The sequence below is a fragment of the Agrobacterium sp. CG674 genome, assembly GCF_053521645.1.
Genome location: NZ_JBNWDZ010000012.1, coordinates 1 through 57671 on the forward strand (window position 1 = coordinate 1; position 57671 = coordinate 57671).

At 55.0% G+C, this 57671-nt stretch carries 53 protein-coding genes (1 of these 53 running past the window's edge); 30 read left to right on the top strand and 23 right to left on the bottom strand.

Annotated features, from left to right (window positions below; translation table 11 throughout):
* From ACQZ51_RS21855 to ACQZ51_RS21865, 3 genes are all read left to right on the top strand, one after another.
* Positions 1–193: transposase domain-containing protein (locus ACQZ51_RS21855; protein WP_448780527.1), on the top strand; the 193-nt coding region annotated here is incomplete at its 5' end.
* 255 nt (positions 194–448) lie between these two features.
* The gene (locus ACQZ51_RS21860) at positions 449–979 is read left to right on the top strand and encodes a DUF417 family protein (RefSeq protein ID WP_448780528.1); all 531 of its coding nucleotides are present in this window, start codon (positions 449–451) and stop codon (positions 977–979) included.
* Positions 980–1028: 49 nt separating this feature from the next.
* A complete protein-coding gene (locus tag ACQZ51_RS21865; RefSeq protein WP_448780529.1) occupies positions 1029–1709 on the top strand; it encodes an FMN-binding negative transcriptional regulator in 681 nt (226 codons plus the stop codon).
* Between the two features lie 186 nt (positions 1710–1895).
* On the opposite strand, the gene ACQZ51_RS21870 is transcribed toward ACQZ51_RS21865, so the two are convergent.
* Positions 1896–2408, bottom strand: a complete 513-nt coding sequence (locus ACQZ51_RS21870) for a MarR family winged helix-turn-helix transcriptional regulator (RefSeq protein ID WP_448780531.1) — start codon at positions 2406–2408, stop codon at positions 1896–1898.
* An 81-nt stretch (positions 2409–2489) separates the two neighbouring features.
* On the opposite strand from ACQZ51_RS21870, the gene ACQZ51_RS21875 reads away from it, so the two are divergent.
* Both ACQZ51_RS21875 and ACQZ51_RS21880 read left to right on the top strand, forming a co-directional pair.
* Positions 2490–3011 (top strand): YkgB family protein, encoded by a 522-nt coding sequence (locus ACQZ51_RS21875; RefSeq protein ID WP_448780533.1) that lies wholly within the window; start codon positions 2490–2492, stop codon positions 3009–3011.
* A gap of 97 nt (positions 3012–3108) precedes the next feature.
* Positions 3109–4026 carry a YeeE/YedE thiosulfate transporter family protein gene (locus ACQZ51_RS21880; protein WP_448780535.1) on the top strand — a complete coding sequence of 306 codons (918 nt, stop codon included), beginning with the start codon at positions 3109–3111 and terminating at the stop codon, positions 4024–4026.
* A 30-nt stretch (positions 4027–4056) separates the two neighbouring features.
* On the opposite strand, the gene ACQZ51_RS21885 is transcribed toward ACQZ51_RS21880, so the two are convergent.
* Positions 4057–4680, bottom strand: a complete 624-nt coding sequence (locus ACQZ51_RS21885) for a TetR/AcrR family transcriptional regulator (RefSeq protein ID WP_448780536.1) — start codon at positions 4678–4680, stop codon at positions 4057–4059.
* A gap of 139 nt (positions 4681–4819) precedes the next feature.
* On the opposite strand from ACQZ51_RS21885, the gene ACQZ51_RS21890 reads away from it, so the two are divergent.
* Together ACQZ51_RS21890 and ACQZ51_RS21895 are read left to right on the top strand one after the other, a co-directional pair.
* Positions 4820–5161 carry a hypothetical protein gene (locus ACQZ51_RS21890; RefSeq protein ID WP_448780538.1) on the top strand — a complete coding sequence of 114 codons (342 nt, stop codon included), beginning with the start codon at positions 4820–4822 and terminating at the stop codon, positions 5159–5161.
* 65 nt (positions 5162–5226) lie between these two features.
* Entirely contained in the window at positions 5227–6138 is a 912-nt protein-coding gene (locus ACQZ51_RS21895) for a ketopantoate reductase family protein (RefSeq protein WP_448780540.1), read from the top strand.
* A gap of 69 nt (positions 6139–6207) precedes the next feature.
* On the opposite strand, the gene ACQZ51_RS21900 is transcribed toward ACQZ51_RS21895, so the two are convergent.
* Complete coding sequence (locus ACQZ51_RS21900; RefSeq protein WP_448780542.1) at positions 6208–7179, bottom strand: MBL fold metallo-hydrolase; 972 nt, start codon at positions 7177–7179, stop codon at positions 6208–6210.
* Positions 7180–7283: 104 nt separating this feature from the next.
* On the opposite strand from ACQZ51_RS21900, the gene ACQZ51_RS21905 reads away from it, so the two are divergent.
* On the top strand, positions 7284–8276 hold the full coding sequence (locus tag ACQZ51_RS21905) for a LysR family transcriptional regulator (RefSeq protein WP_448780544.1): 993 nt from the start codon (positions 7284–7286) through the stop codon (positions 8274–8276).
* A 217-nt stretch (positions 8277–8493) separates the two neighbouring features.
* Here ACQZ51_RS21905 and ACQZ51_RS21910 read toward each other — a convergent pair whose 3' ends face one another.
* From ACQZ51_RS21910 to ACQZ51_RS21930, 5 genes are all read right to left on the bottom strand, one after another.
* The gene (locus ACQZ51_RS21910) at positions 8494–9732 is read right to left on the bottom strand and encodes a Fic family protein (protein ID WP_448780546.1); all 1239 of its coding nucleotides are present in this window, start codon (positions 9730–9732) and stop codon (positions 8494–8496) included.
* Positions 9733–10053: 321 nt separating this feature from the next.
* Positions 10054–10455, bottom strand: a complete 402-nt coding sequence (gene vapC / locus ACQZ51_RS21915) for a type II toxin-antitoxin system tRNA(fMet)-specific endonuclease VapC (protein WP_448780548.1) — start codon at positions 10453–10455, stop codon at positions 10054–10056.
* Positions 10455–10685, bottom strand: coding sequence for a type II toxin-antitoxin system VapB family antitoxin (gene vapB, locus ACQZ51_RS21920; protein WP_448780550.1), 231 nt, complete (start codon positions 10683–10685; stop codon positions 10455–10457). The genes vapC and vapB overlap by 1 nt, the downstream gene beginning before the upstream one ends.
* A 901-nt stretch (positions 10686–11586) precedes the next feature.
* Positions 11587–12057 carry an EAL domain-containing protein gene (locus ACQZ51_RS21925; protein ID WP_448780551.1) on the bottom strand — a complete coding sequence of 157 codons (471 nt, stop codon included), beginning with the start codon at positions 12055–12057 and terminating at the stop codon, positions 11587–11589.
* A gap of 92 nt (positions 12058–12149) precedes the next feature.
* Positions 12150–14321, bottom strand: a complete 2172-nt coding sequence (locus ACQZ51_RS21930) for a bifunctional diguanylate cyclase/phosphodiesterase (RefSeq protein ID WP_448780553.1) — start codon at positions 14319–14321, stop codon at positions 12150–12152.
* A gap of 435 nt (positions 14322–14756) precedes the next feature.
* Between ACQZ51_RS21930 and ACQZ51_RS21935 the strand changes: the two genes are divergently transcribed.
* The 3 genes from ACQZ51_RS21935 to ACQZ51_RS21945 all read left to right on the top strand — a co-directional run bounded on the left by ACQZ51_RS21935 (position 14757) and on the right by ACQZ51_RS21945 (position 17657).
* Positions 14757–14948 carry a hypothetical protein gene (locus ACQZ51_RS21935; protein WP_448780555.1) on the top strand — a complete coding sequence of 64 codons (192 nt, stop codon included), beginning with the start codon at positions 14757–14759 and terminating at the stop codon, positions 14946–14948.
* 500 nt (positions 14949–15448) lie between these two features.
* Positions 15449–15664 (top strand): ArsR/SmtB family transcription factor, encoded by a 216-nt coding sequence (locus tag ACQZ51_RS21940; RefSeq protein ID WP_448780557.1) that lies wholly within the window; start codon positions 15449–15451, stop codon positions 15662–15664.
* Between the two features lie 346 nt (positions 15665–16010).
* Positions 16011–17657 (top strand): sensor histidine kinase, encoded by a 1647-nt coding sequence (locus tag ACQZ51_RS21945; protein ID WP_448780559.1) that lies wholly within the window; start codon positions 16011–16013, stop codon positions 17655–17657.
* 173 nt (positions 17658–17830) lie between these two features.
* Here ACQZ51_RS21945 and ACQZ51_RS21950 read toward each other — a convergent pair whose 3' ends face one another.
* The 3 genes from ACQZ51_RS21950 to ACQZ51_RS21960 are packed head-to-tail and all read right to left on the bottom strand — an operon-like array spanning position 17831 to position 19797.
* Positions 17831–18070: a response regulator gene (locus ACQZ51_RS21950; protein ID WP_448780625.1), complete on the bottom strand. Its 240-nt coding sequence runs from the start codon at positions 18068–18070 to the stop codon at positions 17831–17833.
* 12 nt (positions 18071–18082) lie between these two features.
* Positions 18083–19294, bottom strand: coding sequence for an FAD-dependent oxidoreductase (locus ACQZ51_RS21955; RefSeq protein ID WP_448780561.1), 1212 nt, complete (start codon positions 19292–19294; stop codon positions 18083–18085).
* 53 nt (positions 19295–19347) lie between these two features.
* Positions 19348–19797: a MarR family winged helix-turn-helix transcriptional regulator gene (locus tag ACQZ51_RS21960; protein WP_448780563.1), complete on the bottom strand. Its 450-nt coding sequence runs from the start codon at positions 19795–19797 to the stop codon at positions 19348–19350.
* A gap of 328 nt (positions 19798–20125) precedes the next feature.
* Here ACQZ51_RS21960 and ACQZ51_RS21965 point away from each other — a divergent pair, with 328 nt between their 5' ends.
* From ACQZ51_RS21965 to ACQZ51_RS21975, 3 genes are all read left to right on the top strand, one after another.
* Positions 20126–21061: a diguanylate cyclase domain-containing protein gene (locus tag ACQZ51_RS21965; protein WP_448780565.1), complete on the top strand. Its 936-nt coding sequence runs from the start codon at positions 20126–20128 to the stop codon at positions 21059–21061.
* Positions 21062–21533: 472 nt separating this feature from the next.
* Positions 21534–22610, top strand: a complete 1077-nt coding sequence (gene dinB, locus ACQZ51_RS21970; RefSeq protein ID WP_448780627.1) for a DNA polymerase IV — start codon at positions 21534–21536, stop codon at positions 22608–22610.
* Positions 22600–23142: a hypothetical protein gene (locus ACQZ51_RS21975; protein ID WP_448780567.1), complete on the top strand. Its 543-nt coding sequence runs from the start codon at positions 22600–22602 to the stop codon at positions 23140–23142. Before dinB ends, ACQZ51_RS21975 begins: the two co-directional genes overlap by 11 nt.
* 94 nt (positions 23143–23236) lie before the next feature.
* Here ACQZ51_RS21975 and ACQZ51_RS21980 read toward each other — a convergent pair whose 3' ends face one another.
* From ACQZ51_RS21980 to ACQZ51_RS21990, 3 genes are all read right to left on the bottom strand, one after another.
* Complete coding sequence (locus ACQZ51_RS21980; protein WP_448780569.1) at positions 23237–24421, bottom strand: ImmA/IrrE family metallo-endopeptidase; 1185 nt, start codon at positions 24419–24421, stop codon at positions 23237–23239.
* Positions 24422–24426: 5 nt separating this feature from the next.
* Positions 24427–25623 carry a 7-cyano-7-deazaguanine synthase gene (locus ACQZ51_RS21985; RefSeq protein WP_448780571.1) on the bottom strand — a complete coding sequence of 399 codons (1197 nt, stop codon included), beginning with the start codon at positions 25621–25623 and terminating at the stop codon, positions 24427–24429.
* Positions 25624–25796: 173 nt separating this feature from the next.
* The gene (locus ACQZ51_RS21990) at positions 25797–26378 is read right to left on the bottom strand and encodes a hypothetical protein (protein ID WP_448780573.1); all 582 of its coding nucleotides are present in this window, start codon (positions 26376–26378) and stop codon (positions 25797–25799) included.
* 107 nt (positions 26379–26485) lie between these two features.
* On the opposite strand from ACQZ51_RS21990, the gene ACQZ51_RS21995 reads away from it, so the two are divergent.
* Together ACQZ51_RS21995 and ACQZ51_RS22000 are read left to right on the top strand one after the other, a co-directional pair.
* Complete coding sequence (locus tag ACQZ51_RS21995) at positions 26486–27064, top strand: poly-gamma-glutamate hydrolase family protein (RefSeq protein WP_448780575.1); 579 nt, start codon at positions 26486–26488, stop codon at positions 27062–27064.
* Between the two features lie 216 nt (positions 27065–27280).
* Positions 27281–29866: a DEAD/DEAH box helicase gene (locus tag ACQZ51_RS22000; protein WP_448780577.1), complete on the top strand. Its 2586-nt coding sequence runs from the start codon at positions 27281–27283 to the stop codon at positions 29864–29866.
* Positions 29867–30080: 214 nt separating this feature from the next.
* Here the strand turns inward: ACQZ51_RS22000 and ACQZ51_RS22005 are convergent, their stop codons facing one another.
* The 5 genes from ACQZ51_RS22005 to ACQZ51_RS22025 form a co-directional block, all read right to left on the bottom strand.
* Positions 30081–32810, bottom strand: coding sequence for a DEAD/DEAH box helicase (locus ACQZ51_RS22005; RefSeq protein ID WP_448780579.1), 2730 nt, complete (start codon positions 32808–32810; stop codon positions 30081–30083).
* Between the two features lie 31 nt (positions 32811–32841).
* Complete coding sequence (locus tag ACQZ51_RS22010; protein ID WP_448780581.1) at positions 32842–35454, bottom strand: tetratricopeptide repeat protein; 2613 nt, start codon at positions 35452–35454, stop codon at positions 32842–32844.
* A complete protein-coding gene (locus ACQZ51_RS22015) occupies positions 35454–36653 on the bottom strand; it encodes a hypothetical protein (protein ID WP_448780583.1) in 1200 nt (399 codons plus the stop codon). Before ACQZ51_RS22015 ends, ACQZ51_RS22010 begins: the two co-directional genes overlap by 1 nt.
* 231 nt (positions 36654–36884) lie before the next feature.
* Complete coding sequence (locus tag ACQZ51_RS22020; protein ID WP_448780585.1) at positions 36885–40628, bottom strand: hypothetical protein; 3744 nt, start codon at positions 40626–40628, stop codon at positions 36885–36887.
* 76 nt (positions 40629–40704) lie between these two features.
* On the bottom strand, positions 40705–41844 hold the full coding sequence (locus ACQZ51_RS22025) for an RHE_PE00001 family protein (RefSeq protein ID WP_448780587.1): 1140 nt from the start codon (positions 41842–41844) through the stop codon (positions 40705–40707).
* Between the two features lie 178 nt (positions 41845–42022).
* On the opposite strand from ACQZ51_RS22025, the gene ACQZ51_RS22030 reads away from it, so the two are divergent.
* Genes ACQZ51_RS22030 through ACQZ51_RS22050 form a run of 5 tightly spaced genes read left to right on the top strand, consistent with a single transcriptional unit; the run spans position 42023 to position 44534 of the window.
* Positions 42023–42310, top strand: coding sequence for a type II toxin-antitoxin system Phd/YefM family antitoxin (locus ACQZ51_RS22030; protein WP_448780589.1), 288 nt, complete (start codon positions 42023–42025; stop codon positions 42308–42310).
* Entirely contained in the window at positions 42307–42684 is a 378-nt protein-coding gene (locus tag ACQZ51_RS22035; protein ID WP_448780591.1) for a type II toxin-antitoxin system VapC family toxin, read from the top strand. The genes ACQZ51_RS22030 and ACQZ51_RS22035 overlap by 4 nt, the downstream gene beginning before the upstream one ends.
* Before the next feature lie 7 nt (positions 42685–42691).
* Positions 42692–42940 carry a type II toxin-antitoxin system Phd/YefM family antitoxin gene (locus ACQZ51_RS22040; protein ID WP_448780593.1) on the top strand — a complete coding sequence of 83 codons (249 nt, stop codon included), beginning with the start codon at positions 42692–42694 and terminating at the stop codon, positions 42938–42940.
* On the top strand, positions 42937–44064 hold the full coding sequence (locus ACQZ51_RS22045; RefSeq protein ID WP_448780595.1) for a tyrosine-type recombinase/integrase: 1128 nt from the start codon (positions 42937–42939) through the stop codon (positions 44062–44064). The genes ACQZ51_RS22040 and ACQZ51_RS22045 overlap by 4 nt, the downstream gene beginning before the upstream one ends.
* A gap of 23 nt (positions 44065–44087) precedes the next feature.
* Entirely contained in the window at positions 44088–44534 is a 447-nt protein-coding gene (locus ACQZ51_RS22050) for a hypothetical protein (RefSeq protein WP_448780597.1), read from the top strand.
* A 20-nt stretch (positions 44535–44554) separates the two neighbouring features.
* Here ACQZ51_RS22050 and ACQZ51_RS22055 read toward each other — a convergent pair whose 3' ends face one another.
* The 3 genes from ACQZ51_RS22055 to ACQZ51_RS22065 all read right to left on the bottom strand — a co-directional run bounded on the left by ACQZ51_RS22055 (position 44555) and on the right by ACQZ51_RS22065 (position 45817).
* On the bottom strand, positions 44555–45007 hold the full coding sequence (locus ACQZ51_RS22055; RefSeq protein WP_448780599.1) for a hypothetical protein: 453 nt from the start codon (positions 45005–45007) through the stop codon (positions 44555–44557).
* 226 nt (positions 45008–45233) lie between these two features.
* Entirely contained in the window at positions 45234–45521 is a 288-nt protein-coding gene (locus ACQZ51_RS22060; RefSeq protein WP_210189438.1) for an addiction module antidote protein, read from the bottom strand.
* A complete protein-coding gene (locus ACQZ51_RS22065) occupies positions 45518–45817 on the bottom strand; it encodes a type II toxin-antitoxin system RelE/ParE family toxin (RefSeq protein ID WP_042619975.1) in 300 nt (99 codons plus the stop codon). The genes ACQZ51_RS22060 and ACQZ51_RS22065 overlap by 4 nt, the downstream gene beginning before the upstream one ends.
* A 581-nt stretch (positions 45818–46398) precedes the next feature.
* On the opposite strand from ACQZ51_RS22065, the gene ACQZ51_RS22070 reads away from it, so the two are divergent.
* Positions 46399–47442: a DUF1963 domain-containing protein gene (locus tag ACQZ51_RS22070; protein WP_448780601.1), complete on the top strand. Its 1044-nt coding sequence runs from the start codon at positions 46399–46401 to the stop codon at positions 47440–47442.
* 249 nt (positions 47443–47691) lie between these two features.
* Here the strand turns inward: ACQZ51_RS22070 and ACQZ51_RS22075 are convergent, their stop codons facing one another.
* Positions 47692–48657 (bottom strand): hypothetical protein, encoded by a 966-nt coding sequence (locus tag ACQZ51_RS22075; protein ID WP_448780603.1) that lies wholly within the window; start codon positions 48655–48657, stop codon positions 47692–47694.
* Positions 48658–48856: 199 nt separating this feature from the next.
* Here ACQZ51_RS22075 and tssI point away from each other — a divergent pair, with 199 nt between their 5' ends.
* The 8 genes from tssI to ACQZ51_RS22115 all read left to right on the top strand — a co-directional run.
* The gene (gene tssI / locus ACQZ51_RS22080) at positions 48857–50971 is read left to right on the top strand and encodes a type VI secretion system tip protein TssI/VgrG (RefSeq protein ID WP_448780605.1); all 2115 of its coding nucleotides are present in this window, start codon (positions 48857–48859) and stop codon (positions 50969–50971) included.
* A gap of 121 nt (positions 50972–51092) precedes the next feature.
* A complete protein-coding gene (locus ACQZ51_RS22085) occupies positions 51093–52145 on the top strand; it encodes a hypothetical protein (protein WP_448780606.1) in 1053 nt (350 codons plus the stop codon).
* Positions 52142–52801: a hypothetical protein gene (locus ACQZ51_RS22090; protein ID WP_448780607.1), complete on the top strand. Its 660-nt coding sequence runs from the start codon at positions 52142–52144 to the stop codon at positions 52799–52801. Before ACQZ51_RS22085 ends, ACQZ51_RS22090 begins: the two co-directional genes overlap by 4 nt.
* A 488-nt stretch (positions 52802–53289) precedes the next feature.
* Positions 53290–53721 (top strand): hypothetical protein, encoded by a 432-nt coding sequence (locus ACQZ51_RS22095; RefSeq protein ID WP_448780609.1) that lies wholly within the window; start codon positions 53290–53292, stop codon positions 53719–53721.
* Between the two features lie 19 nt (positions 53722–53740).
* Positions 53741–54835, top strand: a complete 1095-nt coding sequence (locus ACQZ51_RS22100) for a DUF2169 family type VI secretion system accessory protein (protein ID WP_448780611.1) — start codon at positions 53741–53743, stop codon at positions 54833–54835.
* A gap of 35 nt (positions 54836–54870) precedes the next feature.
* On the top strand, positions 54871–55947 hold the full coding sequence (locus ACQZ51_RS22105) for a DUF4150 domain-containing protein (RefSeq protein ID WP_448780629.1): 1077 nt from the start codon (positions 54871–54873) through the stop codon (positions 55945–55947).
* Between the two features lie 21 nt (positions 55948–55968).
* The gene (locus ACQZ51_RS22110; protein ID WP_448780613.1) at positions 55969–56901 is read left to right on the top strand and encodes a hypothetical protein; all 933 of its coding nucleotides are present in this window, start codon (positions 55969–55971) and stop codon (positions 56899–56901) included.
* Between the two features lie 27 nt (positions 56902–56928).
* Positions 56929–57671 carry the 5' portion of a hypothetical protein gene (locus ACQZ51_RS22115; protein ID WP_448780615.1) on the top strand. Its footprint extends 118 nt past the window's final position, so only the first 743 of its 861 coding nucleotides appear in the window; its start codon is at positions 56929–56931; its stop codon lies off the right edge, out of view.

The window sequence follows — 57671 nt, forward strand, 5'->3', positions numbered from 1 at the left end:
GTTCAGCGACAGCGTCGAGGGTGCCAAGGCCAGCGCCGTGATCTACAGTCTCATGCTGACTTGCCGCGCTTGTGGCGTCGACCCGCTCGCCTGGCTGCGGCACGTGCTCCATGAGTTGCCACAACGCGCTCCCGACGTCGGAATTGACGACCTCCTGCCGTTCAACTTCGCCAGCAAACCACCGCGTGCTTAACAAACAAATCCGAACCACTACCCCCGATATACCGGTGACGATCGTGTCAACGTGCGGAGAAAATCGCGTTTACCCTAGTTCGCAGCATAACCCATCCTTCAGATTCTTAGCGGAGATGGGAGAGTAGCGCTCCTACTAACCAATTTTGATGACCTATAAATAAATATGCGTCATGCATAGACATTGTTTCGCTCTCATGTTTATATGCATCATGCATACATACTCTTGTATCCATGGAAAAATGGAGACTGAAAGATGAACCCGCTTTCCTCACAGGCCGCTGCGGCCAAATTCTCAAAATATCAACCAGCACATCATTTCACATTAAAAGCCGGTCGAGCCATCTCCCTAGCAGGGGTTGTCCTCCCCCTGCTCTTGATTGGAATTTTAAAGTTCACCCAGATCGAGGTAGAAGCGCTCAAGCCGCTGATCAGCGGTACGCCGTGGCTGGCATGGCTGTATTCAGCTTTCGGTTTTGCGGGCACCAGCCATTTGCTCGGTGTCGTCGAATTGATCACAGCCGTCTTATTCGTTGCGTCTCTATGGTCGGTCCGTGCCGGAATTGTCGCTGGAGCGCTAGGGGCCCTAATATTCCTGACAACCGTTTCGACCCTGTTCGCATTGCCGATCTGGGAAGCCTCTTCAGGCGGCTTTCCGTTCCTGAATTTTACCGGATCATTTCTGATCAAAGATATCGCACTGCTGGGTGTCAGCCTTGCGATTTTGGGCGAAAGCCTTCCCCGGGTGCAGCAGCGAAGGCTGTCGCCCACCCAAGCCGATTTGTAGAATTCGATCTGATGCCGAAAATTCTCTGTACACTAGACGAGGACCCAACATGCACTATTCTGAATATAAACACACCGATCCAGAACTTATTCAGACCCTGACAGAAATATTTCCATTTGCTGCCATATCCATCAATGGAGCCGAAGGGCCACGCATTGCCCATGCGCCGCTGACCTTCCGGTCTGGCAACACACTAGCGGGGGCACTTGAATTCCATTTGGCCAAGGCAAATCCTATCGCCAGCGACATGAAGATCGGCGTGCCAGTCACGATCCTGGTTCAGGGACCTGGAGCGGCAATATCGCCCAGTTGGTTCACGTCGAGTTTCCCCAATTCAAATTCGGATCGCAGCAGGACCGCGCCAACCTATAATTACGTCAGCCTGATCATGCATGGGCAACTTGCGTTCCTGGAAGACGTTGCCCTGCAACGCCAGATCAAAGACCTTGTGAGTGCTAGCGAGCCGGAGGGCGGGTGGCGAACGGAGGAGCTGGCCGCTGATCTTTGGCAGGGCTGGCGAAAGCTGATACAAGGATATCGGGTCGAAATCGCTGGCTTTGATATGACCGTGAAGCTTTCACACGGCGACGTCCCCGAAGACAAGCGCGGCGTCGTCGAAGGGTTGCTGGAGCGTGGAGTGCTGGCAGACGAAAGCATGGCACACCTTGTTGGCGGATATGATGGCACGTCGAAATCACTCCAATCGCTTCTCCACTCGTTGAAGCACTAACGCTAGAGCCAACTCAATCGCGAAACCCAGGTGATGACCATATGAGGCGGATCAGACATGCAAACTTATGCGAATGCTGCAAAATCTGTGCTGCATTCGCATACCCCGTCATGCGTCACACTTGAGAGCGACCGATCAAGCAGTGGCCTAAACCTGTCAAACGCAATTAGCCCTCGTCACTATATCTCATACTTGTGCCTGAAGGCTGCAAATTACCGGACAGTTTGGACAGGAACTCAGATCGCAAAGCCGGCAAACCGAATACGCATGATCGAGGTCTTCAACAAAATTTGCGAGCAGTTTTTCCGTCAGCAACCGATATGTCTCTTTCTCAACCGAAGTAAGAACATCAAGAGCTCGTGAGATGCGCTGAAAGCGTGAGGACAAAATAGCATCGCAGCGCGTGTCCCCGGCTTCCGTTAAGTGGAGCGCGACCGCCCTGCGATCGCTCGCGCTCGCGTGCCGCATGACAAGGCCATCTGCCACGAGCCGATCCACCAGTCGCACTGTCGCGGAATGAGAGAGGCCAAGCGCCCGCCGCATCAGCTCAATGGGCATGCCCGGTTCGTGCCGCAACAGTGCTATAGCCGCCGCCGCCTGCCCTTTCTCGGGAGCCTGGATCTCTGTTTCGCGCAAGACTGCATCCGCCAGACCCAAGACCAATGCGCCAATTACATTCTCTGTCTTTTTTTCATTCATATCGAATTAATATATGTGTGACGCATAGACATCAAGAGAAATTTATATATGCTTGGCGCATACAACTCAAAGGAAAATGAAATGGCACAGAGAAGTACGTCCCTCACCGATCGCGCGATCCTCGGCGTTGATCGCATCTTTCCCGCCGCTACAATCACCAAAATAGGCCGCGGCGTTGCTCTTGCAGGCGTGGTCCTTCCGCTCCTGTTTATCGGCGTTCTCAAGTTCACGCAGGTCGAGGTCGATGCCCTCAAACCCCTCATAACAAATACGCCGTGGCTATCGTGGCTCTATCCTACGTTTGGCGAGGTGGGCGCGACTGCCCTTCTTGGGACGGCAGAGATTTTCACAGCTATCCTCTTGATCGCTTCTGTCTGGTCGGCACGCGCTGGAGTGGTTGGTGGCGCAATAGGCTCGATGACGTTTTTGACCACTGTCTCGATAATGTTCGCATTGCCGATCTGGTACGCAGACCTTGGTGGTTTCCCCTGGATCAATCCGGTCGGCCAGTTCCTGCTGAAAGACATCTCGTTGCTTGGCGTCAGTATTTTCATTCTCGGCGAAAGCATCGGGCGTGTCAGAGCTCAGGCATCGCTGACCTGAGAACGCATCGCAAACAGGGCGGCATCCTTCAGGTCACAGGCCGCTTTCTACTTTGCAAAACCTTGTCGCTTGTCGCAGCCCTTATACTGGATTGATGATGGCATATCTCGACGGCATTTCCATTCACGCTCTCGCGGTGCTCCTGGTTGCGGGAGCGTTCGCGCTCGGAGTAGCCATTCAGCATGGCACCACCTGCGCCGTTCGTGCGATGTCCGAACTTATGAGGGATCGAAGGGTGGATGGGTTGCTCGGGTTTTTCGAATGCGGCCTGTGGGCATTGCTTGTCGCATGGCTACTGACGCCAGACATGGCTGTTCCGCAGTGGGGGCCTTTGGGATCTCTCGGCCTCGGTGCAGTTCTATTCGGGGCTGGCGCAACAATCAATGGCGGTTGCGCATTTGGCTCTATTGCACGCCTTGGCGAAGGAAGGGCCGAGTTTCTGCTGACTGGAGCGGGGGCATATCTTGCCTTTCGCCTTCTTGACGCGATGGGAGCCTGCGCAATCGCGGCACCGGAACAAACCCCTCTTCCCGAACATGCCCTGCTTATCGTCGCGCTCGGTCTGCCCGGCCTCATCCTGTTGCGCTTTGCGCTGTGGAGACGGCCGCTGCGCGTCATTCTCAAGCTGTCATTTCTGATGGGCGTGATCGGATTGGTCGGCGCTTTTGTCGGAGCCCTTCACCAGCCTTGGCCATGGATGCCTGCATTGAGATATATCGGGACCTCCGACTGGCTGACGGCCATGGGCCTCGCAGGACTTATCGCAGGAAGCATCGCGAGCGGAATGTTTCAGGGACGGTTCCGGCTTGGAGTGCCGGGGCTCGCTGCGCTCCGCGACAGACTTACAGGAGGTTTGCTGATGGGAGCGGGCAGCACCTTGATACCCGGAGGCAATGACAGTCTGGTCCTGCAGGGAATACCGTCAGGTAGCCCCTCGGCTTTTCTGGCTTATGCAATTCTTCTTGCCACAATCATAGCGCTGTTGAAGATCGTGCCCCGCTTCAACGTCCACTAAGCGACCTCTACGGTTTACGCGACTGACGCGTTACGGTCTGGCGGTATCGATGCCGGTTCCATCGATCAGACCACGGGAGAGTATCTGCCCAATCAGTTCATCCAGATTGGCACCAGGCACATTCTGCGCCATCGCTTCAAGCCTGCCATCGATGATCAGCGTCGCCAATCCATGCATCAGAGACCAGCGCGTACTTGCGACAACCAGCGTTTCGAAATCGCTCCTGTCTGTCGCTTCACCGGAAGCTTCACTCGAAAGAAGTGCGAATGCCGCAGGACCCGCAACGGATAAGGAGGGCGAACACCAGTTCAGGCGCTCGGAACGGAACATCAGCAGAAAGACACCCGGATGCGCCCTGGCAAAGCGGATGTACCCGCGACCCAGCGCCGTGGCATAAGCAGAGGGATCGACCTGAGGGCCAGCCTCTTCCACCTCGATCAGGACAGTCTCGCGCAAGCGCACGAAGCCCGAAGCAGCCAACTCCGTCAACAGACCGGAGAGATCGCCGAAGTGATGGGCGGGAGCGCCGTGCGAAACGCCCGCCTCGCGTGCCGCCGCCCGCAAGGTAAGCCCCGCAATGCCGTCGCGGTCGAGGATTGCTTCCGCCGCCTCCAGCAAAGCCTGGCGCAGCGATCCGTGATGATAAGGTTTCATGCTTAATCCTTACACTGACTAGATTACGCTTGACCAGAGGAAATGATCCTGACATTGATTTAGACATTGTCTAAATAAGGACATTTCAATGCCAATGAGCACCCCTTTCGATTGGTGCCTTACGGCTAGGGGGCCTGCGATGGAGAAAGTCTACGTATCGATTACCGGCCTCCAGCTGAAAGGCAGGCGCCACTTTTTCCGGTTCTGGTGGCATGCGATCAGGTCCATGGCGCAAGCCAAGCAGGCCGAGGGCAACATCGCCACCGATGCGCGCCCCATCAATGGCGTGCATCACACAAGAACCGTATGGAAGGATGAAGGCGCAATGCGTCGATATCTGATCGCAGGCGCACACCTGAAAGCGATGAAGGCGTTCGGCTCTATCGCGACAGGCAAGACACTCGGCTTCTACTGCGACAGCGTTCCCGATTGGGACGAGGTGCACCGGGCATGGCAATCATGCGGCAGGCAAGTCGGATGATCAGAGACGCCCAAGATATCGCACCGGCCCAGACCCCACATGCCTTTAACGAGAAAGAAAACGTCATGACAGAGTTTTCCACCCCGGGTGCGCTTCGCATCGCAGTGATTGGTGTTGGCGGAATCGGAAGTACATTCGCATTTCATCTGGCCCGCATCGGCGGGCATGCGGTCACCGTCATTGCAAGGCCGGGTTCCGCGCGCCTTGAGCAATTGTTGACCGACAAACGAATCATCAGCATCACAGGTGAGCATGCGGCTGTTAGCGTCACCGACGCGTTGGACGAAGATCTGCCCTATGATCTTGTGGTCGTCACATTGCTTGCACATCAGGTCGATGCCGTGCTGCCTGCGCTGAAAAGAAGTGCAGCCAGAAACATCTTGTTCATGTTCAACAACTTTGATCCGGATCGACTGCGCGACATCATCGGCACTGAGCGCAGCGCATTCGGAATGCCATTCGTGCAGGCCAGTTCTGCCAAAGATGGAAGACTGAAAGCAGTCGTTGGGGCTGGCGGGCAAAAAACGAAAATCAGCGACCAGCGTTGGGTCGATCTCTTTTCAAAAGCCGGGCTGCCCGCTGTGCTGGAAACAGACATGCTGCTTTGGCTTCAATGCCATGCTCCTCTCTGTGTCGCATTCGAGAGCATATCGATCGCCGCTGTCCGGCGCGGCACGGGCGCATCCTGGAAGGAGGCTCTGATTGTTGCGCGTGGAACCCACGAGAGTTTCAGGCTCATAAGAGCATTGGGCACCTCACTCTATCCCTCGGGAAAAGCGTGGCTCGCCAGAAGCCCAGTTTGGGTTGTCGCCAGCATGCTCTGGGCCATGTCGCGCGTCCGCTCCTTCCGAGAACTTCTCGCAACCGGCGAGGGTGAATGTCGCGCCCTCATCGAGACGATGGCCGACGCGTCTCAGCGCAGCAACATAAGGATCGATGCATCGAAAATACGGGCCATGGCACCGGCTGCATTATAAGTGTCGCCGCCGAACCAGGCATGAGTGTAGAGATGAGGCTCCATCCCGCAGGTGGAGCCTCATCAGACATCAGTAATTGGCGCTATAAACCAGCGGAACCCAATCATAGTTCGTCTCGTCCCGCCTGATATGACCTATGCCCGGAAAGGCGTGGTGCGCGCCTGCAACCAGATATTTCTGATCAGCTGCCTCGGCGAAAGCAACGGCGCGTGTGGCGGCAGCCGTCGTCTGGTACACGTCAAAATCGACCGTCACCTCCGGATGGTCATATTGCAGCACGTCGCCATGCGCGATATCGCCCCAGAACACGATCTTTTTCCCCTGACTTTCGACGATGATGCCGCTGTGTCCGGGCGTATGGCCAGCGCGCAGCACCGAGCCAAAACCGGGCAAAGGCGCGGCATCGTCCTCAAAGGTTTCGAAATTCTTCGCATCGATATACGGGCTGACGCATTGCTCGGCCTGCGCAATCTGGGGACCCAGAACCTTGTCAGCCTTGGCTTTGGCATCCGCTTTCAACCAGAACTTGGCTTCGCGATGGTTGACATGCAGGATCGCGTTTTCAAACACGCGCTTGCCATTGGCAATGAGACCGCCGGAATGGTCAGCATGGATGTGCGTGAGGATGACGTCATCGATCTGGTCCGCTTTGTAACCCGCAGCCTCGATATTGGAAACGAGCTTGCCGAGCGCCGGTCCCATCAGATCGCCCGTACCGGCATCGATCAGAACAAGCTTCTCGCCGGTATTGACCAGAAAGGCGTTGACCGAAATTTCCGAACCCGCCTGAAAATGATCGGCAAGATAGGTTTCTGCGTCACTTTCGGTGATGCCCTTGTATATTTTCGACATTGGCAGTTTCACCGTGCCGTCGGAAACCGCGGTGATTTCATAGTCACCGAGTTTCATGCGGTAAAAGCTGGCCGCTTGCTTGCCAACCATGGGCGCCTTGGCAAAGGCGGCGGTGGGCAAGGTTGTCATGGCACTTGCAGCAAGGGCTGCGCCTGCTGTGCTGATAAGTAGGGAGCGACGGGTTTGCATGGGAAACTCCTGGGCATTGGACGGCCCGTTGACGACATGGGTCTTGGAACTGACCTTTTTAGCACGTATGCATGGACGTATTAGTAATCAAATCGATGCGGCTCATGACAACTATCGATCATTTCAATTTGCGTTCTTTCGATCTCAATCTGCTGGTTGCTTTTGACGCCCTCATGGCAGAGGGAAACGTCACTAAAGCGGCTCGAAGGTTGAAGGTCCAGCAACCTGCAATGAGCCATTCCCTTTCAACGCTTCGGGTCCTCTTGCAGGACGAATTGTTCATTCGCGTAGGACAGGTGATGCAGCCGACAGCACGGGCGCGCAGCTTGGCCGCGCCGGTCCGCCATGCTCTTCGTCAGGCGCAGATGGCGCTGATCGGCAACTTCGCGTTTGATCCGGCAACGGAAGAACGAACGTTCCGCATCGCGATGTCTCCCGAAATCGAGCTGTTGCTTATCCCCGAGCTAACGATGCGCCTGCGCCGCGATGCACCCGGCATCAAGGTTTTGGCCAGAGTGTTTCCATACGAGGCGATGGAACCTTCACTGGAGGATGGCAGCATCGACATCGCGGTTGGCTGCACATACACAAAGACTAGCCGCCGATCCTTCGAGACATTGTACGAGCCGGAGATGGCATGCTGCTACAATCCGGCTCTCCTGCCTTTGTCGAACCCAGTGGAACTCTCGAACTATCTTTCCGCTGACCATGCAACCATCTCCCAGAACGAGACATTGCAGGGCTGCATCAAGGATGCGCTGGAATTGGCGGGCGTGGAGCTAAACGTGATAGCCGCAGCACCCGGCTATATGTCGGTTCTATCGGCGGCGCAGATCGCACCGGTCATTGCCACGGTACCGAGCCGCATCGCTGATCGTTACGCGGCACTTCTCGGCCTCAAGGTTAGCCCGTTACCGGTGAGTCTGTCCTTTCCGTCAGTGAAAATGGTGTGGGCGAGCCACGCCGACGGCGATCCTGCGAACGGCTGGCTGCGGCATCAAGTTCGCGATAGCCTTGTGCGCACAGAAGTCGGGGGCCCGAAATCGGATGTTCCGATGCAAATCTACGATGACGACGTCGTTTCCCAGCATTTATGAAACTGTCGGGTCGCGAGCCTTGAAAATACCGTCGTTTCGGCACCGCGCGTCGGGCCCCAGTTTGGTTGAGGCGCCGACTGGGACGGGGTAATTGCAGCTCTTGATGGTAATCGAACGCTGCACCCTTAGTTCGGCTAAGCTGCTATTCGGCGTACCATTAATCCTCCTCTGGACGCTTCTCAGGCAGCAGTGAGGGGTCCGCCAGTACACGAAATAGTCATACGTCCTCGGGATAGAGACGAGGGAAAAGGGTATCGAGCGCTTGGACTGGAAAGCGCAGCGACACGGGCCCCTTTTCGGTAACTGACGCAAGCAGGCCCTCATCCGTCAGCGCCTTTAGAACGCGCCGCGCCGATCGATCTGGCAGGCCAGTGATACGCGAAGCCTCTCCCCGTTCAAATTCTCCGCGCACAAGGGCTTCCTGAAGTAAGGGCGCGCACTCGTCAGGCAAAGTTTCCTGACGATAGACATAACGCTTGAGGCGTCCCCCTAGTGTTTTGAGGTCAAACAGGCTGTCCATGTATTCGAGCTGATCGAGACACACGCGTAGAAACCAACTGGTGAACAGTTCCAGTCCCTTGAGCGACAGGTTGCCCCGTCCATCGCGGTCGCCCTGACGTGGCTCGTCTGCCCAAGCCATATGCTGCTTATATTCGGCCCGTCCTTCAGGCCCCCCCATCAGGCCTCGAGCCAAGCCGCGGGAAACTGACCAGAGACCATGAGCTCCCACTCCGGCCGCTTGTGCCATCGCATGACTCATCAAACGGCTAACTCGGCCGTTGCCGTCTGGAAACGGATGGATGTAGTTGAAACGGTGATGCGCGGTCGCCATCGCAAAAAGGCGGGCGCTACGGCTCCTCCCAACCGCCATCATCGCTTCTCCTGGAGCCGGCTGGAAGGCGAACCGCTGATGGAAGTAGGCCATGAAATCGGGCACGCGATCGCTCGCAGGAGGCAAATGCCTGCCGACCTCGACGTCCTGCTCCTCCCCTCGCCGCCATTCGCCGGGCGTCATAACAAAGCTGTGGTGGTTACCAACAATCGTCAGCATCTTTACTGTTGCGCCATCATAAAAGGCGCGGTGAAGGTAGCGGATGAATTCTAGCGATGCAGGATCAGGCAACGTCCCTGCCGCCTCTCGCTCGTCGATCTCCTGCTGAACACGATAGTGGGCGACGGCTTCGATCTTGAGGTCGCGCCGATCGTCCTCGGGCTTAATTCCCTGCAGGGCCTGCTCGATCTCACGTGGTCGGGTGTTGTGGCCTTCGATCAGATTACTATAGTAGGTGTTCATGATCCTGACGGTGCGGGCCAGTTGGGCTGCGGTTTCAGGATGGAGAGCCCGGCCAAGTCGTTCGGCCCTAGCGACAATCTCAAGCGAAAGGTCCAGCAGTTCGCCACTGGGATGCTCGATACGCGCCGGTTCGATGCGGGTAGATGCTTCTTCGACAGTCATTTTGGCCGATATCCAGTTTCCTTATATCGTTTATATATATGGGATTTTTGTCGATTTACTATCACATTTGGCCGATCTTTTGGCCGATGTTATCGTCAGTGCTATAGCCCCGTCATCAAGACACGACCCACCCAATCACCAAAAAGAACTCCAGCAATGACACCCGGTTGTCTTCCCTGGCAAATCTTTGCGAACTTGTGGCCTTTCCATTGCGATGTTCATATTAGTTTACTCGCCTTGATAGGATCAGAACCGCCGAACCTGTTGTTGAATGCTTGGGAAAATCCGCCGAGTTCGGGCCGAATTATTGAGTCCTTGAAACTAAGCAGTCCAGTCTTCCACTCGTAAGCCGGCTACGCGATCAAATTCGCGGCGATTGTTGGTAACTACAATCAGTCCACGGGAGCGGGCGTGCCCAGCAATCAGTTGATCGAACGGACCTATCGGAGTTCCGTTACGCGCCAGTTCGGCTCGCAATTGACCGGTATGGCTTGCTGCCAATTCGTCGTACGGCAATACCTCGAGGCGTGCCACGAAGCCCTCCACGACGGAGAGGTTCTTCTCAGGACTAGCTGATTTTTCCGCTCCGTAAATCAATTCCATTAGGCAAACCGAACTGATGCATAGCTGATCATGAGAGCGATTAAACGCGTCTCTCACCTGCTGCGGTCTATTCTTGATCGTAAAAATACAGATGTTGGTGTCCAGCATATACTTCAGCATTAAAATGCCTCGCGCTCCTGCGAAGTGACCTGATCACGCTCACTCATGAAGTCGGACGTCGCTTCCGCTCCCTCAAACCAGCTGTCCCAGATCTCTCCGACTGGTGCAATGATGCGAGTTCGTCCCACCGCAACGATGTCGACACGCTTTACGTCATCAGGCAAAGCAACAGCCTTTGGCAATCGTATTGCCTGGCTACGATTGCTCTGGAATACTGAACCCTGCTCCATCTACGTCACTCCAAATTTCGTCGATAGCAACTTAGTTCCCGGGCAAGGGATATGTCAATGGGATATACGAAGAGATTTGTATTCGGACGTGTGCTCACTGGCAACCGGTGACGTTCGCCTTAAAGTGAATAGAACCATCGTCCATTTCTGCAGCTTAATTTGTCCCCGGTTCGAGCTGGTTGTGGCGCTTAGTCCTTTGGGGGAACTCCGGAACGGACGGGGGATATTGTAGCATGAGGCCATCGCGAAGCGATTTACACATTTGGCGATGTCTGCTGGGTTTGCCCCAACGACGAATGGGTTTCTCCCTGCTTCCGATGCCAACTTCTACTTTGCGGCTGCAGAGCCAACGCTCTGGCCAGTTGGTTCGAACTCAGCCAACGACTCGATACACCGAAGCACCACAATTCTTTTGCACTGGCAGGTACAAGCCACCGTCGGGCTGCGTAGTCGGTAGGCGAATGACTGCGGTCTTTCCACCTTGGCTGCTTGAAGATGATGCGATTAGCAGCGACTAATAATGGTGATGTTTAAGAGCCTCTGTATTCTGTAGTATGCATGTCGCTGGAGGCTCGGCGAGGCCGCTGGACCAACTTTTCAGATTTGCATGCTCCAACAGACGCATGGACACGGACAGGACAGCACTTAACAGATATATGATAGCATCGGCTCGATGTAGACCCATCTAGGCTTGCGCAATGTTGACTCGGACGAGACCTGGATGGACTTGCTACGCGACAAAACTGGGAAGCTACAAAATACACCCCTGATGGATTTCCACGTGGTCAATATTCTTGGCTGTCGTGAAGCTCGACTTTCAGCAGGAAGACGGGATCCCGGTCTCAGTCCAGGTCTCGGTTACGGCGCAACAATGCCGGGAACTTGCCCGACAGCTGCTACTTCAAGCCGAGGTGTTGGAGCTGGAGCGACCGACGCTGCCGCAATGATAGATGTCAACGAAAAGGCAGGATACGATGTCACATTCGAAGCACGTTGAGATTTGCGTCGGCCTGACCAAGATATGGTTAACGAACTGTAAGCTGTGGTTTTGATGCTTGGGAAGATGAACTACGTTGACCGGGTCAGCAAGGTGTGCGGTGATCACTCCAGGGTAGCCGAAGAGGAAGCCCTGCAACAGGTCTGGTGCCTTGAAGGCTGGCCGTGCGTGTTGTTGTTCGGTCCCGATTCCCTCGACAACCACAGTCATTCCAGGGCTTTTCTCTAATGCCAAGGCGCACTCTATAATGACCTCCACCACCGGATCTTCTCCAATTGCCGCGACAAAACTGCGGTCTATCTTTATCTTTTCAAACGGATAGCGCCTGAGGTTAGACATCGAAGAGTAACCGGTGCCATAGTCGTCCATAGCCATATGTGACTGGGTCATTAGTCGACGACCCGTTTCTAGCGCAAAAACAAATTGTTCGTCGCGCCGCGTTGGAGGTTATGAGCCCAGCCGGCTGGTCAGCCGTGCTCTTTATTAAAGTGGCCTACTTGCAGAAGCGCGATGATGTCGTCCCTAGCTATTGGGCGCGACATCAAAAACCCTTGGATGTTATCGCAGCCCAACGACTTCAGTGCATCTCTCTGCTCCTGGGTTTCGACCCCTTCAGCCGTTGTCTGTAGCCCTTGCGCCCGAGCCAGGTTGATGATCGCTGCGACAATCGCGCTTTTCTGGCCTTCTCCCATCCCCGCGATAAACGACTTGTCGATCTTGAGCCTATCGACAGTGACATTCTGAACCCTTGAGAAAGAAGAGTATCCGGTGCCAAAGTCGTCTATTGCAAACCTTACGCCGGCCGCTCTCAGCATGGTGACGTTTCGCTCAGTCTCCTCACCGCTGATGGCCAAGCTCTCTGTAATCTCGATTTCCAATCGTGCTGGTTTAATCCCCCATTTGGCCAGCGTGGTAAGAACCCGTAGCGGGTAGCCAGCGGAAGCGAGTTCGGACGCTGAAGCATTCACGGCGACACTTATGGAAGGCAACCCGGCGATCAGGCTGCACGCGTCTTCCAAAACATGCGCTCCAATCCTGTTAATGACGCCGATCTCTTCCGCGAGCGGGATGAACATATCTGGACCAATAGAGCCTAGCTCCGGGTGCTTCCACCGCGCCAAAGCCTCGAGCGAGCACGGGACCGCGCTGTCAGCAAAGTAGACCGGCTGGTAGACAACCTCGATCTGCGTCCCCGTTGCCAAGGCCTCGCGCAGGTCATGCTCTAGTTTCCGGCGGGTGCGGAGGAGTTCGTCCATGTGATTGCCAAACACCGCATATGCATTCCGTCCCGCAGCTTTTGCGTGATATAGGGCGATATCCGCCTGCCTCGTCAGTTCGACAGCATCTGCATTCGCACCTGATGCAATCGCCACACCGATGCTCGCACCAATAGCGCCATATGCCCCGTCAATCTCAAAAGGCTCGCGCAGGCCCAGGACGATTTTTTCTGCAATGGCGACGACGTCGTCCGGGTTCATCCTTTCAACCAAGACCGTAAACTCATCACCCCCGATACGCCCAATGAGAGCGTCCGGAAGAATGTCCCGCATCCGCGCAGCAACTAAGGCGATGAGTTTGTCCCCTGTTGGATGTCCATAGGTATCGTTGACAGCCTTGAACCGGTCGAGGTCAATTAAAAGTACACTGAATAGATCCTCAGGCAATGCCTCCCTGAGCCGTGCCGCGAGCTCACTGTTAAAATGAGCCCTGTTAGCCAGACCCGTCAGACTGTCGCGCAGTGCCAGATGTTGAAGCTCCTGGCGATTGGAATTGAGCTTGACGGAGCGTTGCCAGATCGCATGCCCGGCCAAGCTTGCGGCGATGAATATGCCAATGATGGACAGTCCGACGACGGGGATTGTTGCGTGCGACACGCTCGTTCCCGGTTCGAACGGATGCCAATTTAGGTAACCAATTGTCTGTCCGGACTTCGAGGTAAGAGCGATATGGGAGTGGCGCTGGTCGCGAGGCATCTCAGTCGTGAACTGCATCTCGGCGAATTGGTATTCACTACCTATTTCGGCCGGAAAATCTTGATCTAGAAACCGTACCGCCACATGCTGATTTTCTTCTCCCGCCTGCTGCTCAATCTCGCCCGTGTCAGACATAATCGGTTTGACACTGACCACAGCAGGTCGTTTCCCTACATAGGTCAGATCACTCTCACCGATTGAGAGGACCTTGTCCGAGATGCCTTCCTGGTCTCCAGCGACAAGCCGTTCACGCAGACGTTTCGCAAGCGGACTATATGCCAGACGAAGGTCCTCAGGTGACACCCCGCTGGATGATTTTGCTAGAAACTGGTAAATCGGCAGTCCATCTGGCGATAAAACGACAGCGGCATCATGGCCGAAGTAGGTGTTCATCCAGCGGCCGAGGTTCACGTCAAGCCAATCGTGATCATCGTCCTTGGTCTTGGTGACCGCGTCATCCCACACGGTGGCGCTCTCTTGATCATGAGCAACGGATGATTGAATTTTGGCTACGATCAGGGTGGCGAGACCCTTCTGCCGCTCCGCGGCAACCTCGTCGGTTTTGGCTGCAGCCCAGTACAGGGCGCCAAGTAACATCGCTCCGACCAGGGCCGATACACCTGCCGGAATGAGCCATTTCAAGAACCACTGTGACTGCTTAATCATGCGACATCTGCCTTTTCATCAGAGGGAACCTAGACCATCTGGGTTAAGCCTCAAGGAAGGGACACGGTTAAGGTTTGGTTGTTATCCTTATCAACTGAATGACGTGTCCTGACCTGCAATCAACGTTGTGTCTGCGACGCGTCAAGAATTGGGATTGAGGTTTGGAGAGAATCCGCGCCATCGATCACGGCCCGGTATCTTCTTTATCAGATGGCCAGCTCGAGATGTTGAAAAGTGTCCGATCAGATCATTAACGAAGCCAACCGGCTCGACGAAATAATCGCGGCACAGGTTCAGAGAACAAGTCCCTTGCACGACAGCCTGATAATCGGCTCTATAAGTTTCCAGTTTGAATGCCGTGCAGCTTAAAATCTGCCATGATAGAGCATTGGTCCGAGCCCCCGCTCAGGGAGCAATCATTTTGGGAGATATAGAATGCCGGACCTCATCTCAAAGGAAGATGCACGCCTTTGCGCCAGCATTGTCACGGAGGTTGCACGTGCCCAGGGCTTCCTTCGGGAACCCGCCGCAATTGGGCGTCTAACAGTCTCGGTTGCCAAACTCTACAACAAAGGCCTGCGTGATCGCGACCAGCTTCTTGCGGCGGTAATGCAGTTGCCGAAGTGATGCCGACGTCAACGCTCGCAGTCATAATTGCCCATTGCGCGGCCATGGAGCATAGTACCAAGGGACTACACTGGTCAGATTCTTAGTTAAGGTTACGCCACACAACAACAGCCGAGCGAGCCCGCTGGACGGCTAGCCATCAGTCCGAAGGATGTGTTCAAGTTTGCCTATCTCACGCCTGTGAATTTCCTTTTGATCGCAGCGATAGCGGCCAACAGCAACCAGCGATTGGAAGACGTTAATCTTTTATAGAAGAATGATATCAATCGAAAAGGGTTTCTTCTGCCCTTATCTGCTACAGCATCCGCGCAGCACAAAGTCCCAATCTGCATTCGATGCGACCAAGCCTTGAGCAAGGTCCATTGGCTATTATTATTGCACTACTGGAGCCGACCAATGTTACCCAATATAGAAAAAGCTCGATTGTTTGCCAGTCTTGCGAATGAGTTTCGGCTAGATATTATCTCGATCATCATTGAACGGGAGGCTTCGGTAATGAGTTGTCTGCTATCCTGGGAAAGAGCCAGTCATCCGTATCTCAACATCTGGGGAAACTCAGGCAAGAAAATCTTGTGACGACACGTCGTGATGCGCAGACCGTTTATTACTCCTGCCAGGATCCGCGTGTTTTCCGAACCTTGGCAGTGTTGGATAACATGCGAGGGAATGACCTTGTCAACGGGATGGCAGTGTCAGAGCTCTTGCGCTCGGCTTGAATTCGAATGCATACAAGCTGCGCGCGACCGGAAACGGCTTATTTTTCCCGATTTTCCAGCGTGAACTAGCCATCTTTTGTCTTTGCTTGAGAGGCGACGCCCGATAGTGTCGTATGAGCTGACGTAGTGCATCAGAAGATGCAGATCGACCGCTCAGCGGGTCAATATGCTTCCTCCGCTAAACATTTTCCCAGCAAATCGTACGTTAGACTGTCACTCGCGTGACCGTTTGCTTGAGTTGTCCAACGCGGAGGGTTCATCCCTCATATGTACCCGTTGACAAAGGATTAAAGTCGTTCAATGACCGAACTGTCGGCAATCTGTCGAGCAAACATGGGGGGAAGTAGTGAGAAGACGACTTCTAGCCGTTGCCGCAACTGCGCTGCTTCCAGCTCTCGTACTTCTGGCTTACAATGAAATTGTGAATCGGCAGCAACGAAGTGCTGAAGTCCATTCGCAGGTTTCTCAGATGGCACGTCTGATTTCTTCGGAAACACAACGCATTCTGGAAGGAGCACGTAGTCTTCTTGTCGCCGTATCTGCATTACCTGCAGTTGCCGATCTAGATCCCGAAAACTGCAGAGCCACCCTCAAGCGGCTGACGGGTAGCCTGACCATGACCGGTTCGATCCTTGTGGTAGACGTCAACGGAAAGCTTGTTTGTGACAGCGACGGAAACGCAGCTGGAATCGATTTTTCTGATCGTGGATATTTCAAAGAGGGCCTTGCGGCCAAAGACATGGTTGTCGGGGAGTACACAATCAGCAAGCTCACACAACGGCCGGTGCTGCCCGTCTCGATACCGCTGGTGCGGGATGGCCGAACCATTGGTGTCGTTGCCACCGGCATAAGGCTTGATTGGCTGCAGGCGCGCGTCACAGATCATGGTGTGGCGCATGGTAGCGCCGTCACAATCGCGGATCGGAAGGGCACCATACTCGCACGCCAACCTTTCTCGGAACGTTTTGTCGGCACCCCTATACCCGACCAATTCCGTTATCTTCTAACCTCACCGAGGCCGGGCGCTCTGGTTGTCCATAGCCAGGATGGGACGGAGAGAGTTATGGGCTATCAACCCATCACGCCAGACACCCCCCTTTATGTGAGTGCGGGGTACTCAAAGACCGAAGCTTTCGCAGCCGTCAATCGCACGACATTGACAGGCTTGGCGACGTTGGTCTTCAGCACAGTACTCGCGTTCGCGGCATCGTCCTACGTGGGAAGGCGGTTCGTTCTCCGACCAATAGACCGGATTACAACCGTGCTCGATGAATGGAAGCGGGGCAACACAGCCAGTCGCACGCATATGACAGAGGACAGCAATGATCTAAGCCGTGTAGGAAGCTCGCTGGATAAGCTGCTAGATGAACTTGACAGGCGTCGTCTTGCTGTAGAAATAGCAGAAGAACGGCGCAACCTTCTGTCTCGCGAACTGACCCATCGGGTGAAAAATACCCTGTCTATCGTCAGTGCGCTCGCCCGACAGACATTTAAAGGGCCAGACCCTCGTGTTGCCTCCTTCACCGCTCGTCTTACGGCGCTAGGACGTGCCTACGATTTGCTTCTCGCGGAGGACAGTCAGGGCGCAAACATTGGCGATATCATCCGAAATACGTTGGCTTCCCATGATGTGGACAATGCACGGCGCTTTCGTATTGAGGGCCCGTTCCACGCAGTCGATCCAGAGCTTGGGTTAGGATTGTCTCTTGTCATCCATGAACTCGGGACAAACGCTACTAAATATGGAGCACTCAGCAACGAATGCGGCTATATCAGCATCAACTGGCGTCTGCACGAGGGGCGCCTTGAGCTATCGTGGGAGGAATACGACGGACCACCGGTTAATGCTCCAGACAAAGAGGGCTTTGGATCGAAACTGATCCGCCGTGCCTTCCCTGCGAAGTATCAGCCGCAGGTGTCCATTCTCTATCCTCCAGATGGCCTAAGGTTTTGCTTGTCATTCACAAGATCCGCAATTTCTCCTGAAAGTTAGAGGGTTTTCGTTTCATCTCGATGATATCCGCAGGAACTGAAGTGATTTCTGCATTCGAGGTGCCCAAAGATGTCGACAAGTCTGCCGATGAAGCTCCACAGCTAAACCTTTAGCCGCCACTTGATGGAAATGGCGGAGCCAATGAAATCGCCCAAGTCCGATGCTCGGTCGCGTTAGATCATTTCCCGTATGGTCTGGATGATTTTTGATGGATCATAAGGCTTGTTGAAAAACCGCCCGACCACCGGAAGGGTGTCGTCACTCATCGCACGATGTCCGGATGTCACGATGATTTTAACCGGCGGCCACCTGTCACGAACTGCAGCTGCTAGCTTTAAGCCGTCCATACTGCCGGGCATATCAATATCGGTGAACATCAGACAAACTTCGGGATGCTCGCTAAGGATGACGATGGCAGATTGAACCTATCCTATGACAGTGTCGTCAAGGCCCTGATATCGCGCCAGATCAGGTGCATCCGGCTCGCTTGCGAAAAACTTGGCAGCGAGATCGCGGATGCCCGGTTTGCTTGCGATGTTCAAAGCACCGTGCAACAGATATATTCCGAGCCGGCTCTGGGGATTCATCATCTTGGGGGCGATTTTCGGCACGCCTTGGCCCTGCTTCACCATGGGCCGCATCGCCTTCTCGTATGACGCAACGGCCTCCCTCAGATCAGAGGGGCTGCGTTTCATTTCGCTGGCGAGGACGTAACCGCCAGTAACAGCGAGTGTGGCTCCGATGCCTGCGAGCGGCGTCGCACACCAGGCCGCGTCGCCCGTCAGGATAACGCGCCCTTTGGACCAACGGTCCATGCGCACCTGGCGCAATACATCGAAATAGAAATCGTTTGTGGTCTCCATCCCGGCCAGAACACGATCTGCCTGCCAGCCAGCATCAGCAAACCGTTTGCGCATATAAGCTTTCTGCTGATCGACGTCCCAATCCTGCTCTCCGCTCGGCGGCTGCTGTATCGAAAGCATAGCCCGACACGTACCATGTTGGTCGGGCCGAAGCGAGATGCTGCGACCGTCAGTGGTATTGTACCAACGCCACATGCGGTCGTCGTCGGGTTGCCGTGGTATCGTGAAATAGGCGATGGTGAGGTCCATCCAGCGAGGCTCGTTCTCGTTTGGGAAAATCATCTCGCGCGTCGCAGAACCAACCCCTTCCGCTACGATCACCGCATCGTATTGCTCGGTTTTGCCGCTGGCGAAGGTGACCGTCGCAAGGTTTTCGTTATCCTCGATCTGTTCAACGTGATCCCCGAACCGGAACGAGACGCTCTTTCGGGCCGACTCGTAGAGAAGGCGTGCGAGGTCTCCGCGCAGGATTTCCATCTCAGCCGTCGGGCCATCGCTACCAAGCTCGTCCGTGGTAAACTTTGCAACGTCTTCGCCTTTCTCATTGACCCAGACTGTCCCTTCTTCACCAGTGCCGCGGTCGAGCGCTGTCTGCTCCAGTTCCATGCGGCGAAGCACCTCACGACCGACGCCTCGAACGTCGATGTTCTGGCCACCGTCTCGAAACTCTGGTGCCCGCTCGACCACCGTGACATCGAAGCCGTAGCGGCCGAGCCACCAAGCGGTTGTATTGCCGGCCACACTGGCGCCGGTGATCAGGATGCGATTTGACATGAAATGATCTCCTTTTCACAAAGAATATCACTAATGATATATTTGTTCCGTGGTCATTGTTCTAAATTGTTGATCAGACGCTGGAACATTCGAACCACCAACACAGCTTCCTCCGACGAAAAGCCTTCGAGACCTTGTTTGTTTGCGGCAAGCAATGCATCGCGTCCGATTGCTGCCGCATCGACACCAAGGTTCGTGAGTTCAACCATTGCGGCGCGCCTGTCCGTCGATGACGGAATGCGATTGATCAGCTTCATGGCTTCGAGCCTGTCGAGAAGGGCCACCATTGCAGGCTGCTTTACGGCTGAAGACCGGACCAGATCCCGCTGCAGCATCGGCCCCTTCCAGGACAAGAGCATGATCGGGCCGATCAGCGAAAGCGACAGACCGTGCGGGCGTAGCGCCGTATCAACCACCCGGTTGAAGACGCGGGCTGCATGATTGGCAAGATAACCGGGGGCGACTGCGGCTTCTGGATGGATATAATCATCGCGCTCTGACATAGGTACTTCCTAAGCCATGGACTTCACCATATCCAGCGTAAGACGACGTCGAACAGCTATTAAATTTGGCCGGTATGTGATCGGGCGCCTTGCGCCGGATATATTCGCGAATAGTGGTCACGATTTCATATTGAAGTGTCGAGCTCTTCCAAAATGAGGTTGGTCTTTCCCCCAGACTGCGCCCAGTCATTGAAACAGGTAACACGTCTGGCCCAAAATGGTGGTTAAACACCACTTACCTGTTAACCCTTCGGTTGTAGCACTATCCTTGGTAAGACGTAAAAGGCTTGTTGACATCGCGAGCCACCAGCGACGCTTGGGAGGGTGCATGAAAGAGCTGTTTGCCCGCACAGAGGGGGTCGACGCCGCCTCATTTCGCAATTGCCACATTATTCTGGACGCGTTACCGGTCGCCGTGTCGTGGGCCGGCCTTCCGGGCGGTGAAATTAGGTTCATCAACCGCGCCTTCACCCGTCTCTTCGGATATGGCGAGAAACACTTCCTGACAGTCGATCAATGGATATCCGAGGTTTACGACACCTCTCTTGAGCAAGAGATGGCCCGGGAGCACTGGGCCGCCCTCTGGCGAAGCGAGCAGTCGGGGATCGGTCAAATCGAGCCACTTGAACTTAAGGTTCGCTGCGCCGACGGTTCATTTCGCACGACGCAACATCGGGGCGCGCTTCTCTGGGATATCGGGATTGCGGTTGCGACCTTTGAGGACATTTCACCACGAAAGAAAACCGAAGACGCCGTACGACGGATGGCGATGGAAGACCCCTTAACCGAACTTGCCAATCGGAGAGCCCTTCAAGAGAGGTGGCAGAGCGAAATCTGCTCGGAGCATAGCGAGCCAATGGCGGTCCTGTTGATCGACCTCGATGGTTTCAAACCCGTCAATGACCAGCATGGGCACGATACTGGCGATCAGGTTCTCATGATGGTGGCAGCCAGATTGCTAGCCTGCGTCCGCAATGCCGACGTTGTTGGGCGCATTGGTGGCGACGAGTTCGTGGTGTTGCTTTTCGGACTGGGTGACGGCCATGAAGCCGGCGAAATTTGTCGACGAATTCACAATAGTCTCACAGCGCCCTTCATTTGCGACGGGTCGTTGATAGAGGTCGGTGCCAGTATAGGCGTAAGCCTTTACCCCCAGGACGGCCAAACCCTGCAGGCACTCATGCGGTCTGCTGATCAGGCGCTGTATCGCAGGAAAAAAGCCCGCGCTGGCGGCTGGGAGTGGTTTGCCAAGCCCGCCGCCTGAGATGTACTATTCAATGATCTATCCGGAACGCCTTGAACCAATTCGAACTGCCGACGCGTAGTTTAACGAACCGAACGCATTGATCTCTAACTAGAATCCTACAGCACCAGTGTTAGCTGGGCAATGTGCGTGTCGGCGGCCTGTGACTTAGCCTAACTCTTTCGGCGGACTCTGACACTCCGCTCGCCCGAGCTCCCGCAAACTCCCTATTTCCATTCCTCGAAAAATGCAATATGTTCTCTTTTTGTTCTATTTCGTTTGATGATCTTGTCGGGACCATCAGTTTACGATTCATTGAGGAGAATCAGGTTGATGTCAGGGAAAGGCCGTGATCGAAAACCCCTCTCGGCGCTCCCGCTGAGCTCTGTCTCGTTAACTCACCTTGATAAGAGTGACTATCGTGTTTGACGATTTCACAACTCCTACCGATGCCCCCAGTCAGGGGTCGGACCATAATCGTCACATCGTGGCTGTGCAGGCGCCGCAGCGGAAAATCATTCACATCGATATGGACGCCTTCTATGCGTCGGTTGAACAGCGGGACAATCCCGACCTGCGTGGCAAGCCTGTTGCGGTCGGCCATGGAGAAGCACGTGGTGTGGTGGCTGCCGCGAGCTACGAGGCGCGCAAATTCGGTGTTCATTCGGCGATGCCGTCTGTGACTGCAATACGCAAATGCTCAGACCTCATCTTTGTGAAGCCTCGTTTCGATATCTACAAAACGGTCTCAAACCAAATTCGGGAGATCTTTGCCGAATACACGTCGCTCATCGAGCCGCTTTCGCTCGACGAGGCCTACCTCGATGTAACCGAAAACCACAAGGGTATCGACATCGCGACAACAATCGCCGAGGAAATCCGTACTAAGATCAAGGAGGTGACCCGTCTGACAGCCTCTGCCGGCGTCAGCTACAATAAGTTCCTGGCAAAGATGGCAAGCGATCAACGAAAACCCGATGGCCTGTTCGTGATTACACCAAAAAACGGTCCGGGGTTTGTCGAAGTGCTGCCAGTGAATAAATTTCACGGCGTCGGGCCTGCCACGGCCGAACGAATGAGGCAGCACGGGATTGAGACTGGCCTTGACCTAAGATCAAAATCACTCGCTTTCCTGCAGCAACATTTTGGTAAAAGCGGTCCCTATTTCTACGGGATTGCCCGCGGGATCGATGGTCGCGAGGTTCGGGCTGACCGAGAGCGAAAGTCGGTTGGTGCCGAAGATACGTTCATGGAAGACATAGATCGGATAGACTTCGCGCGTGGTGAGCTCCCCCCACTGATCGAGAAAGTGTGGCGCCATTGCCAGGCGCACAGACTGAGCGGCAAGACGGTGACACTGAAGGTCAAATATTCTGATTTTGAGCAAGCAACTCGCAGCCGCACCGTGAACGCACCGGTCTCGTCCGGCGAAGACATCCTCGAAATTGCCAATCAGCTATTGACGTCCGTTGCCCCGTTCAGAAAGCCGGTGCGGCTTCTCGGTGTAATGCTTTCGTCTCTCACACCAATTGCCAGCGTGGCAAAGGGTCAGCTGCTACTTGAACTGTAGAACGCGTTCACCGAGCGAATGCCAGTGCAAGATCGAGCTACGTCCGGACCTGGCGCAAGCTAGCTGGCAGGCTCCGGCACTCAACAATGCGTTCACCCAAGAGCTCTACCACCCAATCATGGAGACGCTCAGGAACAGCCATGCGAGCACCCGTAAGTCCCCTGAAGAGAGCATCGGCGATACCCTCGGAACCGAGGGCGGCAAACACCTCATCGGAACGCAGGATGTCGGCAGTTGCCATGAGTTCAAGGCCCGGGAAGCGCTCGCCGGAGACCTTGATTGCCTTGCGTTCGTCGATTACGGCAGTTCGGTTCAACGAAACGGCGACCGCCAGCGTGGCGGCCTCACCGTCGTCAAGCGTCATTTGCGCCGGTCCACTCACGAGGCTTTCGAACAACTGCTCAGCCTCTTCATCAAACGCCAGGAACTCCAGCAATCCTTCCTGAACGAGGCGCTGGGCCAACTCGCCATCGTTCCTTCCATTGATGCGATCAAGAATGAGTTCATCGCGTACGACATCACTGGCGCATAAGGTGACGCCATATGCGCGGATAATCTCAGTGGCATGGGCCGTGGCGTTGAGATTGATGATGACACTGGTGTCAACGACGATCGCAGCATGTGACCTAACGGAGGATTGAGGTTGCCGCATTGGCCCCGCTTTCCTCGGCGTCGATGTCACTCAAAATATCGCGAACCTGGATGCGGTCGAGATGCAGGAGTCGTGAGATCTGACCTTCACTGAGAATGCCGCGCTTGGCGGCTTGGTACGCCATCAGGCTCGTTTTGAGGGAGACGGGCAAAGCGGCTTCGTCCTTAAGGCGATCGCTTTTTCCGGCGTCACCTAACACCTGGCGAGCTTGGTCATCGGTAATATTGCCATTGGCAAGGAACCAGTCCCACGTCCCTTTCTTCGTGAGCTTCAGCTCCTCAAGCCGGCGAACGATCGCCTCCCGGGATACGTGGAATATATGCGCGAGCACGATGACGTGCCTGCGAGTAAGACTCGTCGAGCCGGCCGTAACTTCGGCGAACTTCAGTCGCACGGCCTGAGCCGGGGTCAGAAAGCCCCGCGCGAATGCATTGGCATATTTTTCTTCGCGGGAATTCTCCAGCTCGTCGAGTTCAGACACTTCCGCGTCCGTTCGAGTCGCCACCAAATGCCCAAGCTCGTGGGCTGCCGTCTGGGTCCTTCGATCAAGAGGGTGATTTGCATTCAACAGGATGCATGCCCCGACCTTTTCATCAAAGGCGAATAGACCTGAGATCTTTGCCGCAAGCTTGCGAGCATAGACCCGGACACCCATCTGCATTTCGAGCAGCGAAACAATATCGGCCACAGGCGCCAGCCCCAGACCTAGCCAGTGACGAAGTTCCAATGCGTGCTGCTCAGCCTGCTCCCGCACGTCACCGGACAGGATGCGGCGCTCGGGCGGAAGATTGCGAGTATGTTCGATGCCAAGCAAATTCTCGAGTTCGACCTCGGCACGGACAAGTTGCGCCATCAGCTCGGCGGCCTCTGCCACCTGGCTCTCTTCGTTTTCGGCGAGCTTGCGGAATTTCGGGACAAGTTCAATGTGAATCGATTCTTTCCGCATAAGTGCGTTTGCGGTCGTCCCATAGAGCCGCGCGAGTTGCTGAATTTCGCCGATCTTGACGCGCCGCTGGCCTTTTTCCATTGCAACCAACGTGGTTCTGGCAACGCCGATCGCTTCGGCTGCATCCGCCTGCGTTTTAGCGGCGTTCTCGCGGGCGAGCCGAAGTCGCTCGCCGAGCTCGTCCTGCGTCAGTTGATCATTGACCTCACTCATTGCGATCAGGCCAGCCACTGCGCTACAAACGACTTGGGTCCGAGATCCTTCATAAAAGCCTTCCATTCTATTTCATGCTGTCGGAGCAAGCCGAGGAGGCTGTCTTCGGCTCCCGCTGGCGTCATTCCAAGTTCTTGAGACAGAAACCAGGCGTGCCGGGCCACCCGTTTCCGATTTACGGGTGAAGAGCGCAAATCCGCCAGATGATCAAGATGCAAAGTGCCAGCGATCGCGTAATGTTCCATGGCTCCGGTAATCTTGTTGAAGCCAGGGGCAGCACCTTTCGCAAACTCATCGGCGCGCAGATCTTCCCAGATATAGTTCTCTTTCGGCTCTTCCAAACCAGCGGCATGAAAACTGAGCCGACGCAACATGCATGCAGCACAGATCCCGCAATGCCTTCGTATGCCATCAACAGACGAGTTTCGGTTCTGCTGCCAACATGAGCGCGTTTTTACCCATTCACCGGGATTGACAGGCAGGGCGGCAAATTCACCCAGCGTCTGCCCCTTGGTCTTCCAAAGTCGAGGTAGGCGATAGCTCACCTGATAATTGAAAATTGCCGCTACAAGACGCTCCATTCTGCCGAAGAAGAGTGGATGATTGCGGTAGTCCTCGTAACCGTGACTGGTTTGCACAAGCGAGGGGCCAAGCGCGCCTTGCCCGCTCTCTGGCATGACAATGTCGTGCGTACCGAGGAGATAGGCTGCAATTCCGCTCAGAAGCGTGAATTTGAAACCGCGGCTGCGGGCCGTGGATTCGGCAAAAGGGCGGTCTCCTGATTTTACCTTGAAGGGAATCGTGAGGAAGGGTGCCTTTCGATGTTCAGTGCGGGGGCGGTCATCGGTTTTCGAACCGACGCGGACACGGATCAGCCGATCGGAGCGCCCGCCTGCCGTCATCATTGCGGTGACGGCGCGGGAGTCCAAACCATCACTGAATGGCGTCACGACCTTGGACCGGTCGCCGAACTCGAGCCTGCTTTGCCGGCCGAAATCTTCCATGGGCGATCGACGCTTATAAAAGGTAATCTGCCACTCATCTCCCGTCAGGAATTTGAGCGCCGAAATGAGCGCGGATCCTACCTGCGGCGTTTCCCAGTGGTCGAGGTCATGAACCGGCAAGTGAAGTTCAATTCGGCGCATCCAGCCCCACGCCGGGCGCTTGCAGCTTTTGTCACAAAACTCGACGGCCGCGATCATGACCATGACATCGTAGATGCGATTGTCCCAGTTCTTGGTCCGATAGTCATCAAGATCTTCCATCGTGAAAACGATTGTGCTGTCGATTTCGATCGTCTGCCATGATGGCATTGAACCTGCACCTTGCTCAACCACAGCGACACGGATCGCCGGGCACTCTCCTTGAAGAACTTTCAAAACGGCACTCCTTCTTCAAGACTGTCACGCACAGCAGGAGCGCGGGAGACGGTAGCGGTCTTGTCGCCGACTACGGAGCGAGCAATGCGAGCAAACGAGCCGTTTGCATCCATGGCATTCATGGTCTCGTTCATTCGCTCACGGATATTTAGCGATGCGCGCCGGCCTGCTTCGACAAGGTAGTGCTCCTCGGTCGTCCGCGCGTTTGCTGCAAGACGCTCTCTCAGAGCGGTATCGACGCCTTCCTGGACGGCCTCTCTCCCCTGCAGCCCCTGCTGAAAAGCCATTACCGTGCATTCGATGGCGCTGGCCGCCAGAGGCGAAAGGCTTGGTTCGTCGCGCAACGCTCGAAGCTGCTCCTGAACAAAACCAGGAAGGCGCGTCAGTAAGTCCTCACCGTCGGCAATCCGGATAATGCGTGCAACGATGGGCGCGAGTTCGGTACGCGCGTCTTGAAGAATTGCCGCCTCTGCGGCTTCGCAGACCTGCTCGACCGGAAAGGCGGGCTTGTAGGCCCACTCCGCGAGTCTCTTGTATTTCGGTCGTAGGGGCAGACTTTTGTGGGGACCGTCGCTCATTCGAATCTCCTGATGTCAGATAGATTGTAATTTTCTACCTGACATGTCAACATGCTCCTTATCGGCGAGTCGTCGGTACTGGATCAACCGACCAAAGAGTGTGTTCCATGAAAGACAAATATATCAACTTCGCCGCCCTCGCAGATGCGGAACCCGATGCCTTTTCGATTGCGGCTCTGGATCGTGGCAGCGACGTGTGCACCATTGCTCCGCATGGCGGCAAAATCGAATCCGGCACGTCCGAACTCGCCCGAGCTGTGGCTTCGGACACCTGGAGCCTCTATCTGTTCGAAGGTCGCAAAGATTCGGGAAACCGGCATCTGCACATCACGTCTACAAACTTCGACGAACCGAGAGGTGATGCCCTCGTCCGTAAAAGTGAGGTTGCGATTGCCTTACATGGCTGTTCGGGAGAAGGAGAAATCATCTTTCTGGGCGGCCGACATCAGCAGCTGATCGCGAAGATGGGTAAGAATCTTTTAGACGCCGGCTTTGCCGTAGCCCGTCACAACGATCCAGATCTGCAGGGTATCAACGTTGCCAATATCTGCAACCGCGGACAATCCGGGATGGGGGTTCAGTTCGAAATGACAATTGCGCTTAGAGACAGGTTGAAAAATCCCGAGCGCAACAGCGAACGTCCCAATCTTTCAGATTTTGTCGATGCAATCCGGCGGGCCTTCTAAGCGCGGTCAAGCTAATACTGGCAGGAACCGAAGCGAATGTCCGCTATGCCGATGAAACGGAAAACTGGGGCAGAAACATAACCCCAAGGCGTTTTCTCGTCAGAAATGACTCACGAATAAGCATATCCTGACCGCGTAACAATTGCCGTGTCCTTTACATTGATACACCTTTGACGCGGGTTGATTCGCAATTTCGACTTTTCTGGGGAGTATAACTTGGCCTTTAAACTTGGAGGGACGTCAAGCGTATCGCTCGAGACGCCCGAACGCATGTTTCTTGATTTCAGCGACCGTGCCTTCAAGGGGTTGCTAACGCATCAGGGTCATGTCCTTGCGCAATATCAGGCGACCGCGATGTCCCAAGCGGACGTTGCCATTAAGCTCCCAACCGGAAGTGGCAAAACCCTTGTCGGAACGCTTATTGCCGAGTGGAGGCGGCGGAGTCGCGCAGAACGGGTTGTCTACATTTGCCCGACAAAGCAACTCGTGCACCAAGTGATCGAGGAAGCTCGTTCCAAATATGGCATGCGAGATTCGATTGCCGGATTTGTCGGGAAGAAGGCGGATTTTGATCCCTCAGACAAAGGCAGATATCAATCTGGAGAGGTGATCGCAGTTACGACATACGGCGGATTCTTCAACGCCAGCACATTTTTCGACGAGCCAAACTGCCTGATTTTCGACGATGCCCATTCCGCCGAAAACTATATGGCCCAGCATTGGACCTTAGACATCGAACGGACCACGCACCCCGCCTTGTTTAGCGCGTGCGCCAATGTCTTAGCCCAGATCCTTTCACCCTTCGACGCGAAGAGAATGCGCGATGGCTCCCAAAATATTTGGGACGCGACCTGGGTCGACATGGTCCCCTCCGTTTTGTTTTCATCGATCGAACAACAGTTTGCTGCAGTTGTTGACGAACACGTCGCTCACAATGACTTACGCTGGCGCTGGGGCGAGATCCGAAATCATCTGAATGCGTGCAGACTGTATATCAGCGCGAACGAGATCAATATTAGACCGTTGGTCCCACCGACGCTCCGCTACAAGCCCTTTGCAGCTGCTACCCAACGGATCTATATGTCTGCCACGCTAGGATCAGGCGGAGATCTGGAACGCGTAACGGGCGTTCCTCACATCCAGCGCCTTAGCGTATCGGATGACTACAACGCTCTTGGCGTTGGTCGTCGTTTTTTTATCATGCCTGGCCGGTCGCTCGGTGCTGACGAGCAGCACGTGCTTCAGTGTGCCGCGATCGACGAGTCAAAACGAGCGGTTGTCTTGGTCCCTGACTTCAGAACGGCCAGAACCGTTGAAACTGATATCGCTCAAACTATTCAGGTTCCGATATTCTCAGCGACGCAAATCGAGGAGACAAAGACGCCATTTGTGAATTCTGAGCGGGCGGTCGCGGTGCTTGCTAACCGCTACGACGGAATGGACTTTCCTGATGATCAATGCCGCCTGCTGATCGTGCGTGGACTTCCGAGTGCAGCAAACCTACAGGAAAAATTCCTGGTGACACGCATGGGCGCACGCGCCCTGCTCGCAGATAGAATTCGAACGCGGTTCGTCCAAGCGGTAGGACGCTGTACGAGATCGGCGACAGATTACTCGGCGGTGATCCTTCTTGGGGAGGATTTACAGACCTACGTGAGCAAGCGGGAAACGAGGGTGGCTCTACATCCTGAGCTGCAGGCAGAAATTACATTCGGGCTGGAGCAATCGGGACCAACCCAAGACATGATAGAGAACCTCAAACTGTTTTATGCCCGGGGGCCGGAATGGAGGGCTGCCGACAACGAGATCCGTCGGCTCCGCGGCGAGTCTATCCAAGTTGAGCTGCCCATGCTTGAACAACTCCGCCAAGCCTCATTGTATGAAGTCGGCTATCAATACGCGCTCTGGGACGGAGATCATCAAGGTGCGCTGGAGAAAGCACGCCAAGTACTTACGGTCTTGCAAGACGCAGAATTGAAGGGCTATCGCGCGTTTTGGAATTATCTTGCGGGGGATTCAGCCAGCCGTTTGGCAAAAGAGGGAATTTCGGGCCAGGACGGAATAGCGCGAGACTATTATTCTGCGTCATCGAAGGCCACGACCGGCATTCACTGGCTTCGTCAAATCGCGGGGTTGCGGCCTGATGAGGTCTCCAAGGCAAAGCCGGGCGCGACTGCCGCCGTGCTCATCGAGCGGCTCGAATTACGCCTTGACGAGCTTGGAACACGGCATGACGAAAAATTCGCGAAGGTAGAACGCACCATAATAGAAGGGCTTGGCAAGGATGAAGCGTCGGCATTCGAAACCGCGCAAAAGGAGCTTGGCGACCTCCTTGGGTTCTCGGCGGGCAAAATCGAAACCGCAGGCTCTCCAGATCCTTGGTGGATGGCCGACGACGATTTCGCCATCGTTTTTGAAGATTACACGGAGGCACTCAAAACGTCACTTTTGTCTGTCAACAAGGCCCGGCAAGTCGCCTCTCATCCGGTTTGGCTACGAAGCCACCTTGGGCTCGCCGACAGTACGCAAGTCATACCCGTCCTAGTAAGCGGGATTATCGGCGCTGACAGAGATGCCGCAATCCACCTGCAGGAGGTGGCATTCTGGCAGGTAGATCAGTTTCGCAACTGGGCATTGAATGCACTGGCGGTCGTGCGCAGATTACGGACCACCTTCCCAGGTCCCGGCGATATGTTTTGGCGCGAAGAGGCTATGGCTGCCTACGCCATAGCGTCCATCGACCCATCGAGCCTTCGGACAATGCTGAAACCGCTTCGTGGGGCCGAACGCTTCATGACATAATGGCCCATCGTGGAGCGTCAGGCAAAGCGAGGCTATGGATTTAACTGGAGCAAGTACAGGAGCTGATCGAGCGACTCTTCGGGCAGGCTAATTTTGCCAGCGCCAATCTCCCGAGATCACCATCATCCGTACGCGTCTTCACTTCAAATGCCGAGCGCGTCGTAGGATGTCAAATTTAGCCTCAGAGAAGCGGTCTTGCTTGATGCGTTCTCTGTCAGGGTCGGGTCGCTAGGATCTCATAAGACGCAATCCCGGCCAAGCGTTCGAGTTCAGTTACGCCAGGTGCCTCAAGCCAAGCCACGAATTGAGCTGGTGTGGTCTCTTTAGCAAGGACGCGTAGAACCCCTTCTATAAAAATCTCGTGCTCGACCAAGGTTACATCAAATGCGCCCTGGGCTTTTTTCCGGGAATGTTCGTCGAAGCGTGGCTTACCCAGCGTCAACCGATGCATGTTTTTGTCATAACCAACGGCCTTCTGCAGGATCGCAAAGGCCGCCTCCTTTGAGAGTACTGGCGGTCGCTTCGTCGTCGTCTTGCATTCAATCAATATGGCCCGATCTCCGAAGGTCAGGAGCAAATCAGGCACATTTTGCTGCCTTCCATCATCAAGTTGTCGCACGATCCAAGCCGTTTCGCGCGCCATGAGCGCGATAATGGCATCCTCATACTCCGTTCCCAAACTGTCGTTGCATCGGGTGACCAGTTCGGTGATTCCCAATCGTCGAGCGAGTTGCAGATGCACCTCGCGAAACTTGTCCTGACGCAAGCCGATAGATGCAGCGATAGCCTGCAATAACGCCGACATGCGCTTCTCACCCCCAACTGCTTGTTGCACCTTGTCCTTGGCCGCGCCGAGCAGTTGCTCGAATGTCTCGATCCCTTGGCGAAGAAGCGCAACAGCACGCTGGCGGCCGAAGCCGGGCACATTCTCGCGCTGTGCAACCCGCAATATGTCTAAAGCTTCAATGGGCGTACCCCATTGGACCTGCCGAGCCAGCATCTGAAGTTTGTTCGTCAGTGTCTGCGAGTAACCCAGCTCTGGGACGCTGGCAATTCGCCGGAGGCCATCGAAGACCCATGCGATGTCGGTAGCCAAACGGTGGAGCTGGCCCGCCGGCAAGTTTGTTTTGCGCCGGATTTCGCGTTCTGAAATTCCTGCCGCGAAGAGGGCTAATGCGTGTGCGCTCTGATTTACTTGGCGGTTCGCAGGGTCTATCGGTGCGAGCAAGTTGTACGCTCGCAGAAAGGCAACAGAATCCACTGGCGCCCGACCACTGGGCCAGGGCAAGAAGCGTGATGGCGTGTCGCCGACAAATTCCTCGCAGGACGTCGCCCAATGGAGAAGCCCGGGTAGATGTGGGTCAAATGCCGCATCGATCGCATTGGCATGCTTTTTCATCATCGCAAGAAACGCGACAGAAGTAGTTGGGAGGAGCCCTGTTTGAGCGACAGCTTTGCCCACCGGCGTGGCGAAAAGAACGTCGAATTCGTCGTCAATAAATCCTGCACCGATCAGCCAGTCGATCGCTTGGACTGCAGTCGCAATCAACGGCTGAAGCTTGTGTGGATTGCGCTCGCGAATTTGATGCCAGAGAAAACTCAAGCGGAAAAACTCCGCGAGCGCCTCTCGTTGTGCAATCACACCATGTGCGATAAGTGCGAGCACGGTCCGACGCATTGAAAGATCAATCAGGCGGGATTCGACGCGGTCGTTTTCCGGTCGAACAATGCTTGCAGCGTGCATCCTTTCGGCCTGATTTCGAGGTACAAGCACTGCATAGCCGTTCGGGTGAAGTCCTAGTCGCCCAGCTCGGCCCGACATGTTGCGATAGTCGGCACGAGTGAGCATCGTTCCTTTGCGATCGCCGTAGTCGTACGTAAGCTTGGCAAATACGACCGAACGAAATGGGAAATTGACACCTGCAGCTAATGTCGAGGTCGCGAAACAAACAGAGAAGGCTGAAGACAAGAACCCTTCTTCTAGGACCTGGCGCTCCTGCGACGTTAGATCGGCGGAGTGGAAAGCAACCTCCCGTCGCGCGAGATCTTGCAGTTCCTCAGACCCCTCTGTGGGTTCGGAGAAGAGCGCTAGTTGCTCGGCGAGTGCGATGCCGCGCGCAGTCTGTTGTTCCGTGCGTGCGAAGCGCTTTGCCAAATCTGCCGTCTCGGATCGAGACTCAGTGAATACGAGAACGGGGCCGCGTCCAAGAGCAATTAGTTTGCGAGCAACCTCCACTGGATCCTGAGGGATATGGTCATCTTCAAGGCAGGGAAAGGACTCTTCCTGGCCAAATCGGATTTCGTAGGCGCTCCCACCTCCCCAAATTTGTTGAATGAGGTCGACATCACGATCATGGCAGCTCACGAGCGTGCAGTTTAGCCATTCGGCGAGTTCTTGAGGATTGCCGACGGTGGCAGTCAAACCGACAAACTGACGTACACCTTCACGTTTGAAGATCGTGCAGAGCGTTTCAATGTTCGGGCCTCGGCTTGGCTCACCGATGATCTGAAGCTCATCCGCTACGATAACTGAAGTTGCGACTTGGAGTTGACCCGAGAGAAGCATCGCAAGCGCCTTCTCGTAGGTGGCGACTAGCAATCTTGCAGCGGTGTCCCCTTCGTCGCGGTCGCCGGTGCTCAAACCCACGGACACTGCATCACCAAGGCGTTGCCGGAAATCGGCGTATTTCTGATCGGCTAATGCTCGGTGTGATACGAGATATAGGCAGCGATCACCTCGCGCGAGGCCCGACAGAATTGCAATCTCGCCGACCAACGTCTTTCCAGAAGAGGTAGGCGCGCACGCGAGCAAACTCCGGCCTTCTGCCAGTCCTGCATGAAGCGCCATGCTTTGAATGCCCGTGAACCTGCGAATACCCCACCCACGCAACGTATGTGCGAGTTCCTGGCTCCAACCGGGCACTATCACTGAGTCGATATTCATACGAGAATAACCTCTTCCTTTCGAGTAACGGTCAACCTCCCGTCACTCGATTCTGCCTGGATTTGCGGGCGTTGGCAGCATCGATAATGGCGCGTACGGCATCTCCCACGTCGGGGTCGGCCTGTTCAATAAGGTTTTCATCGCCTCCGGCTTGGATGTAGTTTGCCGCGAGCTCGATCGCCTGCCGACGCGGCGGCGACAGTCCCTTCGATTCCCTCGCGGCTTCGTCTGTAAGATCCTTAAGGAGCGGCACGGCCGAAGCTGTCTCAAGAATGCCGCTCAACAAATAGGTCGCGCTATCCTCAAAAGGCGCCAAGATGACGCGAGCACGCAGACCGTCTAGCAGGCGAAGCCCACGTTCAAACGCTGGCTGTCGTCCCTCATTGTCTGCGACCAAGCTTAGAGCCGCACCGCAACGCGTCAGCACGGCTTCGCACAATCGACTCAAATGATTAACCGGTCGATCGTCGATTAGTGGCCAAATCGCGTCAACATTGCCACCCAAGACGTGTAGGTAGGCAACTTGACCTGCATTCCAGATGACTTGCCCCTCAAAATTGATTTCGCGCGATTGTTCAAGCGCTTTCCGGCTAGCATCGAGCGCTCGCTCGAAATCTTTCATGCATACGAACGTCACAGAAATGGCTGACAGCGTCTTTATCTGCTGCCGGACATCATTGATCTCCCGCCACAGTTTAAGGGCGGTCTCGTCATGCGTGAGTGAATTGGGGAATTCCTTGAGTTGCCGATAAGATGCAGCGATCCAACTATGATTGAGCGCAACACTGAACGTCTTGGATTGATGCTTTTCAAGCAGTTGGATCGCGCGCCGATGTGATTGGATGGACTCCCGATACCGTCCGCTTTCCCGCCGAGTCAGGCCGATGCCGCCTAAAACCCAGGCTTCACCAAGGTCATCGTTGAGGACCTGCCAGATCTCTTGGGCGCGGATATAAGCATCAATCGCATCGCCATATCGTCCAAGCCTTCGCAAATTCTCGCCTACTGAACCCCACAGCGACGCTACGCGATCCTTCTCCCCCAGATGTGACCAAAGTTCGATCGCGAGATAAGAGTAATGCAAGGCGTCGTCGAACTGAAGCGCTCCTCGATAATCCTGAGCGAGTTGGCTAAGCACCCATGCGATTGTCTGCGGTTGATCGCGTTTGCGCCATATCGCCAGCGCCTCATAGTGCGCCTCAATCGCTTCAGGGTAGCGACGTTCCTTAGCCGCCGAGTTACCTAGCTGGCCCAAGATTAAGGCTGTACCAACTTCATCCTTTTCCGCACGTGCGATCACTAGCGCCTTTCTGAACTGGCTTAGGGCGAGGCTGTGATTATTCTCAACCGTCGCAACAAGCGCACGAATTGCGTCTCCATTGCTGGTCTTGGAAGCCCAGGTGCCGAGGTCGCCGCCGCCCGCCGCAAGATATGCGCGCATAAACTCGAAGCCTTCCCCCTCTCGGCCATCCTCGAATAACGCCAGCGCTTGACGTCGATTCTCCTCCGCAGAGAAGAACCCGTCCAGCAGTTCTGCCATGCCCGCAAGGGGGCTATAGTTGTCGTGAAGCAAATAACGCTTGCGATAATACTGGACAAAAAGGCGGTCGGACACCTGATAGAGAAAGTCGCGCCCACCGGTGCGCTTCTTACCAACGACGAGATGTCGCTCACGCAGCCAAGAGAAATGCTGCGCGATCCGGTTTTGCGTAGTTCCGACCCGTCCAGCGAGATCGCTCTGAGAGCACGGTTCTGAGAGGCGGATCAGCGCGTCGAACAATGTCTTGGTGCGTGGCGGCATCTGATCAATCAACGCCTGATAGTAAGGAGTGAGATCATCGACAAGCTTGTCCAAGAGTGCTGCCGCGCTTAGCGGATCATTCTCGATCAGAAGGTTCGCTAGTGCCACGACCATACGCGGCGCGCCGCCCGTGAATTGCGATAGTGCCCGGATCTTACCACGATCGAGCATTGCAGGCTCCCGGCCTTCGAGCACCGCGCGACGCTCGAAATAAAGGAGATGGTCCTCTTCGCTCCAAGGCAACAGGCTAAATTTTGCAAACGCGTGGAACAATCGTTGCTCGTAATCCTGATCAAATTGAGCCGAGGTCGCTGTGGCAAGGATCGCCAGTTGCTCGCTCTCGGCCAACAGCGCGCGCAATTTTGATTGGTCTGAGGGCGTTTCGAAAACATTCTTGATTAACTCATCAAAGTTCTCGATCACGACGATCTGGGTGGTTCCGGGATCGAAAGTCGCAAGTGTCTCGTCGAGATCTGCTCGCGCGGATTCCCAGGCGCCGGGTGGATCATCGAGAAACTGGCCAACGGCGCTTTCAGCGGGCGCGGCTTTTAGCCCACGCGTGATCTCTCTTAAGAGGCTGGAAGGAGTGGAAACGTTTCTAAGCTCTTCGGGAAGAATTGTGACGCGTGCGGACCTTCCGCTGTCGGTGACAGCGATCTGAACGGCCCGAGCGAAGAAGGATTTACCGAAACCTCGTGGCGCCGTAACGAGAACCTGCTGCCTGATACCCGGACCACCGGTCAGAGCGTCGACTACTGCGGAGATCAGGCGATCACGACCAGTCGAGAGCAGACGCACCGAACTGTCGGCCATCGCGTGCGGGTTGAAACGTGATATCTCCATCACAGCCCCCCACGCGCACGCCGCCACGTTTTCAGTAGGTTCTGAACGAGCCTGAAGCCCGAGTGTTTCAGATCGGTGCGAATGAATTCCGCTAGTTCGAGCCGACGCGTGATGCGGAGCGCGTCTTGGCCCGCCGTCTCACAGATTGCGTTGATCTCAGCATTAGTGATCTTGCCGTCGTCGCGCGATGCCATCTCGTTCAAGATATTTTCCGCCGTCTTGCGCAAATCGCCATCGAAACGTCGCTCAAGGCGCTCATCAAATTGCTGATAGAAAGACGCGAATATCTGTGGCTGGACCTGATTTTCGAAGATCTCGGATATTATTTCTGGCGTGCTTCTCTCTTCCGCACGTAAAAAATTCATCGCGGTCTGGATAAAGAAAGGAAAGTGATCTGGTAGCTCGTCTAGAAGGGCCTTCGTTGAATCTTTGTTCCAATCTTGAAGCCCTGCGACGTTAGCAAGCGTTTCCGTGAATTCTACCGCTTCAGTGTCAGTAAGAGGTTGGAGATCGATGCGCGTCAGGTCATTGATTACCAGCCCCTCGATCTTCAAATCCTCAAGGAACGCTTCGATACTGACTGACCCGGCGATCGCCATTGCGAGCCCTGCATTGCGCCAAGCCCGCAGGGTTGCCAGCACAAGCCTTATATCATCTACGTCGCCGGTACGGCGGTGCATGTTCTCAAGAAAGAATGGCAACTCATCGATCAGCATTATGATGCGCGTGCCAGAGTTCAGGTGCTCCCTGGCAAGCGCCTCGACGCTCGCTTTCAGAGGCTCCCAATAGTCTTTGATATCCTTGTCGAATTCGACGCCACCCTCAAAGCCACCTCCGCCGGCGTTAGCCGACCGAATTCGGCGCTGGATAGAATCCATCAACTTGCCAGGCAGTCGCTTTGCTCCCCCCCATAAGCCCCGCAACTGCTGAAGTTTGTTCTGCGGTAGCGAGTTGAGAAACGCGGTGAAAAACTCGCTGATCGATTGCAACTCCTGGACGTCAATGTAAAGCGAAGTCGCTCCGCCTTCTTCTTCGAGCTGACGCCGCGTCTCGACAAGAAGGGAACTCTTGCCAATCCTGCGCCAGCCCTTGATCAGCAGGCTGCCCCCATCAAGCAGCGACCCCTTAGCGAGTCGAACTTCTCGAGCACGAAACATAAAGTCTTGACCCTTCACGGGCGGCCCAGCGACGATTCGCATGTGAAACTCCATTTGTTTGAATTTTGATATCAAATAGTTTGATATCAGGCAATAGACAAATAGGAGGGTGCGACTAAAACGATGGTTTTTGGGAAGCAAACGACTGCTTGCACTTGCGATAACTCGTAATCGGGTGCAAATCTTCGAAAAATCGGGGAAACAGTCAGCGTCAAGATCGGGTCAAACCCGACTCCGCAATCTTCAGACCAATTTTCTCCGCCGCTAAAATCTTCAATCTCGCTGCCCTGTCAATGCGTCGGCAATGTTTCGGAAGTCAGTCGCAACATCGACAAGTGCGGCCATGGACTCAGCAAATTGCATGGGAACAATACCGTCTGTCACGAGCGCTGATCGAAGGACGATCTTTGTCTGATCTATACCGGTAAACCGCGAAAGTCGCGAGAGGTTGCCCTCGAAGAAAGCAATGCGATCCAAATGCTTCTGGATCGGCGTCCGTTTCCCGTTCCGTCTACCCCGGGTGGTGTAGTCAGCCAACCTTTCACCAACTTCTCCGACCGTGCGATCAAGAAGGAGACGTTTGCATTCGATGATCCATACGATCCCCTCTTTAGTCCAGGCGAGTACGTCGATGTCGCCATACTCTTTGCTAGCGCCGAACAGCGTCATCAACTGGTCAGGACGGGCATCTAGGCCGAGTTCTGAAAGTCGTTCTGCAACTGAGTGGTTGAAAGTGTGACCACGCTCGTTAGCGATCTTTCCGATCCACCGATCAATTTCCTTGGTATCAAATATTTCAGCCCCCAAGCGGCCGTCGATCAGTTCGAACATACGCCGAACAAAGCGGGCTATAAGAACTGGGAACAGTAGGATCTCCGGGTCCTCATTCTCGTCCAGCTGCACGATTGGCCGACGGGTTAGGGATAGTTTGCGACTCATGCGCCACGGTTGCCAGTCTCGGGAAGTCGCACCCACCGGCTCCTGCTCGTCCCACGTCTGACGCGGCCGCAGCGTCAAGGCAACGTACGCTCTTTTGACGTCAACATCGGGACCGAGTTTTTCCAAAATGGCGTGGAACTCGCTGCGCGTGAGAGCGACGTATGCCTTACCACTTTCCAAAGCGTGCTCTGCGACCGCGTGGGACAAAGCCACGAGGTCTTGAAAGCTCATTCCAAACTCTACCCGGAGAGCCTTGACTAGGTCAGGGTCGATTTCGGCAGCAAGAGCCTCGTCTGTGTCCGACAACAGGTTATTGAAAGCGTCCGCGTAACCCTCAGCGGCGTCATGAAATGCACGATCTCCATGCGCATGCATGTAGGGTTGGTGTAGTTGCTCGAGAAAGCCGGTATCGAAAAAGAAGCATCCGTTGGCAGTGACCCGAAGTGGACCTGTTGCCAACCGGTAGAAGTATGCGTCGCACTGGGTCGCACAATCGACCATCGCGCAGACTTCCGAAAGTAGCTGATCGAATTCTATATCGGTGCAAGGACTCGCCCTGTCAGTGGGACAAGCGCAAAGCGCCATTTCGGCCAAGGCCCGGCTTGCGACCCCCGCGGATGACCTTCTTGCCTCCTGTTCGTTTTGGGTTAGCAGCACGTCAGCGCTGTCGTCGTGCAGGGCGAGAAGCGCCGCTGCCGTTTGCGCCCACTCGGAGCGATCTCTGTCCACCGCTTCATGATTGAGAAGCGCTTTGACGACAAGACTTCGACGATCGATGTACAGCAATCTTTCCCTGATTTTCTCCCATAGACGCAGCACCGCTGTCCGCAGCAGTGGCCCCACCTCAGTTTCGGGCACAATCCCGGCCCTTGTGGCACCGGCTAGTTTCGCCAAACCTAGATCGGTCCACGCCCTGTCTTCGTCCATCTGAAATTGTGGCTTTGGTAGAGGAATAGTGGCCTGAACGATTTGAGGTATGTCATTTGCCGGTATAGCGTGTACGAAACGCGCATCTGTAGAGCCGGTAATCTTAACCGCCAATTCATCGGCCCATTCAGTGGACTTGGGCGAGTTCGCCAGCTCGCATGTTGCAAGCGCTATTGCTGCAATGAGATAGCGCTCCGCGATGTTGGTTTCATGGATGTATCCGCAAAGCGCGAGAATTGTGGAATCGATCTTGATCACACCGTGATCCAAACGAATATTGGGTCGCGCTATCTCGCCGGTGCTCACCACAGCCAGTTCGGATAGATCCTCCAGATCAGAAAACTCCAGCAAGATCGAAATTGGCCCGGATGGAAGATCGCGGAGCTCCTGTTCTAGCAACGTAGCCAGCCGCACCAACCATTTTTGCGCAGCATCCCAAACCTTTGCGGTTAGCTGCCCCGTACCGTGCGGGCCGGCAGTGTGATCCACCCACCAAGGCCTTTGAACGGTTTCCACCACAGCTAGTAGCCGGCCATTGAGGGCATCCACCGGGGAGACAAAGAGCGGAAGCTCGCTCACTTCCTTGAAGTAGGATTTTGCTGACCGGCGCTGTACTTCCACCAGCGAGCGGCCGTTGGGTGCCAAAACGAGATGATAGTCGATGGCAGCTCGAATTCGATGGCGGGCGAGGCCTACATACTCGGTCGTCAAAATCGCCATACCACCAGGGGCTAGCTCAGAGGGCACCGGTTCGAAGTTTCGCGTTTGGAGATAGCCGTAAAGATTGAGAAATCCATTGATGTTGCCGATCTCGAACCCCCGGCTTGGAAGCTCATTTTGTTGCGACAGAATTTTCCAGATCCGTTTTGCTGTGAAATCCCCATCCCACCCCATCCGGAGCGCATCGCCGAGGGATAGATCAAGCCGATGCCATTCGGAGGGCGCCCGGTCGAAGTCGATTACATGCCCTCGACCTAGTCCTCCATGCAAAATCACGGTGAGGCCGTGCCGATAGTCCGGCTTGCTGGCAAGCTCCACTTCAAGCGGAGAAATCACACTTTTCAGCCGTCCCAAAAGTATGTCTATGCCTTGAAGGCCTGTGTCTAACGTTTCGCTCAAGTCGTCGGCTACATGAACGATAAGGGCGTAGGCACCTTCTCCAAACTGCGCCGTCACAGCAGTAAGACGTTTGTTCAGCTTCGTTGGGACGGATCGCTTTTCAAACTCCCAGTTGGAAAGGAGGAACGCCTGGATATCCTGGAACTCCACCGCCTGCAGCGCGTCGTCCAACTGCGCAAGTGCATGTTCCGCTTCAGCGAACTCTAGCACAAACCGCCGCGCAGCTGCTCCAATCGCCGTGGGGAGCGCAACCACCCAATCGTTTCCTTGCCTCAGCAACGGACGTCTCTCAAGCGCCGAGTTGCCTAAACTGTCTCGCGCGCCATCCTTCCAGTCTTCCGGGCTTAGTACGAAGGGCGATATATCTCTTGCGATAACGTTAAACCCGAATAGGTCATTCAAAGTAAAACGGACCGCCGCCCTCCCTGCCTCAACATTATCCGCCGCAACCAATATCTTCGCGCCGGGCACCGTGGATGACATGCTGTAGCGCCTGACGCCCGCGCGGATCGCCACCTCTCGAGCGAGTAGAAGGAGCGCCATGACGTGGTGAAACGCTGCCTTCGCCCATGGTTCGCCATCTAGCCGGAGGAGTGCGGCCATAAGGTTCTGAAGGTAATAGGCATTATCAGTCCACGCCCCCTCCAGAAGAACCACACCACCTCCCCAGGATGGCACTATACTGGCAAAAACATCCTCGACGGGATCTTCTCCTCGCCCAAGCGGATCTGACAAAAGCACATCGTTAAGCCAACCGCGAATATGCGCATGCGTGGCTTTCTGGATTCCGCGGCAGCATGCGGCTGCCAAATGGATTAGGGCTTCGATCCGGAGCGTCGCGGCGTGATTCTCAAGTTGGGTAAGTAAACCTGACAAGGTTTGGATAAGGTCGAGCGCATCGAATTTTTCCAAACGGGTGCACAGCTTCGGTTGCCGAGAAATCAAAGCGCGAATATTGAGGCCTTCGTTGGAAGCACCCAATGCGAACAAAGCGCTCCAATCTTTGATCGCGCCCTCTGGAAATTCGGTCATACGTGCCTACCCTCACAAAGCCTCATGTTTCGAAACGAAGACCTACCATTGGCTTCACACACTGTATTGTGCAACTCTAAAGTACGCCCCACGCCCGAAACCTCCCCCTCCCCGTCATCTCGCGCAGGCCGAGCTCCAAAACGATCCGCCGCGCCGCCTGCGGCGTCACCTCCAGCGTTTTCGCCACCATCCCGGCCGACACCAGCGGTTTCGCCATCACCAGCTCGACCAGCTCCGGCAGTTTTGAAGATGTCCGTCTTCCCGCCAATTTGCGTTCCATCAGTGTTCGAGCCAGCGCCAGCCGGTCATGCTCCTTCAGCCCGATTTCGGCGGCCGCCAAAAAGCCGTGGGCGATGGCGAGCAGCCGGGTTTCGCGATCGCGATGCCGGCGCCGATCGACGGGTATGGTTTTCAGTCCGAGGTTGACGGCGGCGAGATGAGCACCTGACGTGACGCCGGCCTGGCGCAGGATCGAGTCGCAAAGCAGTCGGCCGAGCCAGGGCGCATGCTGCAGCACGGAAAGCTCGTTCCAGGCATCGAGGGCGACAATCGCCTGCAGCACCGCCGGAAAGTTTTCGGCCTGCCGCAGCACGCCGCGCCATTCATCGAGCCGCGCATCCTCGTCCCAGTCGAGATCATAGACCAATGCGTCTCTGTCTGCCGCGCTGGCGCGGCCGGGCCGTGTTGCATTCTCGATTGCCGCATCCGACCGGGCCAGCACGGCATCGATGGCAGCGTAGTCGACGCCAGGGAGGTTTTCGACGTCATCGACATCGTCCCCCTCCCCTTCCGTATCCGATGCGTCCGCGCGCCGAATGCCGACGGCCGTCTCTCCCTCGTCTGCGCCGGGCGACGTGATGTCCGACGTTTGTCGCAAAGTTCGGATACCCTCCGCAGACAAGGCCCAGGCCGGGAGCTGAGCTGCAATGCGCCGGCGGGTGCGCAGGATGTCGCGGGCGATTGTCAGCTCATGTGTGGGTGTGCGGATATCCTTGGTGGCGTCGTGGAGGACGAGATCTTCGAGATGGACGAGTTCGCCGTCGATCCACAGCGATGCGCAGGCATCGGTGAAGTGGGATCTTTCGATCCACCCCTGACCGACCGGTGAACGGGCGATACGCTCGTCGAGACGCGCCAGCGCGACACCGGCATCGAAAGCCGGCCGCACCAGGGCTGTCATGCTGATTTTCGCGAGATCATAAGCCATTGAAATCATGGTAAATGATTTCGTATAGGAACTCTATATGAATATTACGGTTCCGCACGTGGTATGATTGAGGGCTGGGCTTCTAACCATCGATAAGTACCTCTTATCGAGGCTTATGCGTACGTTCTGATTGTACGCTTTGATATCACATGATATAGTCGCTCCCATCGTGAACTCGGAGGTCGCCATGCCCCAGACCAGCTACAAAATAAGTGAGGCTCGCAAGAACTTTGCAGAAGTCCTCGATCGTGCCAATCAGGGCGAGGAAATTGTCATTATGCGCGGCAACGAGGTCTATGCCCGGATTGGACCCGCTATCGATGGCAACAAGCGTCCTTTTGGCCTTTTGCGCCATCGTGGCCTTCCCGACGACCTGTTTGACACTGTTGACGCCGAGCAGACTGAGGTCGACGCGGGCGACTGGAATGACGAGGCCGGTGTCTGGCAGGGCAAGCCTGGCAAAACAGGGCAATGAAGGTTCTGCTCGATAGTCATGCGATCTACTGGTGGGCAATCGGTAGCGAAAGGCTTTCTGCGCGAGCGCGCGCACTGATCGAGGACAAGACGAATGCCGTTCTGGTCAGTGCCGTTTCGTTCTATGAGCTGGATAACAAGATGCGGCTGAAGAAGCTCGACCTGAAGCCACAGGAATTGCGGGCAGCCGTGACAGCCAGTGGCCTGCAAACTCTTGCCATAACCGATCTGCACGCCGAGCTGGCAGCAAGCTTTGACTGGGACCATCGCGATCCCTGGGATCGCATTCTTGCAGCACAGACGAGACTGGAGCATTGCGTGCTGATCTCCACCGATGTTGTGTTCGACACGGTGCTGCACGAACGGATCTGGTGAGGCGGGGATGAAGGTGTTCGTTGAAATCGAAGAGGCTGCAGCAAGGCTTGAGGATCTGATTGAGCTAGCGCTTCTTGGTGATGAGATCGTGATCTGTAGAGACGGGACGCCGACTGCCTCCTTGTCTCCGATCGATGAAAAAGAAAAGGCGATGGACCGGTTTATGGCTCTTGCAGCTGAAGGTCGCAAGAACGTTCCAGTCGGGGCCACATCCAACCACGATGACTTTTATGATGAGCATGGATTGCCGATATGAGTGGTCTTGATCGCCGCTTGCGTGAGCTCGACACGATTGCAGCGGTTTTGCCGCTCGAACGCCGGGACGAACTTGCGGAGCTTTTGACCGATCAGGATATCGAAACGCTTCGACATCTGGTCAATGAAGGCATGGGGCCCAATACGCTGCGCGCGTTGACATCAGACCTTGCCTATCTGCAGGCTTGGTCGCTAGCAGCAACCGGAGCCTCCCTCCCCTGGCCGGCACCTGAAGCTCTCCTCCTGAAATTCGTCGCCCATCATCTGTGGGATCCCGAAAAGCGCATCAGCGATCGTGATCACGGCATGCCGCAAAATGTCGATCGTCTTCTGCGGGACCAGGGGTTTCTGAAATCCATTGGTCCTCACGCGCCCGACACGGTAAGGCGCAGGCTTGCGTCGTGGTCGACATTGACGAAATGGCGCGGCCATCAAGCGTTATTCTCCTCCCCTGCCCTCAAGCAGGCGATCCGGCTGGCGGTCCGAGCCACGCCGCGTCCGCGAAAACGCAAAAGCGCTAAGGCTGTGACCGGTGACGTCCTGGCAAAGCTCCTTGCGACCTGTAGCACCGATAGCCTGCGAGACGTCCGTGACCGGGCAATCCTGATGGTGGCGTTTGCCTCCGGTGGTCGTCGGCGCAGCGAAATCGCTGGACTGCGCAAAGACCAATTGACCGTCGAGGGCCCGATTGCGGTCGACAACGCCCCTCCCCTCCCCTCGCTTTCGATTCATCTCGGCCGGACAAAAACGTCCGGAAGTGAAAACGACGACGTTGTTTATCTAACGGGTCGGCCGGTCGATGCATTGAATGCATGGATGACGGCCGCGCGCATCGATAGCGGAAGCATTTTCCGCAAGATCGATCGCTGGGGAAATCTGTCGAAACATGCGCTGGAACCGGGCGCCATCAACGCGATCCTGAAACAGCGTGTGGTTATGGCCGGGCTGGAGCCGGGGGAGTTTTCCGCACACGGGTTGCGATCCGGATATCTGACAGAGGCAGCAAACCGTGGAATTCCCCTCCCCGAAGCTATGGAGCAATCACGGCATCGCTCTGTTCAGCAGGCATCCAGCTATTATAACAATGCCACACGGCGCAGTGGTCGCGCGGCCAGAATGCTGTGATGGAGAGGCCCGGAACTTAGTACATGACAATCTTGTTCAAAACGACGATCACTGAAGACCAGGCATTTGCAAAGATCGAGGCAGCGCTGAACACCAGCCGCGAATACGACGGCTATTTTAGTGTCGCGGACGATGATGGCGAGACGCCTCTGTCATGGGGTCCCTCAATGAGCGGTGAAGAATTTCTCGCAAACGTCCGAGAAATGCTGGAAGTGACGTGGAAAGCAGCCCGGTTTTGGGTTGTCTATGACCGTCGAGAGGACCGTGGAGATCCTGACGCCATCGCGATGCGCAATGCAGCATTTCGTATCACCCGCGGATATAATGGCGTTATCGTAGCTTCGTTAAGTCTCCTGGGACGGAAAGACGCTTTGCAAGATCTCGAACTGATTTTCGTCTGTTTCAGAGAAGATTTCCAACGTCGCAACTTTCGAATTCGCTTTGAGAATAAACCCATTACATCTCCATGAGGCCGGGTCAGCTTTCGTCCTTAGTGGTCATTGAAACTGATGCTCGTGAAGTCAGCGGTCTTGCCGTTCCATGTGCCGGATGCAAAGGCGGTTACCGAATGCCCTGTGGGCGGACCTTCATCCAGACGGCCCACCGTTAGACCGAGCTTGTCAAACAGTATGATCCCAAAAGAAATCGCAGCTCCCCCATTTAGCTCCTCCAATGCGCGGAGTACCTTTAATCCGTTCGTTCCGAAAGCAGATATTCCTCGAAACATAACTACTCCAATATCGTAGAAGGCTTCGATCTCGCTCACCCGATTTTCTCGATAACGTACGACTGGCGCTTTGGTACCGCGATGCTCACTGAACGTATCAGGCCGAAGGCCTCGTCTCGACCGGTCTGGTGCTCCGATATGTGTGGCGACATCCTCTGGAGTCATGCCGAATTTTATGGGCCCAATTCCTGAGAAAGAGTCGATAATCCATGTCATATCAGTTTTCTCCATAACCGATTGAGAAATTAAAGGATGCGCAAATTTGAGCAACCTCACTGACCGCTTCGGGCCAACAGGTGACTATCTCCGTTAGAGTGTCATTTTGCCCTCTACCGGAACCATATTGGCTTTGTCTCGAATGCCGTATTCTCCGGCACATTATTGAGACGGCACAGGGCGCGGGTGGCGCGTTCGCGTGGTGATTGACTGGCACGCATGGTTCTTATGCTGCGCTTAAGGCCAGCCGGAAGCCAAGCGCATGAATGATTTTGTGCATCGTTTCATAGCGAAGCTTCGATCCGGGTTTCAGGGCCTTGTACAAGCTTTCGCGACCAAGGCCGGAAACCTCCGCGATCTTCGCAATTCCGCGTGCCTTGGCGACATGGCCCAGCGCTGCAATGAAAACGTCCGGGTTTTCGTCTTCCATGGCAACGATCAAATATTCCATCATGGCTTCTTCGCTATCGAGATATTCCGAAGCATCGAACTTGCTGAATTCCGTCATGGTCATTCCTTTCCGATGGTACGGGCCATTTCGATGGCCTTTTGAATGTCGCGCTTTTGGGTGGACTTGTCGCCGCCGATCAGCAGCAGGTAAACCGTTTCGCCTCTGCGCGTGTAATACAGGCGATATCCCGGTCCGAAATTAATGCGCATTTCTGAAACGCCCTCCCCTACCGGCTTCCAGTCGCCAAAGTTTCCATTCTCTGCCGCAGTGATGCGATGAAGGATGCGAACCTTGCCCTTGGTATCTTTCAGGGCTTTCAACCAGCTATCGAACTGATGTGATTTCTCGAAGGTGCTCATGAGTTTTTGTATCCAACTAGATACGTATTTGCAAGAAAAAAGTTAGCGGACAAAGCCAGTGGATGAGCCTGTCTGGGGTCGGTTCAGGCTGAGGAGGAAATGACACTCCAAACGCGAGCGGCTGCTGTTCCAATTAAACCCTCGTAAATCTTAGGCGCGGGAAGTCGTTATTCTTATGGTCTAATCGCTGTCCAAAAGAGACTAAAGTTCAGTTGGGACAGCGACGGCTTGGCCGCTTTTGCGCCAACACCCGACATGGCGGCTGGGGTAAATTTCCATATCCTGCGACGTTGCAAAAGTCAGGAAAACAAGAGTCCCTTTAATTTGGGGATTGCGACAACAGCGAAACGCAGCTGTCGGCTCAAAGCCGCCAAAATTGTGCCTTCACAATCTACGTGCAGAGCACCTAATCTGAATCGCTGGGGCATTCCAGCTTGTTGGGGCAAGAGAAGTCTTCTCCGCCCAGCGCACTTGGGGCGGTTTCAAGCGGGACGTTGTTGGGGTAGCACTTTTATCAGCACTTGCCGTCACGGTTCCGTGACTTTACCTTATCCCGTACTTCATATGGCAAGGGGTAGGAGATGTTCGACACGCTGGCGCAAGCGCATCTTGTAATCGAGGAGCGGTTTGCTCCCAATACGGTTGAGATAGTGGCGGGCGCGCTGCGATCGGTGATGGTGTTTTCAGCGAAAAGTGACGACAACCTTGGTGGCAGCCGGATCGGTGGTACGCCGGATCTGCCAAAAGTGATCGAGTGGCCGCGACGACCGGTCCCTGACAATATCGATGAGATCGCTAAACGCGCCGGCGAGCCTTCCGACGGGAATTTGCGCCAGCATCTTGCCGCGGGCCTGCCCTATGCCTTCATTGCGCAGATCAATCTGATGGAGGCGGCGCGTCTGGGTGATGTGGCAAAACCCCTGCCTGACGCTGGCCGGCTGTTGTTCTTTTACGACTTGATTGCGGGTCCCTTCGACACGGGGTTACAGTCGGCGAAGGTGATCTGGGACCGCAGCCCGGCCGAAGCGCTTGCGCATGGCGCCATGCCAGACAGTCTTGTGACCGCCGCTTCTGCCTATCGCATGATGATCGACGACACCAACCGGCAATACGGTATACAGCCGAGCGCTCGCCCGGCCGGCGCGCCTTTGCCGGGCACTCCCTATGGCGGTCCGGCCCGACCGATGGCGCTCAAGGTTGCGCTGCAGCTGCCCTCCTTTTCCAGCCTTGAATTCGAGGCGTCCGGCCAGCTGGTCACGACCTATTCCGCTGATCGGGCGGTGATCGGCGGCGCCCAGGCGTTCAGCCAGGCCTACGACGACGTTTCCCAAGGTGCGGAGCAGAAAAGCCTGCTCCTCGGCGCGCCGGCGCCTGAGCAGGACGATCCCCGTTACGACGCGGTCGTTGTCAGCGACTACAACGCGCAGTCTCTCTTCGGTGCGGACTGGACGAAGAACAGAGACAGGGTAATGGAAAAGGCAAAGGACTGGCTGCTTCTGCTGCAGATGGATGTGCCCGGCTGGATGCAGGACAGCAGTGAGGGTACAGTTTACTTCCTGATTCGTGAAAAGGATCTTCAAGACCGGGCGTTCGAGCGCGTCATCGCCGTCTATCAGCAAACCTGAGGGCGGATGATGCGTAGCCTCCCTTTTCTAGGCCCCGTCGTTCGAACGAAGTCAGGCTACCATTTCGGGCAAACTCGGAAGTTTTGCACGTGACGCTTACTAGTCTGGATTAGGATTGAGACTAAGTAGCTTATGGGGTGCCGTCGCTTGGTGCGCCAGGCGTCGAGTTACTGCAACAATGCCGCACGACGGAGTGGATGTGCGGCTAGAGTTCTGCGATGAAAAAGCTCAAGCCATCGAATCCCTCGCTCAACCGATGCGATCAGGTAGAGCGGACTCTTTTGCTGCTTCGACCATTACGAGCACGTTGAAGCCTTCCCGGACATGAAACCCGTCTTCAGCTAGCAACGCATTGCCGTGCGCGTCCATGAACCACTTCGCGGTGCCGTGATCGTAGAACTCCGCGATGGCGGCTTCGACCTTTGCTTTCGCCTCGATTAGAACGTCGCGCTTTTCCAGCCTTCGTGTGTTGATCTGCACAAGCCTGCGTTTTGCGGGCTTGCCAGCATCGGAGACGAACACCGAGAGCTTGTCGGTGTGATAGCTTTTGATGCGGACCCGCAGCCGCTTAGGGCGCGTTCTGTCGAATTCATCATTGATAAACTGGATGCGGGCTTCGATCTCGTCATCCTCGAGCTGGGTCTCCGGCATGACGTCGCTAACCGGGATCAGATCGTCGGCAAAATGCTCCTGCGCCACTTCCGCTGCGTGATGGGCGTAGGCGAGATGTGTAACGGGCAAGGTCGCGAGCCATTTGCGTCGTTGGGCGATAGCCATGGATTTGGCTGCAAGCTCACCGAACTTCGACACGGTAAAGTTCTCGCGCTTCTGGCCGTCATTGGTCATCAGTGTGGCCTGCCAGGCGTCGCCCTCGCGGGTCTCGATCCGGCGTACCCCGGAAATGCCGCTCTGGTTATTCTTGCGCAGGAGGACGGCCTGCTGGTGATTGGTCGCGGGTGGAATGGCTTCGATGATCGCATCGCGATAGGCCCGCGCCGCCTTGTAGGTAGCTTTCTCGCAGCCGTAAACACTGTCCTTGAACAGGCGCACAATTTTGTGGCCGCGTCGTCTCAGGCTCACCCACCAACCAGCACCGCGACGCTCATTGGCGTCCTCGCGTTTCAGTCCATAATTATCTGCGTCATGCTTCGTCTGCGGGCTGTGTGCCTTCCTGCGGCTCTTCCCTACCCCACTGTCCATATCCACGAGCGCCATTACCGTGTCCCCTGACCTCAGCCTTTCCTTCAGTTTAGTCGACAGATTGCGGCGAGTTTGGGATGCCAAGTGAAAAATATGGGCTTTTGGTTGCAAATATGACCGGCGCTCCATCCTTTCGCCACAATGATTGATTGCATTCGGCCCAGATTTTGACAGCTGATTGATATTTTATCCAATCCGATCACCGGGGTTCCCCATGACCGACCAGCCATCGTCGTCCGAGTTCATCCAGGCCAGCCGTGTCTTGAAGGTGAAGTCGCCGCTTGGCGAAGACCAGTTGCTGCCAGAGCGCATGGTGATCACCGAAGGCGTTTCGCAACTGTTTGAGATACAGTTGAATGTCCGTGCCAAGAAGGAAGCGGTCAAACCTGAGGAACTGATCGGGCGTCTTGTCGATGTGTCAATCGAGGTTCAACAGGGCGATGGCGAGAATGGCAGTGGCATCCGCCGCCCCTTCAACGGCCTGGTGACCGACCTGCACGAGGGACCACCTATCACCCGTGGTCTTCGTTCCTACGCCATGACCATCCGCCCGCAAATGTGGTTGCTATCCCGCCGTTCAGACTGCCGCATCTGGTTGGACAAAACCTCGATGGATGTTGTCGAAACACTGTTTTCCGAACACGGCATTCCAGCCCCGGATACGTCGGGCATCATCAAACCTCCGCCTCCGCAAAGCTACAGCGTTCAGTTCAACGAAACCGACCTTGACTACCTCTTGCGTCGTTTCGAAGAAGACGGGTTGTACTACTTTTTCAGCCACGAAGATGGCTCTCACAAGCTGCATGTGGCCGATACCGCCAATGGATGGCTTGGACCATCGCCTTCAGCACAGGGTGAAGGCAGAGTGAGATTGGCACAGGGCTCGTCCGATCGCAACCACATCAATGACTGGGCCCGTCGCTTTTCCTATGTCTCGGGTCAGCGCGCTGGTGCCGACTGGAATTTCGAAACACCCGGCATGGTGCCGAGCAATATGACACCGTCACTGGTGCAGATGCCGGATGCGACCAAACGCGAGCTTTATGAGTACCCGGCCCGCATCAAGACGGTGGAAGAGGCAGAGCGTGCCCAGAAACTCCGGGCGCAATCCATCGAGGCCGACCATGATCGTGTCTTCGGCGGATCGACCTCTCGCATTCTGGAAGCTGGTCGTCGCTTCACGCCTTACGAGGTGGCCCATCCCGAGCATGAATATGAAGAGCATGTGATCATTAAGGCGAGCCACACCATCGTGGACCGCTCCTATGAAACAAACAGCAACGAGCCGGAATACCGCAACACCTTCGAAGCCATCCCCGCCCGCGTACCTCTCACCCCACATCGGACAACCAAGCGTCCGAAGATAGAAGGCACGCAGGTCGCCATCGTCGCGGGTCCAGAGGGTGAAGAAATCCACCCGGATCAGTACGGCCGGATCAAGCTATGGTTCCCATGGGACCGCAAGGCCAAGAAGGATGGAACGGATACGTGCTGGGTGCGGGTGGCGCAGAACTGGGCAGGCTCCACCTGGGGCGGCCAGATCATACCGCGCATCGGGATGGAGGTGATGGTCGCGTTTGTCGATGGTGACCCGGACCGGCCCTTAGTAACGGGCGTGGTGCCAAATGCGCGGCAAACGGTGCCATACGAGTTACCAGCAAGCAAAACAAAGAGCACGTTCAGAACTCAAACGCACAAGGGGCAAGGGTTCAATGAGCTAACCTTCGAGGACGAGAATAATAAGGAAGAAATATATATGCATGCTCAGAAAGACATGAACATGCATGTGCTTAACGATCGTTCAAAACGTGTTGAAAACGATCAACACGAATTTGTCGGTCGCGATAAGACGATGCAAGTTGGCGGCAACCATGAAGAGGTAGTCGCTGGCAACGTCTCAATCTCGGTTGGACGTAACAAACTGAGCGAACATCTTCTTTCGAAAACAACTAATTTGTTTAAAAGTCTAGGTGGTTTATTAGAAAAGTCACATATCCCAGATCCTCTGAATCTTGCAAAGGGTAATTTTCAGCTTTTTATTGAGAAAAACAAGTCGGAGATCGTACATCTTGGTTCGTCAGAAGTCGTAGGTGTCGCGAAATCTACGATTGTTGGTAACGTTCAGCAAACAACGGTCGGCCGTCAAAAAAGCTTGATCGTACGAGGTCGTTATGACGAAGACATTGGCAAGGTTCGCAAAATGCGCGTTGGAGAAGAACTGCTAATCCAAGTGGGTGAACATACTGAGATCCGAATGACAAAAGATGGGAAGGTACTCATAAAGGGAATATCGATTAAGCTGGAAGCCAGCAAAATCGATATGAACTAAAATGCCGACGACTAGTTCTTCTCGCAACTCCAGTCCAACTACGTCTGATCCAGTCGAGGATTGGAGTGTTCTGGACTATATTTACGCCGACGAGGATCCTATCCTTGGTGGACACGGGGCCTTGCCGCCTGTCGAAGTGCGAACCAGAGAGCGTGAAGATGAACTGAAGAGCTTACATGGAAAAGATATAGAGGCGCTAGGCATCCAACCGGCAGATAAGCTGGAGGAAAATTCTTCATCGAATGATCATGCCGCTTGGAGTCCAATTTCTAGTGGCTCGTTCGACATCAATGACGCTTCCGTTTTTCCGACGAGCACTGAGGCTGAAGACATCAAAGCGCTCGCCGACTATGCATCAAAGCTGGACGCCAATGCATTGGAAGGTGGTAAGCAAAAAGACGGAGACGAGAGTCCTTTAACGCTGAAGGCCGAGTCTAAAGGCGAGCGGAAATATGAAGGCCATCTGCCCTCTGGCAAGTCAACCACGGAAAATAAAGCCTCCCTAGAGGCAAAAGCAGAATACAAATTATTCGAAAAAAAATGGGCAGTGCACGAGCAGAAAGATACAGAAGGCTTTTATCAGAACCATCTCCGTGTGTTCGGTGCCGAAACGAAAGCAGTGGGTTCGGCTGGCCGGTTTATTGAGGATGGAAAAACCGTCCAAGGAGCAAAAGTTGAGGCTAGCGCCAGCGCAAGCATGCTCGACTGGAAAAATAAGTTCAAAGGAGGGACGGCTCTTCCTCGAGAAATGAACGTCGACGTGACCGCGGTGAAAGCTGAAGCTAAAGCTAGCGGCGAAGCGACATTCAACAGGCAAGAGGGCGAGGCCACTCTTAAGGGTGAACTTGGTGCAGAAGCGATAATCCTAGAAGTAACGGCAGATGGTAAAACTTCAATTGTGCCGGCGCGCTGGGTAGATGCAGCTTGCAACCATACATGGCTTGGGCACTGGAAGTGGTCCCAAGAGCTTTGTCGTGCGGTCGAAGACGACACCTACGATTATGGTATCACGCTTGGTGGAACTGCTGGTGTAAGTACGGGTGCTGCGGCAAAATTTGAGGGCGGTTTAGAGAAGAAAAATGGTACATGGAAGTTTGGTGGGAAAAGTAAGGTGGCTGTTGGAGCGGGTGGAACCATCGGCGGGACTATCGAAGGCGGAAAGATCGGCCGATGATTAGTCAAACCGCCAAAGGATGTTATGCAACTATTTTAATGTTGGCACTGATATTTGGTGTCGGAACGACGAAGGCGACTGAAATGTCTAAGTGGGTTGGAGAAGAGGACGCGTTCAAAGCGACGCCTATATGCGACAAATCTGAGCTTAAAATAGCGATGCCTCCCTACTCCACGCAAAACATCATCTCTGCCGAGGATATGTGCGGGAAGGTCTACATCTTCACCGATAGTGACTCTGATGAGAGGATCGCTTTCGCTGGCGCATTGATTTTTAATCCCGTGATAGAAGCACAGAAATATCCCGCAGCACGGCGCCAGTTGATCGAAATGTTAGCGAAAACAGGCGGAGGGCCAAACCTGCATCTAGAGCTTTCAAGTCTTACATCCAAAAATCTGCAAGGTTTCTTGTTCGAACAAATTGAAATGCGTTCAAATGGTATCAAAGGTCCAGCCGGATCAATGACCTGGGATGTCGGTATCCGTGAGTTTGGTGAACAAACCGCAATCATCTTCAGCGGCGTGACAGATCTCGCAAAACAACAAGACACACTCACAGACGAAGAAAAAAAATCTGCGGTCGAGCTGTTAGATGAACTTTCACGATGGAAGAACGAAAGCCTCAACCATCTCGTAAGCGGAACTAAATATCCCTGAGTGTGCTTCGGCACACAGGAGCCATTTCCGGTCCTTCATATGAAATCACTCAGACCGAAAGGCAGGGAGACCATTGTGAGTGACATTTGGGACGACTTGAGGTTTGGGCTCCGTGAAATTCGAGAAAAAGATAACATTTGAACCAAAGTTCTAGCTCTTGCCAAGATGATCGAGATAGAGAAGGCAACAGAAAACTTGCCAATCAAAGATGGGATCGTTGTTTGCGGTGGCGCTATGGAGGGGTTAGTGCGCGGCGTGTGAACATAGTCCAGGCGGCGAAGCGCAGCATTGATCTTATTACTGCGACAACCAACTTCTGGAGGCTTTAAACTGAAAGGCTGTCCCGCATTGCTGCTTGTCGCAGCCGTCATCCCCTAGTTCGTAGGCCCAACCGTCTTCTCGGTGGCACAACCTAGAAACGTATCCGGAGAGCGAAACGCTAGCTTTCCTCGCTAAACCAGTGGAGCGAAATCATCATGAAGCAAGACATGTCTTCTCATCTTTTTTCTTCACCCCGACCGATCGAGGTCGCATCCCGTGCTGACCAGTTCGGTCTTTATCTGATTTTGGCCGTTTCAGCCTCAGGCGTCCCTACGGTTGCGGGCATCGATCCTTCACAGGTTATGACCGGCAATCCATTCTCTCAGGATGCCGTTGGATGCCTGGCGATCGGCATGGAACTGGCCGCTGGCCCGGTCCTGCTGATCGGTCATGTGCCTTTCGATGCTATCTGCCGGGCCTTCTCGCAGGGCGCAGCGCAGACAGCAAACACAGCGCCTGAAAAACCACTCTCCCTGAAATGTGGCCGTTCGGAGCTGCGGCTCTATCCAGATGGCCGCATTCGTATCCTGGGTGACGATGTGTCTATCGAGGCACTGGGGCGCATGGCTATGAAGGGCGCCGTCGTTGAACTGAACTGAAACCAAAAGGATGGGCTCCATGTGGACGCTTGCTAACCGCACGCCATTTGCCGCATTTTCGGGCTTCGACCGCGACAAGGAAGGCCGCAGCTACTGGCTCGTCTGGGCAAAAGCGACTTTTCGCATGCGCCACCAACGAACCTGCCTGTTCGAACGCAAACAGATCGATCTTTTCCGCGCCCCGGTCTACCGCGCCGAAGTCGGCACCAGTGATTTAGTAGCCGATATTGATATAGGTCTCCCAAAAGTGCGGCCGGATGTCCTCTTTACCGGCCATGCCTACCGCCCGGTTTCGACGGCGAGAGAAGAAGCTTTCGAAGTCTCGGCTTCTATCGGACAGTGGTCCAAGTCTCTGTCCGTCCAGCCCGCCATGATCCGCTCCGACCGGTCGACCGTGCCATTGCAGGATAGCGAAGACGCACCGGTCTTCCTTGGCTTTAGCAATGCTTACGGGGGAACAGATACTGACAGCGAATCAGGGCTTCTACAGGAGTTTGCAGAGAACCCGCTAGGTCTGGGTTACTGGGCGTCCGAAGCCGCCGCAAAAGGGAAGATACTGCCCCGACTTTACGCGCCCGGGGTAAAACCCATCGCGGGATGGAGCGACCGTGCAGATCCCGTTGCCTTCTGCGCCATTCCGAGAGCATGGCCGCAACGGGCGCGATATTCCGGTACATATGACGAGAACTGGATGCGCAGAAAATCGCCGCTTCTTCCCGATGACCTTCAGGACGAATACTGGCAGAGCTCGCCTGAAGACCAGCAACTCACCGAAACTCCGCTTGAGGGCCAGACAATCAAACTCACAAATATGCTTCCGGACCGCGGCGATGTGGCTCTTAGGCATTTCACGACCGAGCTGCCGACGTTGCAGTTCGAGTTGACAACACGTTTCAAGCACCGTTGGCAGGAGACATCCATGACGCTGCAAACTATTCATCTTTTTCCGGATGAAGGTTTGCTGACCTTGGCCTATTGCGGCGCGATGCCCCTGCTAAGTGCTACCAATGACGTGCTTGTCGAGCGGAGTGAATTGGTGTTGCGCGGCCATTCTGGGTTCCGCGTGCGGCCTGAAGATACAGACTGCTTCGACGGCCTGGGCATGGAGGTTTGACGATGCCGAATACTGTTTCCACCAATGGGCTTACCATGTCGCATCAGGGGACGGGGGGATATGAGAAAAACTCAACCCCCGATGTCTGTCTGACTCCATCCGGCCCGGTCCCGGTGCCGTATTCGATCATCTCTTACTCGCGAGACCTTATCCGGGGGACGCGCACAGTGTTTGCCGATGGCGGGCATTCTGTAGCGATCAAGGGATCGGCACACACTCCGGGTTATGGTGACGAGCCAGGCACCGGAAAGGGCGTAATGTCCGGTACAAATATGCACGAATCCACTTGGATCACCTACTCGCCAAATGTCTATGCGGAAGGCAAGAATATCTGTCGTCTGTCGGACAAGCTGTTCATGAACAACAAGAACTGCATTTCTGGCGCAGGTGGCCATTACGAGCCGCCGGCCCACCTGGAAGAGCTGGTTAAAGAGCTTTGTAAGATTTTCTGCCAGGTTCGCGATGAATGGCACGAGTGCAAAAAAAAAGGTGGCAATTGCAAGCGTCCCTCCGCCCTGGCCAAAGAACGAACAGCCGCCGCGCTCGAAAACGCGGACAGCCGCCTGTCGAAAGCCATTTCAAGGAAATTTCCCGGCGCCGTTGGACATGCCGAAAAGACATTCTTTGGTTCGGCAGACAAGATTTTCGACGGGGCTAGAAAAATCTACGATCAGTCTGCCATGAAGGGCGCCATCAAGCGGCAGATCGACAAGCTGGTGAAAAAGAAAATCGTTGAGAAGGGTGTCAAGATGGCCGGCAAGGCCTGGATGAAGCTTGTGCCTGGTCTCAATGTCCTCTCCACGATCGTGGATGCCGCAGACCTCGCCTACACCGGCTATGAAATCTATGACATGATCCAGCAGTCGCAAACGGTCATGGACAAGGCCATCAAAGTCGTGCCTGACGTGGGTATTCAGGGCAAGGACGGCGATCTAATCGATGTGTATGACTACAAATTTGACGATCCTGACACAGGTTATCAGGATGAGTGGCAAAGGAAGCAGGAGCAAGAGGAAGCCTATCGCCGTGCTTCGGGCAAGTCACCCAAAAAAATCGACAATGACACCTGCCGGTGCGACAAAAAGGGCGGCCTAGTTGTGCCTTCTAGCTAGAAAACGTATTTGGAGTCCTTAATGCCTGATTTCATTCTCTATGAAGGAGACCCGATTGCCGTGCCGGCTTTTCGCATCATCGCGATCATCGATGGTGATATACATGGCGAGCGCAATCGACAGATCCTGACTTCGATCTATGCCAAGTTCGAGGCGCTTTTTGGTGAAAGCGCCAATGTCACGTCTTACAATTTCCCGGGATATACAGGCAAGATTCGCTGGACAAACCCCAAGATCATTGAAGACGGACGTTCGTTTTTCCAAAATGAAAGCACGAAATACGGCCAGGGAATCAGACGCTACGGCTACGCTCTGGATAGTTTCAAGGAGCCAGCACTCCCTTTTTTTGGTATCGAGCAGCGCAGCTATTTCAACTTTCTTGAGATCGCTATCCCTGAAGACGATAGCTCGGCGATGGATTTTGCAAATTTTGTGACAGAGCAGCTCATGGAGGCGCCGGTGATCAGCGGCGTCATGGGAATGGGCTTTTTCCTGCCCCCTTATAAAAGCAGCTTACAGTTCATGATGGGCGGCACGACAGCTCGGCATAGAGCTGTGATCGACGTCACGCCGGATATGCTAATGGACGGCGTTCGTAAGGAAGGCTCAGCCTATCGCTGGCAGCCAGGCGAGCAACCGGGAATTGGCGATATCGGCTGGCGGACGTTTGTGGGCGCCGAGTTCTGGGATCGTCTGCCCGATCCAACTGAATTAGATGAAACGCCGAATGTAGAAATAGAAAAATCCGATAGCGTTCTTTGCATAACCGCTGGCGAAGGTCCGATTTGGGGTGACGTCAACAAGGGTGAAGATATCAGTGCCTACAAGGCCTCTGCACGTTATCTTGCTCCTGTTCGTATGCCCCATGGCGCTTTGGAAGCCTTTGGCTTCGGTGGCAACGGAACGCCAGAACACAAGGACAAGGTCGAAGCTTATCTGAAACGTTTCGATTGATTTTGCTCCACAAAACTAAGGGTATCCATGTCCAGCGTCATCAACGAAGTCATAAAATTACAATCGGCTTCCCTGCCGCTCTATCTCCGGTCTTTCCGGATTGACCTGCATTACTGCGCGGGGATGTTTCCTGACGATGAGCGGCAGGAGACCATTGAAGAGGCTTTTGCAGAGTTGCAGAAAGCCATCCACCTGGGTTTTTTCTGCTGGGATTATTTCTCCACTCGCGAAGCGGCGAAGGTGACGCTGGCGTGGAACACAGATAGTCATATGGCCGTCAATGTTTCAGGCGAAGGCCTGCATTACAACGCGCTGGTAGCCACACTTCGGTTGGTCATCAATCTCCACCACTCCAATCACGCTACATATGAATCGCTAAAAGCATTGCTCGGTGACGATATAGACGCTTTGCCAAAGCCCAATACATTTCGCGAAAATGTGACTTCACTTGTCATATCCGAGATCGATGCCATCGACCAGCGCACCGTGAGTACGCAAGATGTCCTTAGCTACGTCGAAGAGGGAATAATCTTTCCTAGCTACGCGCCGCTGCAAGGAGCTGTGAACGAGGATTTTCAAGACAGTGACGCTATGGAATTGGAACGGGTAATTATCACGTCGCCGACGGATGAAGCATTTCCACCCAAAAACCTCAAGAAGATAGAGGACTATTTTCTCCGCCTGGTAGACAGCGGCGTCTTTACCTCCATAGACAAGCTGGACCGACGACTTCGCGACGACGAAGCGGAGATCTTCGAACGTAAGCGTAG

Coding starts and splice junctions, on each gene's coding strand:
- ACQZ51_RS21925 (WP_448780551.1), bottom strand. CDS start 12,057: ATGGCTATGGACGACTATGGCACCGGTTACTCTTCGATGTCTAACCTC.
- ACQZ51_RS21865 (WP_448780529.1), top strand. CDS start 1,029: ATGCACTATTCTGAATATAAACACACCGATCCAGAACTTATTCAGACC.
- ACQZ51_RS21900 (WP_448780542.1), bottom strand. CDS start 7,179: ATGCAAACCCGTCGCTCCCTACTTATCAGCACAGCAGGCGCAGCCCTT.
- ACQZ51_RS21860 (WP_448780528.1), top strand. CDS start 449: ATGAACCCGCTTTCCTCACAGGCCGCTGCGGCCAAATTCTCAAAATAT.
- ACQZ51_RS22065 (WP_042619975.1), bottom strand. CDS start 45,817: ATGAGCACCTTCGAGAAATCACATCAGTTCGATAGCTGGTTGAAAGCC.
- ACQZ51_RS21965 (WP_448780565.1), top strand. CDS start 20,126: ATGAAAGAGCTGTTTGCCCGCACAGAGGGGGTCGACGCCGCCTCATTT.
- ACQZ51_RS22100 (WP_448780611.1), top strand. CDS start 53,741: ATGTGGACGCTTGCTAACCGCACGCCATTTGCCGCATTTTCGGGCTTC.
- ACQZ51_RS21955 (WP_448780561.1), bottom strand. CDS start 19,294: ATGTCAAATCGCATCCTGATCACCGGCGCCAGTGTGGCCGGCAATACA.
- ACQZ51_RS21895 (WP_448780540.1), top strand. CDS start 5,227: ATGACAGAGTTTTCCACCCCGGGTGCGCTTCGCATCGCAGTGATTGGT.
- ACQZ51_RS22035 (WP_448780591.1), top strand. CDS start 42,307: ATGAAGGTTCTGCTCGATAGTCATGCGATCTACTGGTGGGCAATCGGT.
- ACQZ51_RS21885 (WP_448780536.1), bottom strand. CDS start 4,680: ATGAAACCTTATCATCACGGATCGCTGCGCCAGGCTTTGCTGGAGGCG.
- ACQZ51_RS22105 (WP_448780629.1), top strand. CDS start 54,871: ATGTCGCATCAGGGGACGGGGGGATATGAGAAAAACTCAACCCCCGAT.
- ACQZ51_RS21910 (WP_448780546.1), bottom strand. CDS start 9,732: ATGACTGTCGAAGAAGCATCTACCCGCATCGAACCGGCGCGTATCGAG.
- ACQZ51_RS22045 (WP_448780595.1), top strand. CDS start 42,937: ATGAGTGGTCTTGATCGCCGCTTGCGTGAGCTCGACACGATTGCAGCG.
- ACQZ51_RS21880 (WP_448780535.1), top strand. CDS start 3,109: ATGGCATATCTCGACGGCATTTCCATTCACGCTCTCGCGGTGCTCCTG.
- ACQZ51_RS21995 (WP_448780575.1), top strand. CDS start 26,486: ATGAAAGACAAATATATCAACTTCGCCGCCCTCGCAGATGCGGAACCC.
- vapB (WP_448780550.1), bottom strand. CDS start 10,685: ATGGAGCAGGGTTCAGTATTCCAGAGCAATCGTAGCCAGGCAATACGA.
- ACQZ51_RS22025 (WP_448780587.1), bottom strand. CDS start 41,844: ATGATTTCAATGGCTTATGATCTCGCGAAAATCAGCATGACAGCCCTG.
- vapC (WP_448780548.1), bottom strand. CDS start 10,455: ATGCTGAAGTATATGCTGGACACCAACATCTGTATTTTTACGATCAAG.
- tssI (WP_448780605.1), top strand. CDS start 48,857: ATGACCGACCAGCCATCGTCGTCCGAGTTCATCCAGGCCAGCCGTGTC.
- ACQZ51_RS21875 (WP_448780533.1), top strand. CDS start 2,490: ATGGCACAGAGAAGTACGTCCCTCACCGATCGCGCGATCCTCGGCGTT.
- ACQZ51_RS22040 (WP_448780593.1), top strand. CDS start 42,692: ATGAAGGTGTTCGTTGAAATCGAAGAGGCTGCAGCAAGGCTTGAGGAT.
- ACQZ51_RS22005 (WP_448780579.1), bottom strand. CDS start 32,810: ATGAATATCGACTCAGTGATAGTGCCCGGTTGGAGCCAGGAACTCGCA.
- ACQZ51_RS21935 (WP_448780555.1), top strand. CDS start 14,757: ATGCCGGACCTCATCTCAAAGGAAGATGCACGCCTTTGCGCCAGCATT.
- ACQZ51_RS21890 (WP_448780538.1), top strand. CDS start 4,820: ATGGAGAAAGTCTACGTATCGATTACCGGCCTCCAGCTGAAAGGCAGG.
- ACQZ51_RS22055 (WP_448780599.1), bottom strand. CDS start 45,007: ATGACATGGATTATCGACTCTTTCTCAGGAATTGGGCCCATAAAATTC.
- ACQZ51_RS21960 (WP_448780563.1), bottom strand. CDS start 19,797: ATGTCAGAGCGCGATGATTATATCCATCCAGAAGCCGCAGTCGCCCCC.
- ACQZ51_RS21990 (WP_448780573.1), bottom strand. CDS start 26,378: ATGAGCGACGGTCCCCACAAAAGTCTGCCCCTACGACCGAAATACAAG.
- ACQZ51_RS22050 (WP_448780597.1), top strand. CDS start 44,088: ATGACAATCTTGTTCAAAACGACGATCACTGAAGACCAGGCATTTGCA.
- ACQZ51_RS22015 (WP_448780583.1), bottom strand. CDS start 36,653: ATGCGAATCGTCGCTGGGCCGCCCGTGAAGGGTCAAGACTTTATGTTT.
- ACQZ51_RS22095 (WP_448780609.1), top strand. CDS start 53,290: ATGTCTTCTCATCTTTTTTCTTCACCCCGACCGATCGAGGTCGCATCC.
- ACQZ51_RS21870 (WP_448780531.1), bottom strand. CDS start 2,408: ATGAATGAAAAAAAGACAGAGAATGTAATTGGCGCATTGGTCTTGGGT.
- ACQZ51_RS21905 (WP_448780544.1), top strand. CDS start 7,284: ATGACAACTATCGATCATTTCAATTTGCGTTCTTTCGATCTCAATCTG.
- ACQZ51_RS22070 (WP_448780601.1), top strand. CDS start 46,399: ATGTTCGACACGCTGGCGCAAGCGCATCTTGTAATCGAGGAGCGGTTT.
- ACQZ51_RS21980 (WP_448780569.1), bottom strand. CDS start 24,421: ATGAGTGAGGTCAATGATCAACTGACGCAGGACGAGCTCGGCGAGCGA.
- ACQZ51_RS22090 (WP_448780607.1), top strand. CDS start 52,142: ATGATTAGTCAAACCGCCAAAGGATGTTATGCAACTATTTTAATGTTG.
- ACQZ51_RS22075 (WP_448780603.1), bottom strand. CDS start 48,657: ATGGCGCTCGTGGATATGGACAGTGGGGTAGGGAAGAGCCGCAGGAAG.
- ACQZ51_RS22020 (WP_448780585.1), bottom strand. CDS start 40,628: ATGACCGAATTTCCAGAGGGCGCGATCAAAGATTGGAGCGCTTTGTTC.
- ACQZ51_RS22060 (WP_210189438.1), bottom strand. CDS start 45,521: ATGACCATGACGGAATTCAGCAAGTTCGATGCTTCGGAATATCTCGAT.
- ACQZ51_RS22030 (WP_448780589.1), top strand. CDS start 42,023: ATGCCCCAGACCAGCTACAAAATAAGTGAGGCTCGCAAGAACTTTGCA.
- ACQZ51_RS22010 (WP_448780581.1), bottom strand. CDS start 35,454: ATGGAGATATCACGTTTCAACCCGCACGCGATGGCCGACAGTTCGGTG.
- ACQZ51_RS22110 (WP_448780613.1), top strand. CDS start 55,969: ATGCCTGATTTCATTCTCTATGAAGGAGACCCGATTGCCGTGCCGGCT.
- ACQZ51_RS21985 (WP_448780571.1), bottom strand. CDS start 25,623: ATGATCGCGGCCGTCGAGTTTTGTGACAAAAGCTGCAAGCGCCCGGCG.
- ACQZ51_RS21930 (WP_448780553.1), bottom strand. CDS start 14,321: ATGATTAAGCAGTCACAGTGGTTCTTGAAATGGCTCATTCCGGCAGGT.